49 protein-coding genes (2 of these 49 cut by a window edge) are annotated in these 57671 nt (G+C 52.6%); 3 read left to right on the plus strand and 46 right to left on the minus strand.

What is annotated here, in order from left to right; all coding sequences use genetic code 11:
* From RID21_RS03195 to RID21_RS03210, 4 genes are all read right to left on the minus strand, one after another.
* On the minus strand, positions 1-195 hold the start of the coding sequence (locus RID21_RS03195; RefSeq protein WP_350187141.1) for a HEAT repeat domain-containing protein. It extends 1344 nt beyond the left edge of the window; only the first 195 of its 1539 coding nucleotides appear in the window; the start codon lies at positions 193-195; the stop codon falls past the left edge of the window.
* A 134-nt stretch (positions 196-329) separates the two neighbouring features.
* Entirely contained in the window at positions 330-2561 is a 2232-nt protein-coding gene (locus tag RID21_RS03200) for an alpha/beta hydrolase family protein (RefSeq protein WP_350187142.1), read from the minus strand.
* A gap of 152 nt (positions 2562-2713) precedes the next feature.
* Positions 2714-3559 carry a DUF1583 domain-containing protein gene (locus tag RID21_RS03205; protein WP_350187143.1) on the minus strand — a complete coding sequence of 282 codons (846 nt, stop codon included), beginning with the start codon at positions 3557-3559 and terminating at the stop codon, positions 2714-2716.
* A complete protein-coding gene (locus tag RID21_RS03210) occupies positions 3556-4584 on the minus strand; it encodes a DUF1559 domain-containing protein (protein WP_350187144.1) in 1029 nt (342 codons plus the stop codon). Before RID21_RS03210 ends, RID21_RS03205 begins: the two co-directional genes overlap by 4 nt.
* 737 nt (positions 4585-5321) lie before the next feature.
* Here RID21_RS03210 and lexA point away from each other — a divergent pair.
* Positions 5322-5924 carry a transcriptional repressor LexA gene (gene lexA / locus RID21_RS03215; RefSeq protein ID WP_145039453.1) on the plus strand — a complete coding sequence of 201 codons (603 nt, stop codon included), beginning with the start codon at positions 5322-5324 and terminating at the stop codon, positions 5922-5924.
* A gap of 123 nt (positions 5925-6047) precedes the next feature.
* Here the strand turns inward: lexA and RID21_RS03220 are convergent, their stop codons facing one another.
* The 34 genes from RID21_RS03220 to RID21_RS03385 form a co-directional block, all read right to left on the minus strand.
* Entirely contained in the window at positions 6048-7442 is a 1395-nt protein-coding gene (locus tag RID21_RS03220; protein ID WP_350187145.1) for a sigma-54-dependent transcriptional regulator, read from the minus strand.
* Positions 7443-7832: 390 nt separating this feature from the next.
* A complete protein-coding gene (locus RID21_RS03225) occupies positions 7833-9395 on the minus strand; it encodes a HAMP domain-containing sensor histidine kinase (protein ID WP_350187146.1) in 1563 nt (520 codons plus the stop codon).
* A gap of 144 nt (positions 9396-9539) precedes the next feature.
* A complete protein-coding gene (locus RID21_RS03230) occupies positions 9540-10877 on the minus strand; it encodes a PP2C family protein-serine/threonine phosphatase (protein ID WP_145440620.1) in 1338 nt (445 codons plus the stop codon).
* Positions 10878-11080: 203 nt separating this feature from the next.
* Positions 11081-12160, minus strand: a complete 1080-nt coding sequence (gene flhB / locus RID21_RS03235; protein ID WP_145440621.1) for a flagellar biosynthesis protein FlhB — start codon at positions 12158-12160, stop codon at positions 11081-11083.
* 22 nt (positions 12161-12182) lie between these two features.
* Complete coding sequence (locus tag RID21_RS03240; protein WP_350187147.1) at positions 12183-13172, minus strand: flagellar biosynthetic protein FliR; 990 nt, start codon at positions 13170-13172, stop codon at positions 12183-12185.
* 37 nt (positions 13173-13209) lie between these two features.
* Positions 13210-13476: a flagellar biosynthesis protein FliQ gene (gene fliQ, locus RID21_RS03245; RefSeq protein ID WP_145039433.1), complete on the minus strand. Its 267-nt coding sequence runs from the start codon at positions 13474-13476 to the stop codon at positions 13210-13212.
* 53 nt (positions 13477-13529) lie between these two features.
* Entirely contained in the window at positions 13530-14471 is a 942-nt protein-coding gene (fliP, locus tag RID21_RS03250) for a flagellar type III secretion system pore protein FliP (protein ID WP_350187148.1), read from the minus strand.
* Positions 14464-15363, minus strand: coding sequence for a FliO/MopB family protein (locus RID21_RS03255; RefSeq protein ID WP_350187149.1), 900 nt, complete (start codon positions 15361-15363; stop codon positions 14464-14466). Before RID21_RS03255 ends, fliP begins: the two co-directional genes overlap by 8 nt.
* A 73-nt stretch (positions 15364-15436) precedes the next feature.
* Positions 15437-16129 (minus strand): flagellar motor switch protein FliN, encoded by a 693-nt coding sequence (gene fliN, locus RID21_RS03260; RefSeq protein ID WP_350187150.1) that lies wholly within the window; start codon positions 16127-16129, stop codon positions 15437-15439.
* Between the two features lie 28 nt (positions 16130-16157).
* Positions 16158-16715: a hypothetical protein gene (locus RID21_RS03265; protein WP_350187151.1), complete on the minus strand. Its 558-nt coding sequence runs from the start codon at positions 16713-16715 to the stop codon at positions 16158-16160.
* 156 nt (positions 16716-16871) lie between these two features.
* Complete coding sequence (locus tag RID21_RS03270) at positions 16872-17600, minus strand: OmpA/MotB family protein (RefSeq protein ID WP_350187152.1); 729 nt, start codon at positions 17598-17600, stop codon at positions 16872-16874.
* Between the two features lie 36 nt (positions 17601-17636).
* Complete coding sequence (locus RID21_RS03275) at positions 17637-18416, minus strand: motility protein A (protein ID WP_145183145.1); 780 nt, start codon at positions 18414-18416, stop codon at positions 17637-17639.
* A gap of 113 nt (positions 18417-18529) precedes the next feature.
* The gene (locus tag RID21_RS03280; RefSeq protein WP_145039414.1) at positions 18530-18724 is read right to left on the minus strand and encodes a flagellar FlbD family protein; all 195 of its coding nucleotides are present in this window, start codon (positions 18722-18724) and stop codon (positions 18530-18532) included.
* A gap of 66 nt (positions 18725-18790) precedes the next feature.
* Positions 18791-20482, minus strand: a complete 1692-nt coding sequence (locus RID21_RS03285; RefSeq protein WP_350187153.1) for a flagellar hook-basal body complex protein — start codon at positions 20480-20482, stop codon at positions 18791-18793.
* A gap of 194 nt (positions 20483-20676) precedes the next feature.
* Entirely contained in the window at positions 20677-21114 is a 438-nt protein-coding gene (locus tag RID21_RS03290; protein WP_350187154.1) for a flagellar hook capping FlgD N-terminal domain-containing protein, read from the minus strand.
* A 41-nt stretch (positions 21115-21155) separates the two neighbouring features.
* Positions 21156-23078 (minus strand): flagellar hook-length control protein FliK, encoded by a 1923-nt coding sequence (locus RID21_RS03295; protein WP_350187155.1) that lies wholly within the window; start codon positions 23076-23078, stop codon positions 21156-21158.
* Between the two features lie 239 nt (positions 23079-23317).
* Positions 23318-23965, minus strand: a complete 648-nt coding sequence (locus tag RID21_RS03300; protein WP_350187156.1) for a hypothetical protein — start codon at positions 23963-23965, stop codon at positions 23318-23320.
* Positions 23962-24414, minus strand: a complete 453-nt coding sequence (locus RID21_RS03305) for a flagellar export protein FliJ (RefSeq protein WP_350187157.1) — start codon at positions 24412-24414, stop codon at positions 23962-23964. Before RID21_RS03305 ends, RID21_RS03300 begins: the two co-directional genes overlap by 4 nt.
* A gap of 39 nt (positions 24415-24453) precedes the next feature.
* On the minus strand, positions 24454-25839 hold the full coding sequence (locus RID21_RS03310) for a FliI/YscN family ATPase (protein WP_350187158.1): 1386 nt from the start codon (positions 25837-25839) through the stop codon (positions 24454-24456).
* Between the two features lie 9 nt (positions 25840-25848).
* Complete coding sequence (locus RID21_RS03315; RefSeq protein ID WP_350187159.1) at positions 25849-26568, minus strand: FliH/SctL family protein; 720 nt, start codon at positions 26566-26568, stop codon at positions 25849-25851.
* An 80-nt stretch (positions 26569-26648) separates the two neighbouring features.
* Positions 26649-27644 carry a flagellar motor switch protein FliG gene (gene fliG / locus RID21_RS03320; RefSeq protein WP_350187160.1) on the minus strand — a complete coding sequence of 332 codons (996 nt, stop codon included), beginning with the start codon at positions 27642-27644 and terminating at the stop codon, positions 26649-26651.
* Between the two features lie 54 nt (positions 27645-27698).
* Complete coding sequence (locus tag RID21_RS03325) at positions 27699-29315, minus strand: hypothetical protein (RefSeq protein ID WP_350187161.1); 1617 nt, start codon at positions 29313-29315, stop codon at positions 27699-27701.
* A 65-nt stretch (positions 29316-29380) separates the two neighbouring features.
* Positions 29381-29695 carry a flagellar hook-basal body complex protein FliE gene (fliE, locus tag RID21_RS03330; RefSeq protein ID WP_350187162.1) on the minus strand — a complete coding sequence of 105 codons (315 nt, stop codon included), beginning with the start codon at positions 29693-29695 and terminating at the stop codon, positions 29381-29383.
* Between the two features lie 59 nt (positions 29696-29754).
* Positions 29755-30168 (minus strand): flagellar basal body rod protein FlgC, encoded by a 414-nt coding sequence (flgC, locus tag RID21_RS03335; RefSeq protein ID WP_145039389.1) that lies wholly within the window; start codon positions 30166-30168, stop codon positions 29755-29757.
* 48 nt (positions 30169-30216) lie between these two features.
* Positions 30217-30681 carry a flagellar basal body rod protein FlgB gene (locus RID21_RS03340; RefSeq protein ID WP_350187163.1) on the minus strand — a complete coding sequence of 155 codons (465 nt, stop codon included), beginning with the start codon at positions 30679-30681 and terminating at the stop codon, positions 30217-30219.
* Positions 30682-30718: 37 nt separating this feature from the next.
* Positions 30719-32155, minus strand: a complete 1437-nt coding sequence (locus RID21_RS03345; protein ID WP_350187164.1) for a sigma-54-dependent transcriptional regulator — start codon at positions 32153-32155, stop codon at positions 30719-30721.
* 65 nt (positions 32156-32220) lie between these two features.
* A complete protein-coding gene (locus RID21_RS03350) occupies positions 32221-32673 on the minus strand; it encodes a hypothetical protein (RefSeq protein WP_350187165.1) in 453 nt (150 codons plus the stop codon).
* 91 nt (positions 32674-32764) lie between these two features.
* Positions 32765-35365, minus strand: a complete 2601-nt coding sequence (locus RID21_RS03355; protein ID WP_350187166.1) for a tetratricopeptide repeat protein — start codon at positions 35363-35365, stop codon at positions 32765-32767.
* Positions 35366-35704: 339 nt separating this feature from the next.
* Positions 35705-37489, minus strand: a complete 1785-nt coding sequence (locus RID21_RS03360; protein ID WP_350187167.1) for a peptidoglycan D,D-transpeptidase FtsI family protein — start codon at positions 37487-37489, stop codon at positions 35705-35707.
* A gap of 38 nt (positions 37490-37527) precedes the next feature.
* On the minus strand, positions 37528-37848 hold the full coding sequence (locus tag RID21_RS03365; RefSeq protein WP_350187168.1) for a hypothetical protein: 321 nt from the start codon (positions 37846-37848) through the stop codon (positions 37528-37530).
* A gap of 97 nt (positions 37849-37945) precedes the next feature.
* Positions 37946-39859, minus strand: a complete 1914-nt coding sequence (locus RID21_RS03370; RefSeq protein WP_350187169.1) for a LysM peptidoglycan-binding domain-containing protein — start codon at positions 39857-39859, stop codon at positions 37946-37948.
* 88 nt (positions 39860-39947) lie between these two features.
* A complete protein-coding gene (gene rsmH, locus RID21_RS03375; RefSeq protein WP_350187170.1) occupies positions 39948-40868 on the minus strand; it encodes a 16S rRNA (cytosine(1402)-N(4))-methyltransferase RsmH in 921 nt (306 codons plus the stop codon).
* A 611-nt stretch (positions 40869-41479) separates the two neighbouring features.
* Positions 41480-41935, minus strand: a complete 456-nt coding sequence (locus tag RID21_RS03380) for a division/cell wall cluster transcriptional repressor MraZ (protein WP_145039363.1) — start codon at positions 41933-41935, stop codon at positions 41480-41482.
* 202 nt (positions 41936-42137) lie between these two features.
* Complete coding sequence (locus tag RID21_RS03385) at positions 42138-43259, minus strand: glycosyltransferase (RefSeq protein WP_350187171.1); 1122 nt, start codon at positions 43257-43259, stop codon at positions 42138-42140.
* Positions 43260-43489: 230 nt separating this feature from the next.
* Here RID21_RS03385 and queA point away from each other — a divergent pair, with 230 nt between their 5' ends.
* Positions 43490-44545, plus strand: a complete 1056-nt coding sequence (queA, locus tag RID21_RS03390; RefSeq protein ID WP_350187172.1) for a tRNA preQ1(34) S-adenosylmethionine ribosyltransferase-isomerase QueA — start codon at positions 43490-43492, stop codon at positions 44543-44545.
* A gap of 11 nt (positions 44546-44556) precedes the next feature.
* On the opposite strand, the gene RID21_RS03395 is transcribed toward queA, so the two are convergent.
* Complete coding sequence (locus tag RID21_RS03395) at positions 44557-47616, minus strand: PVC-type heme-binding CxxCH protein (RefSeq protein WP_350187173.1); 3060 nt, start codon at positions 47614-47616, stop codon at positions 44557-44559.
* 358 nt (positions 47617-47974) lie between these two features.
* Between RID21_RS03395 and RID21_RS03400 the strand changes: the two genes are divergently transcribed.
* Entirely contained in the window at positions 47975-48475 is a 501-nt protein-coding gene (locus RID21_RS03400) for a hypothetical protein (protein ID WP_350187174.1), read from the plus strand.
* On the opposite strand, the gene hemA is transcribed toward RID21_RS03400, so the two are convergent.
* From hemA to RID21_RS03435, 7 genes are all read right to left on the minus strand, one after another.
* The gene (gene hemA, locus RID21_RS03405; protein WP_350187175.1) at positions 48455-49735 is read right to left on the minus strand and encodes a glutamyl-tRNA reductase; all 1281 of its coding nucleotides are present in this window, start codon (positions 49733-49735) and stop codon (positions 48455-48457) included. The genes RID21_RS03400 and hemA overlap by 21 nt on opposite strands.
* Positions 49732-50640, minus strand: a complete 909-nt coding sequence (gene ccsA / locus RID21_RS03410; RefSeq protein ID WP_350187176.1) for a cytochrome c biogenesis protein CcsA — start codon at positions 50638-50640, stop codon at positions 49732-49734. Before ccsA ends, hemA begins: the two co-directional genes overlap by 4 nt.
* Before the next feature lie 113 nt (positions 50641-50753).
* On the minus strand, positions 50754-51794 hold the full coding sequence (locus RID21_RS03415) for a sigma-54 interaction domain-containing protein (protein WP_350187177.1): 1041 nt from the start codon (positions 51792-51794) through the stop codon (positions 50754-50756).
* A gap of 315 nt (positions 51795-52109) precedes the next feature.
* Positions 52110-52493: an aspartate 1-decarboxylase gene (panD, locus tag RID21_RS03420; protein ID WP_145039340.1), complete on the minus strand. Its 384-nt coding sequence runs from the start codon at positions 52491-52493 to the stop codon at positions 52110-52112.
* A gap of 133 nt (positions 52494-52626) precedes the next feature.
* Positions 52627-55860, minus strand: coding sequence for an efflux RND transporter permease subunit (locus RID21_RS03425; protein ID WP_350187178.1), 3234 nt, complete (start codon positions 55858-55860; stop codon positions 52627-52629).
* On the minus strand, positions 55857-57305 hold the full coding sequence (locus tag RID21_RS03430) for an efflux RND transporter periplasmic adaptor subunit (protein WP_350187179.1): 1449 nt from the start codon (positions 57303-57305) through the stop codon (positions 55857-55859). The genes RID21_RS03425 and RID21_RS03430 overlap by 4 nt, the downstream gene beginning before the upstream one ends.
* Before the next feature lie 123 nt (positions 57306-57428).
* On the minus strand, positions 57429-57671 hold the end of the coding sequence (locus RID21_RS03435; protein WP_350187180.1) for a TetR/AcrR family transcriptional regulator. Its footprint extends 426 nt past the window's final position; only the last 243 of its 669 coding nucleotides appear in the window; the start codon falls outside the window, past its right edge; the stop codon is at positions 57429-57431.

Consider the following 57671-nt stretch of genomic DNA (forward strand, 5'->3'; position numbering starts at 1 on the left):
AATTCCACTGAGCACTTCTGTGGAATCTTCCAGATCCACTTCAATTTCAATCCGATAAGCCAGTTCCTGCCCCTGCTTCCATTGGTACTTTAAAGCGACCGGATCGGCAGCAGACAACAGCGCAGGCAGGCCTGCAGTCAAGAACAGAACCAGACCGCAGAAACGTCGTAATTCCCGGAATGTATTTGAGTGCATCGAACTCTCCCCTGCTTATTTCCTGCCGAAACCCCGGCGACAAAAGCGTACAGACACTGTATCCATCAGTATACAGCCCCTGACGGGAAATGCACCTGCTTTCTTGCAGGAAGGCGAAATCACTCAGCAGGCACTCAGCCCTTCAGCAGCCAGTCGACCGCAGCGTTCTGGGAGTTCGCTTTCCCCTGGAAGAGCTCTACCTTGTTCAACAAACCTGCTGAATTATAAGTCGACTGTACCAGTTTCGGGACAGCGGCCGAGCTGCTGGCCAGCCAGAGTGCCGCGGGTTCACAAAGCGAGAGCAGGCCCGGCACATCACCATATTTCACGGCACCCGGCCAGAGACGCAGATCGCGAATGTTCGTAATCTCCGCAAAACGGAAGCCGCCGGGATCCACGGCCAGTTGTTTAACCAGTTCCGGTGAATGCGCACAGGCAGCAGCCGCTCTCACCCCGGAAAAACCAAAGCCTGCGACTGCGATCGATTGCGGCTGACTCTCGTGATGCTTGCAATACGCCAGGGCATTCAGAATATCGTGCACCTGTCTGGCAAAGACTGGATGATTATAGCCCAGTGTGTAGCCGGCAAATTCCCGTGGATTCTTGACGACAGGCATCTCGTTAGGGGCAGGTTGAATCTGATTGAATTCGCCCTGGTACAAAACGTCAATCCCTGCGACCGCGGTCCCTCCATCGACCAGCTTCTGCACGGGATCGACCAGTTTTCCATCTGCTTTGAGTAAACCGGACTTTCCGGCATCGGTCAGCCAGAGTACTACTTTCCGATTCCATTGGTCGGGCAGACAGAACAGCGCCGGCGTCACTTCACCGAATCGCTGATTCTTAATCAGTGTGTGGTACTGCTTATAACCTGTCAGCTGATCTTCTGAAATGGTTTCGGTTTCCAGATCTTCAGCCGCAGGCAGCGTACGCCCAATCAGCACCTCAATCGCTCCACCCACCACGCGACGATATTCCGCCAGCGATGTCTGATCGTGGGGTGTCAGTGCTTCGATCTGGCGGGCGTTGTTGCGTGCCAGCGTATGTAGAATTTTAACTTCAGACTGCTCATCCCCCGGCGGCGCTGGATACTCTTTGCTCCAGACGGTCATTTCCTCTTTCGTCAGCGGTTTAAAGTCAGCCTCGACAATCGGTGACTCCAGCCCCAGCTTGAAGTGCTTGTTGAAAAACTCATACATCATTGCCCGGCTGACATAGTTGTAATTGTGAGGGAAGGAATAATATTTCCCCTCAACATCGTCCGGTGCTCCCATCATTTTGAAATGCTGTTTGAGTTCGGGCAGCCCCTTGGTTTCTATTTCTTTCGTCCAGTCATTCGCTGCCGTCATTCCCAGCGGCCGTGGCGCCACCAGTGCCGCGAACTCCACGTTCCCCGTTTCGATCCGCAGATAGGTCGCATTTTCACAGGTACAGCCCCCCTGCATCGCAGTCGAAACCATCACCGCCGGAAAAGCTGCCTTGATGCGGTCATCGATCGCGGCCAGAATGAATGTCTGCGTCCCCCCTCCACTGGCACCGGTAATTCCAATCCGGGATTGATCCACTTCGGGCAATGAACAGACCCAGTCCAGGGCCTTGATGGAGTTCAGCGTCTGCAGTCCCAGTGCGCTGATCAGCCGCAGTTCCGATTGCGCGCTGAACAGTCCCCAGTTTTGGGCGCTCGACATCTCCGGACGCTGCTTCGCAAAACGATGAATCAGATCGTAGCTCAGGCAGACCCCATCCGCGTAGCCCAGCATGTCATAATGAAAGACCATGCACCCCATGCGTGCCAGTTCCACACAACGGGCCTGCAGTGGATATCGACCGCCAACTTCGTATTTCTCCGCTCCCGCTTCGATATCCGCTTTGACGCGTGTTTCACCACTGTCATAAAACCGGCCGTTCTGAAAATGACCATGCGGCGAGAGCACCATCGGCAGCGGTCCCTGCTTGCCTTTGGGACAATACAGATTCCCCGTCACATACAGACCGGGGGAGCTTTCGAAAAAGACTTTTTCAACCGTGTATTCATCCCGGTCCACTTTGCCGTGTACGGTGGCGTTTATCTTTGTGTTTTCAGGCTCGGGCCAGACGCCGGCTGCGACTTTGATCTGCCGCCGCACATATTCAGCACGCTCTTCCCAGGCTTCAGGAGATTCACTGGGGGTGAAGGGGAAATAACCATTCAGATCTTTCAGTTCTCCCAGCCGACTGTCTTTGAAACCGGGGCCCTGCTCTGCCGCAAACACACTTCCCGCCGGGGCCCCTGCCTGCAGCAATCCCGCTGACAATAAAGCCCAGCCGATATTCTGTAATGCTTCTCTGCGCTCGATTGAGAACTGATCGTCTTTCTGCAACATCATCGCCCCGCTTTCCTGGATGGATTAACGTATCAGAGTCGTTTTGCTGAACCCTCAGCAGGTAAGGAATACATCCAGTCTAACCGGAAAACAGCAGGCCATGCCAGCCTGAGCAGACTTTTTAACGACAGTGATCACTCTCGTCCCGGAGAGGCTCAACCGCGCTTTCGCACCCAGAGCACGCCACCGATCACCACGACCAGACCAATCCCTGCTGCCAGGCTCCAATATAAGGAAAAGGATTCAGGCTGAGGTGCCGGATGATAGCTGGGCACATGCAGCTGTTTCCCCTTCGCGAGGGAATCGGGATGGTTCGGAAACCTGGTGGCAGTGATACTCAAATCTTTCCAGAGCACCTGGACCGGCGTTTCCGGATCGCTCTGCTGAGCTCCCAGACGCAGCAACTCCACGTCAGCGGTTCCCAGTTCAACCTGCCGCAACTCGCGAAACTCATCCGAGGAATCCTCCGTGACCAGGAACTTCAAGAGTCCGCCGGTCCGAACCAGTTTTAATTTCCCGGAATTGACACTGGTGTCATACAGTTTCACATCATAGTTACGTTTCTCATCCACCGTACTTGAGAGCATGGTGCTGAAGACATGCTTCTTTCCCGGGCGCAACAGACGTCCCAGCGCGACTGCTGACCCAGCCTCGTCATTCAGTTTCAGATAAAGGCTTGGTCCCAATCCATAGCCGGCTTTGGGATCTTTCCAGACGGGCACTTCGTAGGCAGCAGTGATTTCAAAATCCCCCTCAATCTGGAAACGGGGGCTGATCCCCAGCGTGGGGAGCTTATGCCCTGCAGGAATCCGGAACAGCAAACCTTCAGGACGAGGCTGAAACAATCGCACCGTTCCCCTGCCAAGGGGAACCAGAAGTTTATTATCGAACTCTTCTCCGCGAAAGCTGAAATAGGCTTCGCGCGTCTCGGATTGCGCCAGCACCGGCGCAGATATCCCTCCCAGAATCAGGATCAGCATAGCGTAGACAGAACACTTCATATGCCTGCCCCTGAGGTCGCTTCGCCTCCGGCTCGGGTCCCCAGGGCACGCCAGAGTTCATCATTGATATTTTCATTGACGAAACGCACGCTCCCATCTCCCATCAAAACATTGACCCCTCCCGTGTGCCAGCTGGTGGCATTCAGGATCACCCCGTCCCAGGTAAAACCATTTTTGCAGTTCGTACGGTTGGGGGTCCGCACATGGTTATAGCGGGTCCAGTTCATGTTCCCCGCCAGCCAGGTCTGTCCCGACTCCACATCGTACTGATACGCCCCCGCAGTCTGCGGGGTCAGACGGCCGCAGGCATCACTGAACTGGCTCTCGGTCCAGACTCCCTGCAGATTATACAGGTCGGAAAGTGGATCGATCAGCGTATCATCCCAGCTTCCTTTAACATGCTCACTGAACATCGCCGTATTGGTGAGACCGTCTTTGACATCGTCCAGTTTCACACTGCTGATCTGTCCGAACATACCATTCCCGTCCCGACCGGACCAGGAACTTCCGTTGCACGTGCGATAATTATTGGGCCCCCAGCGACTCTGCAGACGATCCAGATCACTGGGACAGAGAAAGACTTCCAGTCGGGCCGCAGCAGCGGGGCCGTTAATGACCTCATCAAATCGACGGGCCAGTTCCTGCTGATCATCGTTGGCCGCATTCACAAATGGATAGAACGGGGCCACGTTGAAATTGAGCTGGTTATAAACCACTGACTGATCCAGATAAGGCAGCAGCATGGCATGCGCGGAATAGCGACGGTCTTCGAGTGTGCCCAGTGAAGAAACAGGACCGTCATAGTCGAGGCCAACCCCAAACGGGAGCACCGAGTGCGCTTCATGGTAGGACTGAACGGCAATCCCCAGCTGATGCAGGTTATTGGAACACTGCATTTTCCGTGCAGCTTCACGTACGGCCTGAACCGCGGGGATCAACAGTGCAATCAGCAGACCGATAATGGTGATTGTCACCAGAATTTCAATCAGGGTGAATCCGCACCGTTTCGGGTGGTCAGTAGACAACGGGACGATCCCCTTTCTCTTAAACGCCAGAACTCAGCGGAGCCTGTCTGGCGACAGATCACGAAATAGAATGCCTGCACTCAGTAAGACCTTCACTGCACTTACTTTTCTTCACCGAATCTAATATTTACCTAAATTTACCAGAAATTTTTGATTTTCACGGGTAGGAAAACAGGCTCACTATACAACTAATTAGTGGCAAACTGATATTGGTCAGACTTTCAGAGATAGACAACTATCAAACAACTACTGGTTGTTATCCGTGTATCTACCTATCTCTCTCTGGTTCCGATTCGCTGGTTAACAGAGTTTCTTAAGTTTTCAGAACCTGTTTTTGAATCTACCGGCCTGATCTATGAACATTTTATCAAATATTCAGAAAAACATCAGTCAGCCTGTTTTAATCAGACAAATTATAAAGTGTTGTTATTTAGCCACTTATAAACAGTTTTTTTGATTTTCTCCACAAAACCCGTTGAGGGGCCATTGAAACGCGATTGTTTTTAGGGCCCGATACTTGTCCTGTACACGCTAGTATACTAGAATAAGGGCACATACAAAATTCAGGACTTTTTAGTTTTTCACAATAACACCCTCTACTGTTATTTTCCTGAATCCGTATGCGGCTTTTTTCTTAACTCAGGTCCGGTGTGGCCTGAGGCAACAATGAGATTTCCTGGCCGTTTCAGGAATCAATGATTAGTTCACCCTAGAATTCAGAAACGAGGTACTTTGTTATGGCAGGCACCAAAGCAAACCTTACCCAACGACAGCAGGAGATCTACGATTTCCTGAAAGACAAAATTATCAATCGTGGCTACGGCCCCACCGTGCGTGAAATCGGAGCCAACTTTGGCATCCGCTCTCCCAATGGTGTGATGTGTCACCTCAAAGCCCTTGAGAAAAAAGGGTTGATCACCCGCGAGTCTCACATGTCTCGTGCAATTCAGCTCTGTGACCACTCCCAGAAACGGACTCGTCTCCCTCTGGCTGGTCAAATCGCTGCCGGCAGTCCTGTACTCGCCGTACAGGATGATGAGCACATCGACTTCGGACCATTGTTCGACCCAGATGATCAGTTCTGCCTGAAAGTCAAAGGGGTCTCCATGATCGAAGATCAGATCGCTGACGGAGATTACGTCATCGTCCACAAACAGAACACCTGCAAAGAAGGTGACATTGTGGTTGCTCTGGTCGATGGTCAGGAAGCGACTCTGAAACGCTACTACTCAGAAGGCGACCGGATCCGTCTCGAACCGGCTAACTCCAGCATGCAGCCCATTTACTCCAAAAATGTGGACATCCTGGGAGTCGTCACCGGCGTCATCCGTAAATACTAAGCTGCGAATTCAGCCCCTGGCTCATTGAGTCACCGGGCTGACCAAGCTCAAATAAAAATGCTCTGGTAATTCACCAGAGCATTTTTTTTTACTGTATCACAAACAGCCAGCGATCCCTGCACTTCAGCCGGCAGCGCGGGTCTGATACTGATTCAGCTTGTTATACAGTGTCTTTAAGGCAATTCCCAACTCGGCAGCACACTTGGGTTTGTCTCCATCATGCTTATCCAGAACGTGATAAATCACTTCCATCTCGATATCACGTAACGTCTTACCTTCCATCCCTTCGGTCCAGTTCACACTGGTAGAACCCGACATGGGAACGGAAGAATTTCGTGTCAGATTGGAAGGCAGATCTGCAGGCTGGATCTGAACGCCATCCCACAGAATCACGGCATGCTCCAAGGCATTGGCCAATTCCCGCACGTTCCCTTTCCAGTCGTATTCCTGAAGAATCTCGACAGTCTCAGGAGCCAGAATATCCTGGGGAATGGAATCTTTTTTCAGATGCCGCTTGAGCAGTACCCGGGAAATTTCCGGAATATCACCTTTCCGCTCCCGTAACGAGGGCAGATTGATTTCGAACGTATTCACCCGGAAATAAAGGTCTTCACGGAATGTTCCCTCACCGACCATTTCCTGCAGATCCCGGTTGGTTGCACAGACGATTCGCACATCAACGTGGAAGGTCTCGCTGTCACCCACACGGCGGACTTCGCCGGATTCCAGAAACCGCAGTAATTTGACCTGCATGGTTTTATCAAGCTCACCCAGTTCGTCCAGGAACAGGGTTCCGCCGTTTGCAATTTCAATCAACCCTTTACGGGGAGTATCTGCGCCGGTGAACGCGCCTTTGCGATGACCGAACAGTTCGCTCTCCACCAGGTTTTCGGGCAGGGCACCACAGTTCACAGGCACAAACGGCATTGAGGCCCGGGCACTCAAATCGTGAACACGGCGCGCCACCAGTTCCTTACCGGTCCCGGTTTCACCCAGAATCAACGCGGTCGAGTCGGTAGGTGCGATCTTCTCGATCAGCTTTTTTACTCGCAGCATCGGTGGAGTTTCGCCCACGATCTGACACGGGCCTTCCACACTTTTCAGCCGTGACTCGAGTGCGAAATTCTTGTTCTGCAGCGAGCGTTTGTCAGCCACTTTCTGCAGAACAGTCGCAATATCAATCAGCTTACAGGGCTTAGGCAGGAAGTCATACGCGCCGCGGCGGATCGCCTGAATCGCTTCGTCAATACTCCCGTGACCGGTGCTGATAATCACTTCGGTTTCAGGAGAGACTTTATTGATATGATCGATCACATCCCAGCCACTTAAGCCAGGCATCCGCAAGTCGACAATCGCTGCGTCAAATGTGATTTTATCCAGTGCCGTCAATGCCGACTGACCGTCCTCGCAGATGGTGACATCATGTCCCATCCGAGGCAGTTCGATGCGCATCACCTCGCGAATGGCTGCTTCATCATCGACAAACAAGACCCGTAATTTATTAACCGAATTACTCAACTTGTGCTCCTTCTTCCTGCTTTGACATCCTGTCAAAGAGAAAGCCATTTAACAAATTTCTTAACCGAATGGTATTCTGGAAGGAATCGGGGAAAGGCTCTGAAAAGCAGTTGTTCCTGAAAGGAGGCCCCGACTGCTTTTCGAGGATCAACGTTCACACTGACCTCTCCGGAACCGGAAGATCAGCCACGACCTTTCTCTGCACGAGTTGCATCAGATCGGGATAGGAATTATCGAGAGCAATCTGCTGTACAGAGAACATCCATTTTCTCCTGTATCGTTAACTTTGTGTGAATCATTAGTGGGGAGAGACGTGTAATATCAGATTTTGAAAATCGTGGCAATCGGAGAATCAGAGAAAAACTGTTCTCCAGCAGGCTTTCTAAATCTTTATGCAGCCTTGTTTTGCAGCTTGGCTTTTTTCGGGAGCTCCACAAAAAATGTGCTCCCTTTTCCCGGCCCCGCACTTTCGACTTCGATCTCGCCACCGTGGTCCTTCACGATTCGATGCGTGATCGACATGCCCAGTCCAGTGCCAGTTCCATCGGCCCGCTGAGTAAAGAAGGGATCGAACAGACTATCCATGACTTCCGGCGACATACCACAGCCGTCGTCTTTGAAAATGAGCGTCACAGAATCGACATGCTCACGGACCTGGATCTCCAGACTGCCCCCCACATCCATGGATTCCAGGGCATTGGTCATGATATTAAGTGCCACCTGCTTGATCTCGGCCGGATTAAACTCGGCCCAACAGGCTCCCCGTGGGGAAAACTGGATATTCCGTCCTTTGAGACGTTTGATCAGGCTCACCATCGAGCAAACCTCTTCGATGACGGCGACCAGATCATTTTCGCTGCGAACCGAATTCTGACCGCGGGAGAAGTCGAGCAGTTTGGAGGTAATGTCCCGGCAGCGCATCGCTTCGCGTTGAATCAGTCCCAGATACTGCTCTACGACATCCAGATCATCCTCCGGGCAGTGTGGCTTCAAGTCTCCCATCCGGCCCTGCAGGGATTCGGAAGCCATGGAAATCGCAGAGAGTGGATTATTGATCTCGTGGGCCACCCCGGCAGCCAGCACACCGATTCCCGCCAGTCGCTCAGACCGCACCAGTTGCCTGCTGCGTTCATCCACTTTGTGATTCAATTCGTCCCGTTTTTCCTTGAATCGCTGTGTCATTTTATTAAAGGCTTCGGCCAGTTCGGCCATTTCATCTCGTGATTTGATTTCGAAATGATGGTCAAAATGCCCCTGGGCCACAATGCGAGCTCCGGAGTGCAGTTCCTGGATGGGAGCCAGGACGGTTTTGTAGCCATACCAGATCAGACAGCCAAAGGTAATAAACACGATCAGACATGTGACCCAGACCAGGTTATAGCGGGAACGATAGACCCGCGATGCCCGCTCAATCACCGATTTCATGCTGGAAGGGACTTCTTTGACTTCCAGAATCAGACTTTCCAGATGGGCCACTTCCAGGATCATCTGCTCAGCGACCTTCAGCCTCTGCTTGGGATCTTCCAGTTGCTCCGCCATCAGGGAGAGGTGGTCCAGGCGTTTCATAACAGCACTGTGTTGACTGAACTGGGAGTTAACAAATCCGCGCCACGTCGACAGGGAAGGATCCGGCAGGCGATCGACCTTCTGCAGAAAGCCTGGAATTTCGTTATCTTTCACATCCTGCAGCTGTTCTTTAAATTTCTGCTGATAATGGGCACTGGCAGCGGGACGGGAATGACGGATCTTCTGCAGCGGTTCATTCAGGGAGACGACGGATACGATCAGTCGATCGCGATCGGGCAGGCTGTCCAGCGAGTATTTAAAGTCCGCCACCGTATTTTGATAGGAAAGCAGACCGGAAACCGCACCATAGGCCAGCAGGATCAGCATGAAGAAGATAATCCCCAGTCCGACCCCCAGTTTCCGCCTGATTGTTTGTGTAAAGAACACACCGACCTCCGTGTCACAAGTCCTTCAGATCCTCTGAAATAAGTGCCAGATCATACCGGATTCACTTCAGAAGTCCAATGTTAAATCGGCAATATCCTGCAGGTGTACAAAAAGGACAAATGAGGCTTCCATACCGGCCGATATTTACTCTCCCTGCTGGGACGTGGGGGGATTTTTCTTCCAGCGCGCCTGATGTACCATTTCCTTGCGATAGGAGTGCAGCCCGGTCATCAGAATATCAATGGCACGCGAAAAATCCCGAAAGGCTTTGAGGTACTTCTTCTGCTCGAGTTCTTCCTTAGCCTCATAATAGATTTTATTATGATTCGACCACTCGATCGTCCACTCCTCCTCCATCGCGGCCCGCTGTAACTCCGATTCCATGGTGGTCAAATACTGCAGAAAATCAGTATTGAACTTCAGTCGCTCGGACCGATAAGGCCGCCACTCAACGGTTTTATTATCCAGGTAGTCCTTATTTTTGCCGAGTTCCCGTTGAGCAAAGACTTTTCTGACGAGCAGCATCACCAACAGAGACATGCCTCCAAAAGCCAGAAACTCCCCTTTGTTAAACTGGGTCAGCAACCACATCACGATGCCGGTCGCCACCATCAGCGAAGCTCCCCAGACGCCCGCCAGCCACAACCACTCCCGGTAGTCTTTCTCCAGTTCAATCTCTGGTTCAGCATCAGGCTCCTGCTGCTGTGGAAGATTCCCATCAGGCAAATCGCCCACCCGCACAATGATCACTGAGATATTATCGGAACCGCCACGGAGGTTCGCCAGATTCACCATCAGCCGACAGGCATCACTCGGATCGAGATACTTGGAGATCATCCCGATCTCATCATCCTTGAGATGACTGGTCAGCCCGTCACTGCAAAGAATATAACGATCCCCTTCCAGCACCGGGTAGGGTCCTTCGATATCGACTTTGACCACCGGCTCTGGTCCCAGAGAGCGCGTAATCACATTCCGTGGCTCATTCAGGTAAACCTCTTCCGGCTTCATCCGTCCCTGGCGAATCAGTTCCCACTGCAGACTGTGATCGAAGGTCAGCTGGTCGATCCGGTTTTCGCGGACGCGATAGACCCGGCTGTCGCCGACATGACCAATCACGGCCCCTTCGGGACAGAGGCAGAGCGTGCTGCAGGTCGTTCCCATCCGCATGAATTCGCGGTTGGCCATCCCCCGTTCATGAATCGCCTGGTTGGCGATTTCGACGGCGGTTTTCAGAGATTTGGCAACAGGGCCCGGCTTGTTTTTGAAGAAGGTATGCGGAACGGTTTCAGAGGCGATCTTACTGGCCAGTTCACCAACAGCATGCCCCCCCATTCCATCGGCGACCAGAAAGAAATGCCCATGGTCCCGCCAGCTTTCCTGATCTTTACAGATCCGGACGGAAATGGAGTCTTCATTATTCCGTCGTCGAAAGCCAACATCACTCTGCGATGCGAACTGAACTGGATGTTCCCAACGCATTGAATCCCCTCAAAACAAGCCACTACAGTGCATAGATACTTTACTATTTCATATCTTGGTGAGAATGCAAATCAAACACCAGTGCACACTTTATGAATTCTGTGTTTTTACTGAAAACCCGCAGAATTCTCCTGATTTCCCGATAGAATCCAGATCGCCACTCTCTGCATATCTTTGTCTGGAAATCAGGTTGCTGCCGCTGATCAGCGGGCGTCCGGCATCGTTTTTCCGGTCAGATTATAGACGTAGGCCATGATCTCGACAAAGACCTCGTACAGTTCGAAAGGAATTTCCTCGCCGGCTTTCACATCGCGATACATCTGTCGCGCCAGCGGCTTCCGTTCGATAATCGGAATCCCATGTTCATTGGCGATCTTCCGGATCTGCAACGCGATCTCCCCTGCCCCTTTGGCCACAACAACCGGTGCCGGCATTTTCTCCGGGTCGTACTTGATGGCAATCGAAATATGGGTCGGGTTGGTGATCACGACATCTGACGTCGCGACCTGGGAGAGTTCCTGCGAGAGAGCCAGTTTGCGATGCGCTTCGCGGCGTCTCTGGCGGATCAGCGGATCCCCGTCCATCGACTTCATCTCTTCGCGGACTTCCTGCTTACTCATCATCAGGTCTTTTTCATGCTTCCATTTCTGAAAGGCAAAATCCAGTCCGCCCAGGATAATCAGCGCCAGGGCCAACAGGATGCCCAGCTCGATCGACGAGTTGAAAATGTCGCGCATAATTGTTTCGGGAGGCGCCCCCATCAACGCCAAAAAATTGGGAAACACGAGATAACTGAACCAGACCGCGATCAGCACCAGCAGCGTAATTTTCCCCAGGCTGACTCCCAGCTTGACCAGTCCGCGAATCGAAACAATCCGCTTGGCACCTTCAATCGGATTCAGGCGTTCCCATTTGATCTGCAGCACATCCGGGGTCATCATGAATCCGACCTGCACGATATTCAGGATGATGGCAGCAATAAACAGAATCAGCATCGTCAGAGCAGATCCCTGCAGAAACTGTTTAATGATCGCCTGCACGCGCTCCATGATGACCGCCGTATCGACGCGCAGCCAGACCGGGCTGGTCAGCGTCGCTTCCATCAGATTCTTCATGTCGTGGCTCAGACTGACCGCAAAGAAATAGAGCACACCCGCGGTCGCCAGCATCATCCCCGCCGCATTGAGGTCGGTACTTTTCGCAATGTTCCCCTTCTCGCGGGCCTCATTGCGCCGGCGATCCGTCGGGTCTTCTGTTTTTTCTCCGGTATCATTCTCTGCCATGCTGAATGAATCTCAATTCGAACTACATCACGGTACTGCGGCTGATCTGATCGATGGCATTGGGAATTGATTCGACCACAATGTCAGCGGCGCCAGACAGGGTGAAGATCAGGACAACCAGACTGACAATCGCACGAATCGGAAAGCCGATCACCAGCACATTGATCTGGGGAACCGTATGTCCCAGGTACCCCATCGCCAGCGAAATCAGGGCACTGATCGCCAGCAGGGGCGCGGCAACTTTGATCGAAAGTACCAGCGACTGATGCATCAGGGACTGCAACAGATCCAGCGTATTGGTTGAGACAATCCCCTCGCCGACGGGAAAGATCTGGAACGTATCGATCAACGCCGAAAGCATCAGCAGATGACCATTGATCGGCTCCATCAACAGAAAGACCGCGATCCCCACATAATACAGGTACTGGCCACTCAACGACGCGTTCATGTCAAAGCCGGGATTAAAGACTTCCCCCAGTGCCATCCCCGCCTGCTGATCAATCATCTGACCGGCCATCTGCAGACTTAATAGAATCAGGAACACCCCGAGCCCCAGGGCAAACCCCAGCGTCAACTCACCCAGAATCGACCAGGCATAGTCCAACAGGGACGCCGGCATATGCGTGACGAAGCGGTAATCGTTGACTGTCAGTTCCCGTTCTCCCTGGCGACCACTGCTGACGAGCAGCTCCTCAAAGCGTTTCTGCAGATGCGCGGGGACTTCATCCTGGCTGAGTCGCTGATCCTGATTGGCATCCAGCTGATAGAAACCAACGGTCACCTGTTCGTGCAGCGTTGGTGTGATCAGAATCGACAGGCACACAATTAACAGCACCCGGATATTCGTCGGAAAGATCGGCTGCCCGAAGACCGGGCCGATAATCATCAGGCCGCTGATCCGAACCAGTACCAGCGTGAAGGCATAGAACTGCAGCATCGCCCATTGCAGAATCTGACCAGGTGCCAGCTGCAGAATGGGATTCACCAGATATTGATCGAGCAGTGCGCTCACGGCCTTCTCTTTACTACTTCAGGTTTCGAGGTCGGCTTCAGAGCCGCGACGGAATGTTGGTGATCAGACTGGTGCTATACTCCATCATCAGGGCTGTGATCCAGGGCAATGTATACAGAATCGCCAGCACCATCATGATGATTTTAGGCACGAAACTGATGGTCTGATCCTGAATCTGGGTCACCGCCTGGCCGATACTGATCACCAGACCGACCACGACTGCAGTCAGCATGACCGGGCCGCTGACTTCCAGCATGATCAGCAGTCCTTCTCGCCCCAGATCTACAACGGTTGACGTATCCATAAACTCACACCTGTGTTTTCACGCAATTCCGGGCGCAACGGGAGCGCCGGGATTTATCCTACGGCCCTGATACTCTCCAGCAGCATGCCTACTGTCAGCAACCAGCCATCAATCAAGACAAATAACAGAATTTTAAAAGGTAATGAGATCAACACCGGGGGCAACATCATCATCCCCATGCTGATCAGAATCGAACTGATCACCATGTCGATCACAATAAAAGGCAGATACAGCTGGAAGCCAATCAGAAACGCGGTTTTAACTTCGCTCAACATGTAGGCCGGCAGCAGCACACTCAATGGGACTTCATCGTAGTCGCTGGGTGCTTTATATTCCGCGGCGCCGGGAGAACCGGGCAACGGTCGCTGATAGTCAAGAAACATCCAGACCGTATCACTGTTGCCCGTAAGCTCAATCTGATCGCTCATGAACTTTCGCAGGGGAGCAACCGTCTTTTCAAATGCGTCTTCCAGTGATACAGGAGCCTGTTGCGTCTGGTTCGTATAGGGGACGATTCCCTCCTCGTAGGCTTTCTCCCAGATGGGAGCCATCACCATGAAGGTCAGAAACAGACTCAGGGAAGTCAGCACCTGGTTCGGCGGTAATTGCTGCGTTCCCAATGCCTGACGTAACAATCCGAATACGATCACGAACCGGATAAAACAGGTCGTCATGATCAGAATCGACGGAGCCAGACTTAATACAGTCAGTAACAGAAACAGCTTGAGAGTCGAATTCAGACCTTCCGGCGACGTCATCTGTTCCACATTCAGCAGCTCTGGAACACCTGATTTCTCAGCAGATGCAGGTTGCACGTTCGGATCGGCCTGCGCCGGGAAATTCTGCAGACTCTGACTGCCGACTCCCTGGTTAGAGAGTGCCTGATTCTGCGCTGCGGTCTGTGCCTGCAGAGTGCCTGTCGCTGTCAGTAACCAGCACAGACACAACCAGGCGCCCAGATTTCGGAGTTGTCCCCCCCCGCTCCATTTAAACATGATCGCGGTCCCCGGTTTCATTCAGGGAATGACGGGAGGGCTGTAACAGTTTCTGCTGCAACCGGGACATGGCAGAATCAAATTCGGGATACTCGTCCTGAGTTGTTTCAGGCTCCGCTTCAGAACGTACCGGAGGTTGCACACGTTCCGGCTTTCGCTCAGTTCGCGCTGGCGGCGTTTTTTGCTGAGTAGATTGAAACAGGTTCAGAAACGACTGACTCGCACGAGACGAATCGGCCTGCTCGCGACACATGCCGGTAATCAGATCGACTTCGACCGGATCCAGCACTTCGCTTAAGGTCTCCAGACCCGCGGGCGATGATCCCAGAATCAGGATTCGATTACCACATCTCACAAAGTGAATGGTCTGACGGGCATCCAGTGGCCGTTTTCCCAGAACCTCGAGCACTTCGCGAGGCAGTGTTTTCGCGGATAAAGGATTATGTTTTTTCATCACTTTGGCAGCGATCAGGATAATACCGATCACCAGTGCCAGTGCACCGAATGTCCCCCAGATGGAAGGCACCCGCCGCGGAGACGACTGATCTTCCGCTGTTGAGTCTGCCTGTTTCTGTCGATCCAGGGGAGTAATCGGATTCGCAACCTGCTTTGCTTCTGAACGGATTCTCTGTTGAGGCAGGCTGCGCGTCTGCGAGGGAGCGATTCCGGAATGAACCGGCTGCGGCCGATTCAGGCTCTCCCGCCCTGTGGTGGCTGGAGCAACTCCCCGTTGTGCCGTCCGGGAATATGTATTGGGATTACCGGACATTACACGGGGCTGGCGAAATTCAGATGTCCGCGACTGAAACCCAGGTTCGGCAGCCTGGCTTCGCACCGCTGAGATCAGCAGGCAGAGCAACGTCAGTACGGCAAGAATGCAAAGACGAATCATGGAATCCTTTACGTCGCCTCTTTACGGGATGGGGGCTCACACAGCGGGGAAACTCCCTTCCCCGGTGTCACTCTTAAAGTTCGGGAGAAATAATCTCGGCAACACGGACACAAAAATTATCGTTCAGCACCAGGACTTCGCCCCGGGCAATAATGCGTCCATTCACCAGAATATCGACAGGGTCCCCCGCCAGTTTGTCCAGAGGAACAACCACTCCCTCTTTCATTTTCAGGACCTCTTCGATCAGCAGTTCCGTGCGTCCCAGTTCGATGCACAGATCCAGTTCGACATTCTGCAGAGATGACAAAGCCATCGCCTCTTCGGGATTGCCTGTCATCGATTCAAAATTCGGAAACTCAAACGCCTTGGTTCCTCCCAGATCTCCGGGGATTCCATGACCGGGCCCCAGGTTGGGAGAAATTGCCGCCGCCAGATTGGCTTCCGCCTGATTCAATAGCGCCTCAGTATCTGCATGCGATGCGGAAAACGGGCTACCGGACTGATCTGATGCCCCACCATGCTGGCTGAACAGTCCATCGATATCATCATTATTGACGACATTTCCGGATCCGGATGGCTTCGTTCCCTCGCTCGAACTGGCATTCTGCAGCAGTTTCTCGATATCGGAGGGATCCAGCAGGTCGTCCCCTGCACTTTGAGAGGCGCTTTCACCAGAGGGCGGTTCTGCAGGCGCATTCTGTCCCTGCGAGTTTAACAGCTTCTCAATTTCGGAAGGATCAAGAAGATCGTCATTATCTTCAGCCACAATCGTATCCTGTTCTGCCGGGGAGGCACTATTGCGTCATTGTCCGGTATTCACTGATGACCGTCTCAATGACATAGCTCTTCTTGAGAACTTTATTTATCGACTCTTTCATCATCCGTTTCATCGTACTCAACTGGGGATCATTCAGATCTGTCAGGCTCGACTTACGGACAACTTCAATCACAGCCTGCTTCACGCGGGCTTTATTCGTCTCTTTGACCATGGTTTCAAAATCGCCGGCTGCGCCCTGCTCGACCAGCGCCACCAGGTTGAAGGTCACGTGGATAGTCGCCCCGGGTTCGGCAATATTATTCGTCACGCTGAAGTTTTCAATGTTCACTTCAGCCGTGGTAACCTGCAGATTTTCGCTTTCCCTGGAGAGAGATTCTTCAGCGACTTCCGCCGGTTTATCAGGTGTCAACAGCCAGTAGGAGATCCCGACCTGCAGCATGATGACCAGCAGCAACAGGCCACCAATCTTGAGTAACCTGGCCTTGGACTGGCCGGAAGCGGCCGCACTCTCTTCGGGGGATGCCACTGCCCCTGTTGCGACACCTGCCTCTTCTGTTTCGGTGTCTGTTGCCACGAGTCTCCTCCTTGAACTCTCGCACTCTGTTGGCGCAGGGACACATCATGTGTCCCTCTGCATCCACTTCGGCGGTTTTGATTAGACCAATCAGGCTCTGTATCTGATTACAAAGCGATTTCCGGAACGCCGATCAGGCAGAATTGATTGTAGAACTCAACGCTTACCTGTCTGCGGAGTGTCTATATACGCATCAATCAAAAATACGTCAACCCGACGATTCAAGGATTGCTCCTGCGGGTCGCGTGTGATGGTCCGTGGCTCAGCATCTCCCACTGAACTGACTATCAGTCGTTCGGGGGCAATTCCCTTGCCTTCAAGGTACTCCGCCACATTTTTGGCCCGATAGAAAGAGAGTTCCTGGGAATCCAGGAATTTTGAGTCCTTTGGCAAAGGCTCAGGCGAGGCATGCCCCCGTACGATCAGCCGATTGGGAGTCGGCAGCAACACTTCTGCAATCACATCCAGTTTTTTCTTCAGCGCAGGAGTCAACTCCGCAGAAAACCGATCAAAACAGGCAGCTCCCCCCAGAGTCACCTCGGTTCCCGTATTAATTCTTTCCACTGTCCTGAAGGGACCACCCCCTCCCGAAGAATCCGCTTTGCCCATTTTAGTTCCCCCGTCGGAGCTGGTCCCCTTGGAGGCAGGCTTACTGCGGTTACTGGTAGGATCCAGCGACTTTCCCGGCACGGCGGCTGTACCGTGATGCGTTCCGAATCGCTCCCGCAGCGAATCCAGCATGGCACGCACGGATCCTTCGTCGTTACGGATCTCACTCATGGACACCAGCATGATGAAGAAGGTCAGCAACAACGACATCATGTCACCATAGGTGACCACCCATTCCGGAACGCCAGGAGGTCCGTCTTCTTCAGGCATCGCCATCTGAATCGCCTCCTTTCCTTCGAAAGATTGAGAACATCAGGCAGCCTGACCGTCTTTGCTGACACGCTGGTCTGCCGGCAGGAAGGTATTCAGCTTCTGCTCAATCACGCGGGGATTATCCCCTTCCTGGATTGCAATCAGCCCTTTAATAATGACTTCCCGTACCTGGAATTCCTGTTTACTGTAATATGCCAGCTTGTCGGCGAAAGGGAGAAAAAACAGGTTCGACACCAGCGCCCCATACAGCGTCGTGATCAACGCCACCGCCATACCGGGGCCGATGGCCTCCGGGTCATCCATGTTCCCCAACATGATGATCAGCCCCATCAGGGTTCCGATCATCCCGAATGCCGGTGCATATCGACCAACCGTATCCATCAGAGATTTGCCGTTTTTATGACGGCCGGCCACAGCCTCCATTTCCGTGCGGAGAATCTGTTCCATGAGATCCACGTCGGTCCCGTCCACTGCCATCTGGACGCCGAGCAGAATGAAAGGATCCTCGATTTCCTCCGTTTTGGCTTCCAGAGCCAGAATACCGTCGCGACGGGCGATTTCAGCAAACTCAACGATCTGAGAAATCACGGGAGCCAGTTCCGGCTGGTTGGGGAAGAATACCTTCTTCAGCACCTTCGGAAACAGCAGCATCGCTGCCCCCGGAAAGGCAATGAAACAGGCTGCGATCGCCCCACCGACCACCACTGCAGCTGAGGGAATATCGATAAAGGCACTGAAGCTTGACCCTGGCGCAATAAAGATCGCCAGCAGCAGCAATATGATGCCTGAAACGAGTCCGCCGGCTGTTGCCTTATCCATTTCTAACAAAGTCCCTGATGTCAGTGGGCTCACTCAAATCCGGATCGTAGCAAACCGGAGAGCAGGCCCCTCACCATCACAAGTTATAATTGCTCAATCACTCAGAATCTGTCTCACAGCCCGGGTGCCAGTCGAATCGCACGCGAATAAGCGATTGCACGTTTTACTACTTCTTCTACGCTTTCCCGCACAATCAGGCGATCATCCGAAGTCAAAGTAATAAACGTGTCGGGTCTGCTCTCAATACTTTGAATCAGTTCCGCGTTGACAACAAACTCTTCACCATTCAGTCGGGTCAATTTGATCATGCCACCAGTCTCCCGGGGGCGGTGGTCAAACCAGCCCCTCTGCCGGAACCCTGCTTAACCATCCGATTAACGTCCCAGCACCAGCAGTTCGTCAACCAGCTGCTGTACGGAGCTGATCACACGGGCGTTTCCCCGATAGTTCGTGGAAGCCACGATCAGGTCAACCAGGTTTCGACCTACGTCGGTGTTGGAAAGTTCAATTGAACCGGCACGAATCGTACCGGCACCAAAGTTACCCGGCGTCACCAGGAATGGAGGACCGGAACTGACCCCTTCCTGGAACGTGGAGTTACCACTTTCCAGTAACCCCTGTGGGTTGGAGAACCGGGCCAGTGTCACCTGTCCCAGCGTCCGGATAATCCCGTTGTCAAACACGCCGTTAATAATCCCCGTTTCATCGATCACGAAACTGGACAGCGTTCCCGGATCCGAACCATCCTGCAGGTCCAGTTTCAAAGTACTCCCTGCCGACGCAGACGAAATACCGGAGATGTTCGAAAGGTCGATGGACACATCCATTTCATCAGCAGCGGTATTGACCCGGCTGATCCCGAATGTAGAAGGGGTGAAGTTAGTCACATTCCCCTTACTGTCGAATGTAATTGTTCCGTTGGACACCGCAACATCGCCGTCATTGTCATCAGCACTTTCAAGGAAATAACGGAAGACAGTATTGTTGGAAGATCGTGACTCCAGCGCGCTGGTCATTTTCATCGTCACCGGTTCACCCAGCGAGTCAAAAATCACGAAGTCAGTAATAGCACTTTCACCATTCGCAGACTCACTTTTCGTGAACGCCATCGGTACAGTTGAGCCATCAGAAGTAATATTACCAATGGTCACCGAGATATCATTCACGGTCCCGGTATTCCCTACGATCTGAAAAGCACCACCGGCAGTCACTGTCGCTCCTGGTTGAGCGCCTGTGGTCGCATCGTTGGGAATGCCGCCTCCATTCTGAATCCCCAGAGTCCGATCCAGGAAGCTGGCAAAATCAGCTGCAGTCGTGGTTGCCGTTACCTGCATCGTCAGAGCGTCCAGTGTCCGCCCCCCTTTGCTGGGTGTAAATGACAGTGTTTCTCCCAGAGTAAACAGCGGCGTACCAATCGTTTCTTCGATGTCGGTCAGCAATGTCGTACCAGTAATGGCAGCGTTCGCGTTCCCGGCATCGGTTAAGTTCCCTGTCGTCAAGATCGAGCCTTGGGTTCCAATTTCCCCGGTCGGCAGTAATGCACCACCAATCTCAACATTCTTGGTCGCCTGGGCCACGTTCAAGTCCCCGAGGGGAACTTTAATATCCGTCAGAGTGGTCTTCACCAGGTTAAAGTCTTCATCGACGCCATACCCCTGAACCAGATAACCGCTCTGGTTGGTCAACAGACTCGAACTGTTCAATTCAAAGTTACCATTCCGGGAGTAAACCTGACCGTCGGGGCTGTCCAGAATAAAGAAACCATCTCCCTGAATCGCGAGGTCGGAGGGGCTGGTACTGTTGGTCACACTACCCTGAGTGAAGTCTTTACGAATCGAAGCACTCAAGGCCCCCAGACCGATCTGTCGGGGGTTCGTACCGCCGTTTGAGGAGGATGGACGTGAACCCACACTTAAGGTTCGTGCAAGCTGCGTCGTAAACAGCACATTAGAGGCTTTAAAACCATTGGTGCCAGCGTTGGCAATATTGTTACCCAACACATCAATGCTGGTTTCATTCAGGCTCAGACCACCCAATGATGTATTTAATGCAGACGTCAATCCCATGACAACTCCTCGGTTGAATCAACCAGGTTAATACCCAATCCTTAGGTTCGTTTTTGCGCAGCATCAGTCAGAACCGTACTACAGCAGTATTCTGTGTATCGTCTAAACTGATCCTGATCATCTTCCCATTTTTCTTAAATTTCGGTCGGCTCAGGCAAGCTTCAAATGAAGCTGCTTCTGTAACCTCCGAAATATCATTCACTTGCAGGTTCCTGTACCGAGGTGATCGACGACACCGGCACTTCGGAATTACCAATGGCAACGTAGGCTTTGCTATCGCGTACGAAAGCACGTTCCACCACACCGGACACCGAGTTATCGGAACTGTCCTTCCCTTCCACCTGCTTACCGATCAGACCAGCGGCCTGAGTCAGCGACTGGCCGGTAGTAATCTCTTTCAGTGTATCTGACAGCTCGATATTCGATTGAAGTTCCCGCATGCTGGAAATCTGTCCCAGAAGTTCTTCATTCCCCATCGGGTTTGTCGGATCCTGGTTCTGCAATTCTGTAATCAGCAACTTCATAAAATTATCAGCGGTCAACCCATTGAAACCGACCTCACCAGCATCGACCACCTTCACGTTTGTGGAACTGCTGGCTCCACTGCTTCCGCTCACTGCATCGACTGCCATCCTGGCAACTCCTTAAATTCCGTTAACAAGGGGGGGGACTATTAGATCTGAACGTCGATTTCTTCGACGTTCTCGGTAGCGACTCCCTGCGATCGAGTCACATGGGGTCGGTTCTGTTCTTCCTGTTCGACATCCTCACGCTGTATGGTTTCGTCAGCATAGGCACGCTCATCGTGGCCCTGCTCTGCATCCCCCGACTGATCTGAGAAGTCGTTGGAATTAAAGTTGGCCCCTGACTGTTGCTGCGAATCAGACTGGGACGAGCGTTGATCCTCGCTGGAGTGGGTATTGATTTGCACATCGATCCGATCCAGCGAGACTCCAGTCTTCACCAGGGCTTCTTTCAGCTGGGCCAGGTTATCGTTAATGACTTTCTGGGCATGCCTGTTCTGAACTTCCAGTTTGGCCGAATACTCACCATTCTTCAGGGAGACCTCGATCTGCAGAGCCCCCAGTTCGGGTGGACTCAACCGGATTTTGAGCTGTTGCCCCGTCGATTGAGAATGCCGCACGGCACTCGCGATTCGCTCCATCAACTGTTCAACCTGTTTTGCGTCAACTACCGGACCGGTCGGAGCGGCTGCCTGACTCTCTGTGGCAACGTTCGTCGTCTGTCCCAGCCCTGTAGCAGGAGTCTGCGACTGATCGTGACTATTCTGATTACCGGCATGCTGTTCCTGGGCGAGCGGACCAGGTTTCGTTGCCTCGGTCAAGGCCTTCTGTAAGGCATCAGTCGCCGCTGACGCTGCTGCAGGATGCGGATTCGTGTGGTTCAGCGCACTCTGTTCCGGCAGAACCTTGTCACCATCGACCTGCTGTTCTGATTTTTTGTCTGTCGTCTCTGTTTTATCAGGTCCGGCATTCTCGGTCTGCTTCTGAACCTGATCAATCACTGCCTGCGCGACCTGTTGACCCGAATTCGCGTCAACCGCCTCCTGTCCCTGCTGCGGAAGATTTTCATTCGGATTCTGCTGCTGAGCTTTCAGATACCGTTGCTGCTGGGCAGCCTGTTGTGCTGCCTGGGCGACATCACTTTTCACGTTGCCTGAGTTTGAGTGCTCAGCCTGGGACTTTTGGATCGCAGCCTGCTGCTCATCAGCCTTCTTCCCCCCTTTGAGCTGCTCCGCTGACTCTACTGACTGCCCTTCCTCAGCAGCCTGCTGATCATCGGCAACAGCATCCATGATCTCCTTTGACTGCCCCGCGCCCTGGAGCTGCTGATCCCCCTCGACATCACCGGGAGTCTCATTCAGGGACGTTGTCTCAGTCTGATTCGTAGCGACTTCCTGAGTCTTGAGCAGCTCAGCCAACCCTTCTGGAATCGGCAGGGATTCAACTGGTCTGGTTTCCGTTACTTCGGTCTGCAGTTTGACCAGATTCTGATTCTCTGAGAACTGAAAATTGGCCGGCGGACGAATTTCCGTATCTCCGGTTGTCACTTCCTGTTCGAGTGTGGTTGCAGACGCGGCACTCTCCTGAAACAACGAATAGCGGGACGTCTTTTCCTTGACCGGCGTTCCCGAATCTACCGGGACGGCACTCTCATTGACTTCATCAGCAGCTGTCTTATCTTCTGTAGCAGGTTTCGTATCCTGAACTGTCGCTGACTGTTCAACAGCGCTCTGACCGGGTTCTACCGCATCATTACGATTTTCCTGAGAACGCGGCGTCTGCTGCTCTCGCTCTGCTGGTGTGGGTGTCTCACTGGCAGAACGTGCCTGCGGTGCTTGAGGCTCCGGACGACTCCGGTCTGATTGCACTTCGTTTGCAGTACGGGAATCTGGCTGTGGTTTTTCAGATGTAGACCGCTGCTGCTTTTGTGACAGTGAGTCCGCAAGCTGCTTGCGATAAGTAGAGTCGGTGGAACGAGTTGCTTCTCGCTGCAAACCGAGGTTCTGCCTGCCGTACTGACTCACATCTGGCGTCTGCAAATCCAGCAGGGAAAACTTGGGAGCGTCTGGCATTCCTCATCACCTCAGAGTTAAACAGGTATCCGAATACAATCGCCTTCAGTCCTCCAGAGAGAACTGCGCAGTGGTGAACGCGACAGGAATCGACGAATTCACCACTATCATATTCGACAGGATTAACCCTGGGACATGACGTCAGAATACGTAATATAGAACAATTTTAGCGAAAAACCGCATTAGTCCGATTCAGGAGCAGTAGCTGTCAACCAGCTGAGAAAATACCAGACCGCGCTTCAGTTCTGAGAGAGTTGATCCAGGGTGTCGTCAGCGAAACTCCGGAAGGGCTCGTCCTGTGACATCTGTTTAAAGATTTCCTTCCCGCGTTTGATCACCATCGGATCCGGGGCCACCAGGAATTCCTTGAGCAGCTTAGCAATAAATTTGCCATCCATGCCCTTCAGCAGTTGCAGATTCTCTTCCAGTGAGACCTGCATCAGATACTGCACCGCATCACCAGACGGCAACGCCGTCAACACGGACTGTGTCTTTTTCGTCGCGACACTCTGGCTCTGTTCTTTCAACAGAGCCAGCTCTTCCTCAAATTTCAGCTTGGCTGCTTCAAAGGCCAGCCGATCCTGTTTCAAAGCATCGGAAGACTGCGTGATCGAGCTTTTCAGCATATCGATTTCATCTTCACGGGCCACCAGTTCCAGAATCCGCATGGCCCGTTTTTCCGTCACTTCGTCCCGGGAGGGCAGCACCGTTTCATCTTCGACCAGTTCCACATCATCCAGAGTCTGACCGGTTACGATCAGTCGAATATCTTTCACAGCGTCTGCATTCAGATGACCCCGGAACCAGAGAAAGCCTACCCCCAGCAGCTGCGAAATGATCGTAGCCACACAGAACACGCTGACAATCACAGCCAGAGAACGCATCATCGAAGACCTCCCGACTGCTGTGTCGCGGCCCAGGTTTCTTCCAGTTCCAGAGATTCTTTACGGATCTGGGCAAACTGAAATGCCTCGCGGTGCTTGTCTGACAGTTTTTCCATCGCCTTGACTTCCTGCTCCGCTTTCGCCAGAGCCTGTCTGCAGGCAGTCAGCTGCTTTTCTAAAAGCCGTCGATTTGCCTGAACCGTCCGTAACTGTGCCTGTAACTGTCCTACATAAGAACGCAGGTTCGCACCGGCATCAATGTCTACACGTCCCGGTTCCTGTCGCTGACGGATCTCCTGAATCTGTTCCTGCCGGAGTGCATCCAGGCGCTGGGACTCCTCGACCAGACGCTGATCAGCCTGCAGAATCTCCCCGAGCAGCTGACGGCAGAGACTGCGTTTATGCCGTCGCATTTTCAGAACAGATTCAAATTGAAAGCGAAATTTTTTCATAATCGCAAACTCAGGTCAGAGTCAGATTTCCGTTGATCTTCAGTTCAGATTGCCCGCTGCCTCAGCCGGAGACATTACGTCTGCAGCTGCTTCAGGACCTTCTGTATGCATCGGTTTGAGCTGTTCCATCCGTGCAGTCAGGTTGGCCAGTCCCTGGTTTGCCAGGTCAAAGTTCGAGTTTTCCGTATTCCCCTGCTGCAGGAATTCATTCCAGATTGGTCGCAGTTTAATCGCCAGGTCAACTTCCGCATTCGAGCCCGTCTGATACGCGCCAATCGAAATCAAATCTTCAGACTGCTGATAAGCGGCCATCAGTTTTTTCAGCTGTGACGCGGCCGCCTGATGAGACGGTGTAGTTATGTCATTCATCGAACGACTGATACTCTGCAATACATCAATCGCAGGCCAGTGAGATTCGTGAGCCAGTTTACGCGACAGCATGATATGGCCATCCAGGATCCCGCGCACGGTATCTGAAATCGGCTCATTCGCATCGTCGGCTTCAACGAGCACGGTGTAGAAACCGGTAATACTACCTGAATCGGTCCGACCACTCCGTTCCAGCAGTTTGGGCAGGAGAGAAAACACGCTGGGGGGATAGCCACGGGTCGCTGGAGGCTCACCGGCTGCCAGGCCGATTTCCCGTTGTGCCAGTGCATAGCGGGTCACACTGTCCATCATCAGCAGCACGTCTTTGCCACTATCGCGGAAGTATTCCGAGACGGCGGTTGCCAGATGCGCGGCGCGCAGACGAATCAACGCCGGTTCATCACTCGTTGCCACAATGACCACACTGCGGGACAGTCCTTCCGGGCCCAGGTCGCGATCCAGGAACTCTCGGACTTCACGACCTCGCTCACCCACCAGGCAGACCACATTCACATCCGCAGAACTCTGGCGGGCCATCTGTCCCATCAAGGTACTTTTTCCTACACCGCTGCCCGCAAAGATCCCCAGACGCTGACCTTTGCCACAGGTGAGTAACCCATCGATAGTCCGAATACCTGTGCTCAAGGGTGTATCGATTCGCGGACGATCCAGGGGCGAAATCGGTTTCGCCTTCAGATTGGCCCGTTCCGCAAGCATGGCCTGGTTTTTGCCATCGATACAACGTCCGCGTCCATCGAGAACACGTCCCAGAATTTCATCCCCCACCGCTACGGCAGGGACAGACTGAATCAGTGACACACGGTCGCCACGACGAATTCCGGTCAGTTCTTCGTAAGGCAGTAAAAGCGTTTCTTCATCCTGGAAGCCGACGACTTCCGCTTCGATGGCGTGACCATTTTCCCGATCGATGGCGCAAACGGCCCCCAGCGGTGCCGGAAATCCGGAGACCGAAGCCGTCAGTCCCACGACACGGGTCACCCTGCCTGTCAGGCGAAAGGGCAAAATCTGTTTTATCTGCTGGGATACATCAAACATCCGAAAAAACTATTCCTGATTCTGAATGATCAGTTCCTCTGAAATTCGCTCGAGTTGCGTTTTCAGGGTCGCGTCAATCGTGCCATGCTGCGTCTCGACAATACAACCACCGGGAGAAATTGTTTCGTCCTCTATGATCTCACAACTCTGACAGCCGGTTAAATTACTGATGAAAGTTCTGGTGTTCTGCCCCAGGTGTTCGACATCGACAGGATTCAGATGAAATCGAATCTGCTGCGTGCCGGAAGCAAGCTTCAGCGCTTCACTCATCATGGGACGCACCGACTCAGGCTTCGCATTCAGTTCCGCGCGGATGACTTTCTCGGCAATCCCCAGGCAGATTTCGACGGCACTCTTATCCCAGATCTGTCTCCAGTTCACACGTTCGTGCTGCAAGGCTTCCACGGCCTGCTGCATCGCGGGATAAACGGTTCCCAGTTGCTCCTGAACCATCTGGCTGGCCCGTTCCTCGGCCCGGGTCTGTACCACTTGCTCCTGTTCCTTCTGTGCTTCGATCACCCCTTGCTGATGACCTTCCTGGTAGGCAGTCTGTCTGATCTGTTCCGCTTCCTGCTGCGCATCCAGAATCATCTGTCGCGTCTGATCGCGCACCTGCTGAATGTAGTCTTCGCATCGTTTTTCGATGTCGTTAAAGCTGTAAGCCACCTTCGAACCCAATGCTCGAAAGGCCTCTGCTTTTAACAGTTTTGCTGTTTCCAGTTCCGCCATAATTCCATCTTTATCTGTATTCTGTCAGGCGACCTCTGCGTCCAGAACCGTTTGACATCAAACTCGTTCCCTGATCGGAATCAGGTAATGTACTGTTCGCTTTCGCTTCCGGAGGCAACTTCAATCTCACCTGCATCTTCCAACCGCCGCACGCTGTCGACAATCTGTTGCTGAACGGCTTCGACATCGCTGACCTTGATCGGCCCCAGGTATTCCATTTCTTCCCGCAGCATGTCAGCCGCCCGTTGTGACAGATTACTGAGCACCTTCTGCTTGATCTCATCGGAGGCTCCCTTGAGAGCCACCGCCCACTGGTTGGTATCCACCTCTTTGAGCAGAGCCTGAATGGCCTTGTTGTCAAGTTTGACCAGGTCGTCAAAGACGAACATCAGTCTTCTGATCTCGTCCGCCAGATCAGGTGTCTCCTGGTCCATATTCTCCAGAATCCCCTTGTTGGTCATCCGGTCGGTCACGTTCAGGATTTCAGCCACCAGTTCTACGCCACCTGCCTTTTCGGTTCCCTGGCTGAATGTATTTTTCATTCGATGCTCCAGGCTCTTCTCAACGTCACGAATGACTTCCGGGCTGGTCTGCTCCATATTGGCAATCCGCTTGATCACATCCATCTGCTTGTTGGAAGGGAGCCCTGCCAGCACTTCTGCCGCCAGGTTACTGGGCAGATGCGACATGATCATGGCAATGGTCTGCGGGTGCTCTTCGATGATAAAGGTCAGCAGGTTTGCCGCTCCGGACTTCTGTAGAAACCCGAAAGGAACCGAGTTCATCGTCTGGTTGATACTGTCCAGGATCGAACCGGCGCCTTCTTTGCCCAGCGACTGTTCCAGCAGTTCATTCACCGCATCCAGACCGCCCCGTTCCATATTGGTTTGCTCACTACTCAGTGAAGTGAACTCGTTCAACACACTGGACTGCTGCTCTTTGGTGACATCCTGCATCCGGGCAATCATCATCGTCACTTTTTCGACATCATCTTTGGACATCAGACTTAAGACCTCTGCAGCCAGCGGTTTGTCCAGACTCAGTAACAGCACAGCTGCTTTTTGGAGATCATCCATGTTTCTATCCACTCTTTAACTGTATTGCTGATCGGCTCCCGAAGGAGCACCTGTCTACGACTTGGACTGAATCCACTTCCGCAGCACCAGGGCTGCGGCTTCCGGATTGTCGCGTACGAGCAACTGCACTTCATCCCGCTGCGTCGGTTCCCTGCGGGGGCGAATCTCTTCCTCTTCGTCATCCGAGGGAGCTGGTTTCTCGCGAGGCATGTTTACTTCCTCCGTATTGACTTCTTCAATCTCCGGCATACTCTTATTGAGCATCCAGAGTGCCCAGAGTGCGAACAGACCCAGGCCGATCGTGCTGCCCCACTGGCTCACAAACTCACCTACGGTTTCCGTGATCGGCAGCGCCACCTCCGGCACCTGCTGATCTACGCGAACGAACGAGGCAACGCTCACAGAATTCTCAGCCGACTGGGAAGGAATCAGTTTCTGAACCTGTTTCTGTATGCTGGTTTCCACCTCGGCTTTGATCGTATCGGTCGCCTGCTTGAAGGTGGCCAGATCCGCATCCGACTCTCCCTTCTGGATGCCCCGTTTGACTGCGACGGCAGCGTAATAGTCTTCGGGAATGGATATTGAAACCTGAACCGTGTTCGGCATCGCAGCCACAAATTCTTTTTCCGTCCAGGTGAAGGAAGGTGCCGACAGCGATTCTGAATTCGTTTCGGTTACTTTCTCGCTCTTCTCATTACCACGTGCCACCGATAGCGAATTGGGTTGATTGGAACGGGCTCCGGGTTCGGCTCGGGCCGGCTTCTGCGTGATGTTCCGCTCAGTCGACTGCTCTTTCGACTGCAGTGCGACTGTGCCATCGGTGTTGATTTCCTGTTTACGTTCAACGTAGCGCTTCAGATTTTCCACATCGACATTCACATTCACGATCACATCGGGAATGTAAGAGAGGGAATCCAGAATCTTGGTCTGGTAGTTCCGGGTATGCTTGTTGACCCAGCTGATGAACTTACCATCGAAGGCGGCATTCTTATCTTCCGCGGTGTAAGAGTTTCCGGTCGACTGGTCGAAGACAGTCACCGATTCCGCAGTCAGGTCAGGTACCATGGTAGAGACCGCTGCCCGCAGGCTGCTCGCCAGGGTGGGAGAGAGTTCCCGCCCGGGACGTGGCTTGACCATCACGGTTGCCGTGACTTCGGGAGTGGTATTATTCCAGCGAAGCCGTTTCTTGGAACGGGCCCACATCACACTCGCATCTTCAATTGAGGGGATGGCCCGGATCATTCTTCGCAGCTGATTCCCTAAAGCGATATCCCGCATGACCTGCAACTGGTCCTTGCTGACGAACATGCTCGATTTTTCAAACTGCTCCTGCCATTCGGATGCCCAGTCAGTCGGTAGCCCGCCCCCTTCGATCAGCGCTGCATTGTAGCGGGTCACTTCGGACTGCGGGACCATGATCCGCTGTCCTTTCCGGTTGAAATCGGTCAGCCCCGCCCGCAGCAGGACTTCTTCAGCGTGAATCACACCTTCCGTGGTGAAATCTTTCCCCAGCGAAAGTGACACATAACTGGATTGACTTTCGCGAAAGAACAGGAAGCCGAACGCGACCATCATCAACAGAGGGACGGCCAGCAGAATCGCCCGCTGACTGCCCGTCATGTTCTGATATAAGCTGGCGAACTGTTGATATATTTTTTTTATCGTATCCATACCGGGGGAACCAATCGACTAGTCCATGTCAAAATGGTAAGAAAATCACTTTTGAGTGCGGTTGATCAGAGCTGCATCCGCTGCACTTCGTTATACGCTTCCAGCAGCTTATTTCGCATCTGCACCATCATCTTCAGGGCCAGATCCGCCTTCTTCACCGAAGTAAAGACTTCCGCCTGGGTGATATCACCTCCCAGCAGTCCTTTTTCAATAGCCTGCTGCGAATCGAGCTGGATCTGATTGGCGTTATGCAGTGAGTCCAGCATCAGTTCCTTGAAGGATGGACCGCCCGTTGGATTGGCAGTGCCTGCTTCCTGAATGCCTGTCGGGGGAATCCCCGGCACAAATGCATTTCCGATATGACTGATGGAATTCGTCATCCTGTTCCCTTCCCTGAGATCAGATGAAGTTGAATTATTACGATAATGAAAGTCTCACCTCAGGCCAGGATCCGCAACGATGTATTAAACATTTCTTTCGACATCTGCATTGCGGAAATATTGGCCTCGTAGGAACGTCCTGCCTCCATGGCATTGACGAACTCGTTGACCATATCAATGTTAGGATAGGTAACATTCCCATCCTGGTCTGCATGAGGATGGCCGGGATCATACGTTTTTCTTAAAGGTGTGTCTGTATCAATTTTTACATGATATTGAACACCGACTCCCGTCTTCTCCTGATCCAGGCTCTCCGTATCCGCCTGAAAGGTCACAATCCGGCGATAATAGGGCTCTTTGTCGCTGGCAGGGTCATAAGACACATTCACTGCAGCGATATTACCTGCAATTGTGTTCATTCTCTGACGCTGTGCCACCAGAGCACTGCTGCTGATATCAATTCCCTTAAACATACCTCGCTCCTTTACCCGATCTTCCTGAGTTCACTCAGATTACAGGCCTTAAGCTCTTTCAGAGATTACCGTTAACAGCTGATTCATCTGAGCCATCATGGTCTCAACCGCAAACTGCTGCATCAGCGAGTTTTTGGTCATATGCATCACCTGTGCTTCAATGCTCCGATTATTATCATCATTAAAGGTCAGATTCTGAGGCGACGTTTCCCGGGCCTCGTACAAACTCCGTGGAAACAGTCTCTGCAGCTCTGTTTCCGGATTTCGTGTCTCTCCCAGCGTCACCGGCATCGACAGCGACGAACGGTTGGCAGGCTGAGCCAGCTTTTCCTGCAACTGAACGGCTTCCTGCAATGCCTGCTGAAATTCGGCCACAGGCAGATCGCGCATCTTGTACCCGGGGGTATCAATATTCGCGATATTTCCCGCCAGAACTTCCTGCCGACGCTCTGAGAATGCGGCCATTTTCTCCAGCAGTGGCAACGAATTCGAATTCAGAATCTGATCTAACATGATTTACACCTTCATAAACAATAAACGCTGCCGCTGGTCAGGCTGCACGCCGGACCGTGAAGTTCCGTTTTGAATCTGGGCCTCCCCGTGGCGGGTAGCCGTATGATCTCAGTTTTCCTGAAAGTGTTCTCAAGCCGATGTCCAGCATCTGGGCCGTATTCTCACGGTTACCCCCACAACGGGCAAAGGTACTTTCAATCAACTTCTGTTCCATTTCACGCAAGGTCATACCGACCATTGCCTCGGGATCGGCCAATGCCTCGGATCCAATCCAGGGCTGCAGGCTGGCAGCATCCAGGCGAGGACCGTTGTCGACTCGACTGATATGCTGAATCAGGTTTCTGAGTTCCTGCACATCGCCGGTCCAGTTGTGCCGCTTCAGGGTTTCCAGGCCATCCAGTGTCAGCAGCTTGGGAACAGTCCCCTCGCTGCGGGCAACTTCGCTCAACAGGTACTCTGTGAGCAATGCCAGATCTTCCCTGCGATCATTCAACCGTGGAACCGAAATCGTCGTTTCACCCAGCACAGAAGCCAGTTTACGCTTGAACTGATTTTGAGCAACCAGTTCGGTCAGCGGAACATGACTTAACGTCAACAGTCGGCAGTTGAGTTTTTTGAGCAGACCGTCTTCGGGAGAGAGATACTCTTTCCGTTCCACGATTTTTAGAACCGCCGCCTGTACCGGCAGAGAGGCGAGCTGCATCTGATCCAGTACCAGGGTCCCCCCTTCGGCCTGCTCGAGGCGACCGGGGTTCCACTTGGGCTCATCGGTGTAGCTGCTCTGCTCATCAGTAAAATACCCCAGCAGTTCCCGCTCAACATTTTCAATCGTGAGGCTGCTGCAGTTCACCTTGATAAAAGGTCGCGTCTCCAGAAACATGGCATCATGAATCATCTCCGCCACCAGTGCTAATTCCGTCCCCGGAGCGCCCTGCACCAAAACGGGAGTCAGCAGATGAATCGTGTCGGCAATCCGGTCACGAAGTGTCTGGATAGCCTGACTGTAGCCGATCAGCTTACGCGTTGATCGCGTATTCAGTTCCTGAATCAGTCCGGTACACTTTCGCGACAGACGAGAATATCTGATCGCGGAATCGAGCAGACGGCCGATACTCTCCAGCGAGTCTTCCGGCTTCAATTCTGCAAAAGGAACCATGCCTGCCAGACTCCCCGTTCCGCCTGCTTGTCGAGCATCAGGAGTCTGTCCGGCGATGAAAGCGGGATAAAACAGTACCGGGATCAAGCTCTGCTCGGGAAGTGTCTCTGCCTTGAAGGCGTACTCAGCAATCCCTTTCGCATCGAGCAAGACACAAACATCTGCCTCGGAGTGCAGTGGTGCCGGAGACAGCACGATCTCTGCCAGCGGCACGACCGTGTAGCCCAGATTTGACAACTGCGTACAGATTTCCAGTCGGCGGATCCGATCTTCGGATACGACCTGGATCACGCCGCGTGATGTTACCTGATGAATCATACTCTGCTTCATTATTAAAAACCAATCTCTGAAAGATTAACGTTACGTATTGTTCTAAGCGACCGTTACTGGTCGATATTTAAATGGCGATGCGTCACCGGGGCCAGGTTATCCCGGTAGGCTTCACCCACTCTGCCCCCCTGGTTGAGTGACTTTAACTGCTCACGAGTCTGATCGCGTCGATGCACCATCGACTGCGTGCTGGTATCTTCGTTCTGCAACAACTCGGACAGAACTGCCTCCGATTGTTGTAATATGGCTTCACAGGTTTCCCGCTGCTCTGTTGGCAGTTGATCCCGGTCGGCCTTCCATTTTTCCCAGAGCTGAGGCAACTGCCGGGTATACTGATCCAGTTGTCCCAGCAACCGCTGTTTCTGTCCCAGAACATCCAGCAGCTGAGTGTAATCATCCTGCTCGATCAGTTCCTGCTGCTGAAGAGAGAGCTTCAACAGGGCCCTGGAGTATTCCAGACGCACTGCAAACAGTTTGGGATAATCAATCATGTGTGTTGAAGTCATAACACTATTAACATTTTTCTAAATCGTTCCCGGTTTGGCTGAACTGCATCACACAGTCCCGCTTGAACCGCAGACAGGTTAATTTTACTCTTCAGGCACCATTTCCAGTTTTGGCTGTGGTCGCCTGCTGATTGGAATAGCGCAATTCCCGCGACCAGTCCAGCCAGCGATTCCATTCCTCACGCCCCAGGTTACTGTCCCGGGAATCAAACACTTTATCGGGCATCTGTTTCAGGATAATCTTGGCCTGCTCCAGCATGCTCTTGGCTTCATTTTTTTTACCCAGGCTTTCGTAGCAGCCTGACATTTTCATATAGGCAATCAACACTTCCGTGCATTGTGGATAGCGATTGACGGCATCGTGATACGATTTAATCGCGTCTTCGTACTCGCCCGTCATGTACAGCAGATGCGCTTTGCCGAAACAGGTTGATTTCAACAGTCGCTTACCGAGGGGATCGAGGCGATCCTGACTCTCCAGCCGGCGCAAATCGCGATTCAGACTCTGTAACTGTTCAATCGCCATATTCAAAAAACGATACTGTTTTCGCTGTAGTTCCTGTCGGGCGTTTTCGGTCCTGGCGTTCTTCATCTCCTGCAAGGGTTCATCTGCCAGATTCTGCAAAGCACGGGCAAGCAAAAACCGTGCTTCATGTACCTTTTCTGATTCCGGGTACCGATTCACGTATTCCCGCAGTCGTCGCGTCGATTCCTCAAAGTAAAAATAGGGCCCCGGCTGTGCGGTCGACTTCTCACCTTGTGCTGTGCCACCTGCCGCCTGGGGCTTTTTACCCGCAATCTTCCCGAGGTGAAAATTCAACTTGCCCAGTGCAAACAGAGAATCCGACCATTGCTTAGCCTGCGGTGTTAAATTGCTGCTCTCCAGAATGTCTTTCCAGACACCCTGAGCCTGTTCGAGCTGATCCTGCTCCAGGTGCGCGACGCCCAGCAGATACTTTGCCTGGAACGCAGCCACATCGGTGGGATAGTTCGTCATCACCCGTTCAAAATGGCTGATGGCATCATCCAGTTGATCCAGTTCCAGCAGAATTTCCCCACGACGAACCAGTGCCTGGGGCATTTTTTTATCCGGGTTGATATTGATAAACCGGGTCAGCACCTTGAGTGCAGTTTCATAATCCTGACCTTTCTGAAAATGCTCTGCAGAAATGGACAGAATCTCTCCGTAACGATCCGTCGTTTTCAGACGACGGGCCAGCTCATAATATGCTTTACCACTTTGAATCCAGTGGTCCTGTAGTTCATGTTTCAGACTCTCCTGCTCAGTGACAGTTGCCTGTGTGTAGCTGCGTTCAAGATATTCCGCCCACCGACGATTGGCATTCGCAGCGAGTTCCCGTGCCTGCACTTCAGGCAACAGGGGGGGCAGATATTCCGACAACTGAATCGCTGCACTGAAACAGGTCACGCCATTTTTGATCTTTGCCTCATCAACCCAGTCATTCCAGGCATCGAGCACATACTTCCGAAATCCTTCCAGGCTGATCCAGCGATTGCGAAAATCTTCCGGACTGCTGACTGACCGCAGTGCCGTCCTATAGGCGATCAATGCTTCTTCAGTTCGTCCGTTTTTACGGAGTAACTCGGCCAGATGCAGATACGCAGCCAACCCTTCATGGGTCCCCGCATACCGGTGTGTGGTCTGCTCATAAAAACCGATTGCCGCCTCTTTATCATTCAATGATTCCGCACACAATCCCATCAGATAGGAAGCCTGTCGGGAAAACTTGCGGTCCAGTCCCAGGTTATCTTTGACTGGCGCCAGGATGGTCAGTGCTTCTTGATACTTCCCCTCAGCCATCAAGGTCTGCGCCTGAAAAACGAGGGTCACCTGGTTGACCGAGTCCTGCTGCTGCACCTTCTTCAGCACTTCCTCAGCCAGATCATTTTTCCCCTGGGCCAGCATGATCTGAGCTCGCTGCAGGTAGAGACGATCCTGCGTCACCGGGTTAAGATTGTCTGACTGCAGTGCTGCGGAGTTCAACTTGAATGCGTTCTGCAGTTCCGCGTCCGCTTTGTGATCCAGGTAGATATCGGTCAGCATCATGGAAGCATTCAGCTTCCCATGCGGCCAGGTCTCGACAGCTTCTTCAAGTAACGGTCGCGATAGTTTCGTCGAACCGAGTTGATACAGACTGGAACCATAAACGAAACACCATTCGGGCCGGTACTTTTGAATGATCGCTCTGCGTTCCGCTTCCTTGAGATATCGGCTGGCAATCAGATACTGATGATCCTGGGACTCTCCCGTCAGCTCTTCCGCATTCCGAAAGGCAACCACCCCAAAAATGTAATACAGTGCGCCGGGAAAATCCGGGTCCTGATATTCCTGTTTCTTGAGCGAGTAAGCCAGATCCTGCGCGATCGTCCACGACTTCGGATCTTCCCGATCTTCCAGAAGTTCCAGCGATTCTGCCAGAATCTCCTGAGGCGTTTTTTCCGGCTCGCTGGATCCACTCATCAGGTAAATGGTCAAAAGCACCAGAATCGAAGCAGCGATCCCAACCAGCTTCCAGCGCGAACTGACAAACTGCAGCAGACGTTGAGGCAGCGCGCGCGAACCATCTTCGCTGACTGAAGCACCAGCCTCGGTAACTTCAGCCTCAGCAGCCACCGCTGAAGGTTGCGGGTCTGCTTCGGATTCTGGTTGTTTGTTTGTTTCTTCTGCCATGATAGAACTGCCCGATCAAAAATCGGGAGATCCTGCATAGAACGATCCGATCTGCTGTGAATGTCAGATCAATTCGAAATGGAAATGTGTGAATTGCGACGGAAACGCCAAAACGAAAAGTAGATTTTCTGACAGCCTGAATCAGAGAGACAGAAAACCGGAGAGGAAGCTGTTAGTGTGTCTGAAATGTTCTTGAGAGAGGTGATATGACGGGATTAATAGTATAAAAATCCGTTTTTTGTCAATATTACTTCAAGTCCAGAGGCTTCCCGGAGAGGCGAATACCGCAAAACCAGTGACTTACCACCAAACGAGGCAAGACGGGCGCACTGGTGAACCTTAACGCAGGATATTTCTCACCCGGCTGGCAGACCGTTCCTCAAAGTGAGAGTCCAATCGGTCGAACGGCTCGTGGAGGTATAAGAGGGTTTTTCTCAGAATATCAGCTGCCGGGGGACCGGCGATCGTCCCGCCGTAATGGTTTTCTCCGACCGATGGTTCATTAACGACCACCAGCACGAGCACTCGCGGATCATGAGCCGGCGCACCACAGATGAAAGAACTGACGTGCAACTGCGAGGAGTATGCCCCCGTTTTGGGATCCGGTTTCTGAGCAGTCCCCGTTTTCCCAAAGACCTTATACTCGTCCAGTTTTGCCCGTCGTCCCGTTCCACGTTCAACCGTTTCCAGCATGGGAACCTGGACCAACCAGTCTGCCACCTCAGGTGAGACCAGTGGAGTTGAAACCAGCGGACGCACCTGAGCGGGCTCATCTTCGGAACGGGGAAAATAGTTGTGGTCGATCTGGTCACGAATCAGCCGGGGATTGAGCAGTTTCCCCTGATTGGCCAGGGCCACATGGGCGGTGATCAGCTGAATCGGAGTAACAGCGATTTCCTGCCCCATCGGCACCGAACCGGTCGAATAGATATTCCAGGATTTCAGGGGCCTGACGATCCCCGTCAACTCACCGGGCAATTGAATGCCTGTCTTCTGCCCAAAGCCAAAAGCCGTGACCGCCTCATACAGTCCCGCGTTCGTTAAACGTTCCCCGATTTTCGCCATCCCGATATTACTGGATTTCACCAGAATATCTGTCACGCTCAACATGCCATAGCTGTGATGATCGTGCAGCAGACGCTTGCCCATCCGGTATTCGCCGTATTCACAATCGAATTCTTCATCCCTACTGATCAACCCTTTCTCCAGAGCGGCAGCAACGATAAACGGCTTGAGCGTTGAGCCCGGCTCATAGATGGAAGCAATCGCGGTATTTTTCCAGGCAGTTTCCCTGATGTCTTCCGGATGATTCAGATCGAAGGTCGGCACCGAAGCCAGCGCCAGCACTTCACAGGTTTTGACATCCATCACGATGGCGCAGGCACTTTTGGGCTTCCAGTCTTTGACAATCCCCTGCAATTCCCGTTCGGTATACAGCTGAATGATCGAATCCAGGGAGACAACCAGCGTTTCGCCATTCCGCGGCGCCACCCGGGAATCATTGCGAACCTCAATCACCCGGCCATGAGCATCGCGAACCAGGAACCGATGGCCATCCTGTCCACAGATCATGTGATCGAAGGCCTCTTCCAGCCCTCCCTGCCCTTTGCCGTCGATGTCACGTAATCCCAGTGCATGGGCTGCCAGTGCCCCCTGTGGATACTGCCTGCGATATTCCTGACGGAAGCCCCACGCATCATCGGCCAGATTCAATGTTCGGATCTTCTTCAGTTCCGTATCCGACAGTCGCCGCTTGACCCACAGGAACAGTTTGTCGTCGTTCTGTTTCAGCCGCTTGAGAAAGTGCCCCTGATCCAGCCCCAAAGCTTCGCAAACCGGAATCACACTCTGATTCCCCTTCAGCCGCTGGGGGACCACGTAGAGACTGTTGGTGACAATTGTCGTTGCCAGCAGGCGTCCGTTGCGATCGAGGATATCCCCGGGCCGGGCCGGTATTTTTTCTTTAAACACCTGCTGTCGGGTAACCACCGATTTGAACTGCCGATGCCCGACGTACTGCAGATAAACCAGCCGTCCGGAAATGACCAGCCAGGCAAGGACCACCAGTACGATCAGGCTCCAGCTCCGCCAGCTGATTCGAGATTGAGAGATACCGGATTTCAAGAAACTGCCCACCTGTCCTCAACACCGGGATAAATCTGTTATTTCTGACGTGTCACCTGCTGTGGCGTTCGCTGCAGATGCCACTGTAGCAACGGCATTTCGCGACGATTGGTCAGCGCAGGCTCTGAACTGGACTCGACCTCCAGCTCTCCCCGCTCCATTGAGTTCAAAACCTTACGCGGCGAACTGGCGCGTTGCGTAGCCAGCTTCATCTTGGCATGCGAATTGATCAACACTTCCAGCTGAAAATGCTGTCGGCTGACCTGCCGCTTCAGCTTCAGGCTCTCTTTTTCCAGCGCAATGCCGATCAGAGAGACGGCCACTGCCAGCAAAATGGCACTGATGAAACGGAATAACATCGATTCCAGCCTCTTCCGCACCAGCGGACACAGGCCGACTGCCTTTCCGCCAGTTCAGAAATGGGAGTGATAAAGACGAACAAAGACGCTTTATCTCTTATCGGCTGGAAGAGTTTCCGGGCACAAGACTGACCCGGCTGGCATCGGTCGGGAGCTGTAATTCCGTACCAATTTGAAGCTTGTTCGGATTTTGCAGCCTCTGCCGGTTCATCTGATAAATCTGAAACCAGCGGGAAGATCGCCCCAGATGACGCTGGGAAATATCCGTCAGAGTATCATTGCTGCCGACGCGATACATCGGACGCCCATCCTGGCTGATGAAAAACCCGGATGCTTTACCCGGCTTTCGCACGGTATTACTACCGCTGAACTCGCTGACAGTAGTCTGATTACTGGTTTTATGAATCGCCTGGTATTGGGCTTCAATTGCAGAGCGATCCGGGGCAATCAATTTTAATCCCGGACGCATCGTCCGGGGATCGCCGACGCGACTCTTGTTAATCCGGGCCAGCAGCTGAAAATACTTTCCACTGCCGTACAGCTTCTTGGAAATCGTCCAGAAGTTTTCACCGTTCTGAACGACATACTCTCCCCCCGTCGCTGCTGCGACCGGCTGGCTGAAGCTCTCTTGCTGCAACGCACCGAACTCTTCCTGAACCGAGACACTCTGAGTCGGCGCAGGTCCATCGAACAGCCCTCGTGCCTGTGCAGCCGGTTCGGGAGTCATCGCTGTTTCTTCGAAGGATCCCGAATCGATACTGGCTGCCGGTCGTTTGACTGTAGTCACGCTTTCCGCCTGCTGGGCTGAAAATTCTTCTGCCCGAAAATCACCGAAACGATCAGTACCCTGAGTCTCCTGTGTTTCACTGAATTCGGAAACCTGAGGCTGTTCAAAGTTCCCTGCATTGGCAGTAGAAACATCTGCCCCAAATTCGTTTGAATTCTCCATCTGACCGGTGGAAGCCTGTGGTTCCGCCTGATCAAAACCGGCATTCCCGAAAGGATCAGGCTCCGACTGGCTGGAGATTTCGGTGATATTGACTTTAGCCGTCTTTTGAGGTAATCCGCCTGAGTTCTGCATCTGTCCCCCGGCACCATCTTCGGCGAGGTCAAAGTTACCAAACTCATTATCACTCGCAGGTTCAGCCTGCTGAGGCATGGCCTGTGCCGGTTCGCTGGAGGCACCAAAGGGATCTTGTTCCACCTGCACTGCAGCAGCGTTACCCGTCTCAGCCTGTGCAAATTCATTCGCAGCCGGCTGTTCCATCAGACCTGAGCCTGAACCCGCTTCCTGAGCATTAAACCCAGAACCGGCTCCGGCGTTGAAATCATTCTGCATGGCTGCCTGAGGCTGCTTCTGTTGTTGCGCAAACTGATCGCCGCCGGCAAAAGGATCTGCCTGAGCGTTATCGAATGTCGTTGGTTCCGCCTGATTCTGCATCCCGGCATTAAAATCATTTTGTGCCGGATTACCAAATTCATTGTTTCCTGCAGCAGGCTGGTCAAACGACTCAAAACCATTGTTTGTCTGGTTGGCAGCCATTTCCGTTGACTGTGCGGGCTCACTCTGATTATCGAATGTTGACTGATTGTCAAAATTATCGAAGTCTTTCTGGGCGAATTGATCACCGGCGGGCTGCTCCTGGGCACCAAAAGCATTGTCCTGGTTCTGATTTTCCTGGGGAGTAGAAAATCCGGAATCCCCCCCCCCCGTATTGAAGTCAGCGGACTGCTCTGTAACCTCTGCAGCACCGTTATTTTCTCCGTTTCCCTCGGCGAAGGGATCCGCTTCACCCGGCGTCTGCTCCCCCGTACCATCTTCGGCAGGGCTGTTGACAGCCAGTGCTTCCTGGGGACGATTGATCTTCTGATAGACAACCAGACCAAAGGCACTCAGCAGAATACAAATCAGGCAAAGCCCTACTTTGGTCTCGATGGCGATTCCGCCCTTAGGCTTCTCGACACCCCAGTCCTCTTCTGCTGTTTCTTCTGTTTTCTTTTCTTCAGTCATGGCACTGAACCAATTCGAAATAAAAACTGTTCTTATTTTTCAGACAGGCAGTCTCCCGCCCGTCACCCTGTGAAATAACTCACGCAAATTATGTTTTGACCGCCACCCGCAGCTTGGCCGTGCGGCAGCGAGGATTGACCCGCTGCTCGGCCTGCGTCGCTGTGATCGGTTTGGCTGTCAGGTTTTTCCATTGATCCCGGTCTTTAAACGCCTGCTTGACCATCCGGTCTTCCAATGAATGAAAGCTGATGATGACCGCTCTTCCTCCGGGCTTCAGCGCCTGAGGCAAGACCGCATCCAGCATGGTTTCCAGTTGCTCCAGTTCCTGATTGGCGGCGATCCGCAGCGCCTGAAAGACGCGTGTTGCCGGATTCTTGCGAGCCGTCGCCAGGGCCTTGGCAGGCAATGCCGCCTGTACCGCTTCAATCAGGTCCGCAGCTGTCCGGACAGGATTCGTTTTCCGTTGCTGAACCAGCTGGCTGGCAATCCGCTGACTGAATCGCTCTTCGCCATAGACTTCCATAATCTGAACCAGTTCCGCTTCAGACAGTGTTTCCAGTAACTGCCAGGCAGGAATGCCCTGTCGTGTATCAAATCGCAAATCCAGATCGCCCGGTGTTTCAAAACCGAAGCCGCGCGTTTCATCACTCAGTTGATCGGAAGAGAGCCCCAGGTCCAGCAGAACGCGATCGACCGAGGGAATCTGCAGCTCTTCCAGTACCGCGGGAAGCTCTGCATAGCTGGCCTGCCTGAGAAAACACTGCCCGTCCAGCAATGTTTCCACTCCTAATTTTTCTCTGGCAAATCCCAGCATCATCTCATCACGATCCAGACCGATTAAAGTTCCAGTTGTTCCAATTTGTTTCAGGATATGTTGACTGTGACCACCTGCGCCAACGGTGCCATCCACGACGACCAGTCCGGGCGACAAATCCAGTTGCTCCATGACTTCACGGAGCAGGACCGGTATATGTACGGGCCTTTTCTGATCACCGGATTTCCCTGACATGTAATTGGCTACGATTCTAAAAATAAAACAGCTCAATCAGTCGTTGATCATTTTCTCAGACAGAAAATCATCACGATTCTGATCACTGAATTCTGATTTGATTTTTTATGGTGGGGGTAGAAACTTGAGAAGTGTCACTCTTAGAGAGATCGATCGCCCGAAAACCAGAGGGAAGAACTCCATCTGACTCTCAAGCGCGGGAAGTTTAGGAAAATTCTGATTTTCTGACAAGATCAGTTAAAGATTTTTAAACCAGGACCGACGGCACAAACGTAAATCGCCTGCCTGAAACAAATTGAGCCTCAGGCAGGCGATTCGGAAACTAACAGGTTTCGTGATAAACTGATCTTGCGGGTCCTGTCCAAGGAGGGAACCCTGAAGCCATCCGCTCCAGGCAGCATCCATTCTACCTGTATGTGGAGACGAACGACCGGTGGCCCAACCCAATATTCTGAGCACACACAGGTGACATCCATTTCACCTTCAATCCGCAAAGCCCGGTAGCCAGCGGAAGAGTTCCAGATTGTCCTCCTTGAACAACATGAGATTTAGATTTGTTGATACACTCAGCCAGCAATGATGAACATCAATGAATTGTCACGTGAAATGGATTACCAGGGCATTTGACCAAATGCTTGCGCAGCCATCTCATCGAAATGAGGACCATGGTCGTTCAGATAGGTGTTCCAACGCTCGGTATTCCAGATCTCAGCGTGGTCCTGAACTCCAATCAGAACCACTTCCTGTTTCACTTCCAGGCTGGCCAGTTCAGCGAGTCGTTCGGGGATACAGATGCGCCCCTGAGAGTCGACTTCCACCTTCTCCGCCCGTGCATAGTACAACCGCAGATACTGGGCTGCCTCCGGGCCATTCCTGGAATATTCTTTCAATCGTTGTGCCTGCTGTTCAAATCCTTTCTCTGAGAAAAGCAACAAAGACGATGCAGTACCAGGTGCGATATAAATCTGGGTGAAGTCCTCGGTGATAAGCTCTTCCTTGAGCCGTTTGGGGATTGCCAGTCGACGCTTTCCATCCAGAATCTTGTTGAAAGTTCCTGTTAACGCCATTGGCCCCCACCCGTCACCACTTCTCACCACAGAGTGCTGAATTTACCACCCAGAAAGAAATCGTCAAGCATGATTAAATGCGTAAATCAGATTCCAGGAACCGGATTCGTCCTAGATACTTATCTGGATTGGAATTGCGACTTTGATGATTTTTAAATTTTGTTGAGAGGGGGTGGTTCTGGTGTGAATCACGGGTGGAAAATCAGTCAGTCAGCGACAGGATCTGGGAATAAATCTGGTCATATTTCCGGGCGATCGACTCCCAGGTAAACTCCTGTTCTACAAGAGTTTGCGCATTATCAGCCATCTTGATAAACTGGGCAGGAGAGGTCCTGAAACCAACCAGTGCCTGATGAAGTTGATCAATGGATCCAATTTCCACCAGCGTTCCCTGCTCTCCCGGTTGAATCAGCTCAAAAATCCCATCAACTTTTGTCGATATCACGGGCAATCCCGCTGCCATCGACTCCAGCACCACATTGGGCATTCCTTCCCAGAGCGAAGAGAGCACCAGGCAATCTGCCGCTTGCATCAGTTCCGGAATCTGGGGCTGCCATCCAGCGAAATGAACCTGACTGGAATATCCAGATTCGGAGACTCTCTGCTCCAGTTCAGACCTCAGGGGACCATCTCCGACAAACAGCAGATGAAACTCAGGTGCCTGGCTGGCAAATTTCAGAAATGCCGAAAGCAGATCATGGGGTGCTTTCTGAGGATCGAGTCGACCAACCGAGAGAATCACCTTGGCATCTGTCGGTATATTCCAGCATGTGAGATCTGCAGGCGCAGCCTCCGCAAACCGCTGATATTCCACTCCGTTGGGAACGACGGTGATTTTCGCAGGCGCTAAATGACCGGTTTGAATCGAAAAGTCAGCCACAGACTGACTGACACAGATATTCAGCTCCACCAGGCGATTTGTGAGCCGATCCAGCAACAGGTGCCCGTTCCGCCGCTTTTCAGAGACGCGAATTCCGGAAACCACATGTGGTACATGTGCCAGGCGGGCAGCCAGCCGCCCCGCGAGATTGGCGTGAAATAGAAATGTTTGCAACAAAACCGGTTTTTGTGCTTTGAACTTTTGCGCCAGGTGCCAGATAATGCGGACGTCTCGTGCTGAACGCACCTGTAAGATTTCTGTTGGGATCCCCGCCTGCTGCAGTGGCTCTACCAGTGGACCAGAACCGGTTAGCGAGTAAACAACAGGATCCCAGCGTTCTCGATTGAGCCGCGTGACGATCTGGACCAGCGCACGTTCCGCCCCTCCGGGCTGCAGACCGGTAATGCAAAATGCAATCGGATAAGGTGCGTGGCTGTCAGACAACTGTCATCTCCTGGCAGAATACCGACTTCGCCTGAGGACAGGCGGGCAGGCTCTGTTTCTATTGTTCCCTCAGGGTCAGTCGCAGCAAGCTCAGATTGAAAAATTGTGTTTGTTCTGACCAGACTAATATCAAACGTTCGTTAAAATCCGCCATTTTCAGTCGTTTTCCTGGTCATACTGCGTCTGCCGAACCTGAATTCCCTCGATCACAATACAACGAAACGATACCGATGCCCCGTTTAGATGCCTTCGATTATCACCTGCCCCCGGAACTGATTGCCACTGAGCCCACCCGCCAGCGGGACCAATCCCGTCTCCTGGTCGTCAACCGCCAGGATCGTTCCATACAGCACAGCATGATTTCCGAGCTGCCTCAGTTTCTGAATCCCCAGGACTGCCTGGTTCTGAACGACACCCGCGTGCTCTCAGCCCGGTTGTTTGGAGTTCGCCAGGCCACGGGAGGAAAGTGGGAAGGCCTCTACCTCGGCTCCAATGCCGAGGGGGAGTGGAAACTGATGAGCAAAACCCGCGGCAAACTGGTTCCCGGCGAGACAATTGAACTGACTCCCGCACATTCCCGAAACGAAGAGAAACAGCTCTCGCTGATCATGCAGTCCAAAGATGACGAGGGGTACTGGACGGCCCTGGTAAATTCTGATGAAGATCATCACGCCCTGCTCTCGCATTTCGGTACCATGCCCCTGCCCCCTTACATGAAACGGGATCTGGCGACCGAAGAAGACTGGGAACGCTACCAGACTGTATACGCCAACCAGCCTGGTGCCGTCGCTGCCCCCACCGCGGGACTGCATTTCACTCCCGATCTGCTGGCTAACTGCACAGGGAAAGGAGTCGGGGTTGCCAAAGTCACGCTGCACGTGGGTATCGGCACTTTCAAACCCATAGCCTGTGAAACTCTCGAAGAACACAAAATGCACTCCGAGTGGTGTGAACTTCCGGGTGAGTCAGCTGCGTTACTGAATCGGACGCGAGACCATGGAGGCCGCATCTTTGCTGTGGGAACGACCAGCGTCCGCACACTGGAATCGGTGGCTCAGCAGGGGCCACTCCAGGCCTGGCAGGGTGAGACCGATATTTTCATCTATCCCCCCTATCAGTTTCAGGCGGTCGACTGCCTGCTGACCAACTTCCATCTGCCGAAATCAACACTGCTCGTACTGGTCAGTGCATTTGCCGATACCGAGTTGATCCGGGAAGCCTACGAAAAAGCTGTAGAAGCGAAATACCGCTTCTACAGCTATGGTGATGCCATGTTGATTATTTAGCAGCCGGCAGCTTACTGCGGCTTGGCAATGTCTTTCGGTACCTGACCATCCAGGTAACGCCAGTTTTTGATGAACGAAATCAGATCCGCCATCTGCTGCGGGTTGATGGTTTTCTCCAACCCGACCGGCATCAGCGAAACACCGTTGGACTTCATTTCATCGATTTCATCCTTCAGCACCGTTATGGTTTTTCCTTCCGGCTGCGTCAGCGTGATCGATCCGCCGCTGTCGGAAGAGATGATACCGGTATGAACCACACCATCGATGGTAATAATCGTGTAACTGAAGAAGTTCGCATCGATGGCCCGGTTTGGATCCAGGATGTTGGTCAGCAGATACTCTGGTGTCTTGGTACGGGAGTCACCGATATCAGGAGCAACATTCACGCCCAGTTCACCAATCCGGTGACAGGTCACGCAGTTCTTCACAAAGATCTGCTTTCCGGCCAACGGATCCGCTTTCAGCTTGAGCGACTTCTGGTAGTCAGCCAGAACCTGCTTCCGGTCGGCAGGAATCGCTGCGGCAAACAAGGCGGCTGCCCGCTTCTTGATTCCAGCATCACGATTCCGTTGCAATCGAGTAGAACGTGCGGGCCCCAGTTCAGAAATCTTGATCTCACCCTTTTCGATTTCATCCAGCAGAACATTCGTGCGATCCTGGCTGGCCAGCATCGCATCTAGAATCGCCCGACGCATGCCGGGAGTCTGCTGGGCAAAACCATCCATCAAAACCGGTCCGATCTGTGCATCCCCGTAAGGGCTGATCGCTTCGATGGCGGCAATCTTCACTGCCTGTGAATTCTTGCCCTGAATCAGATCCAGCAGCGTTTTCCCAGCTGTATCGAAGCCAACAAACTGCAACACACCAATCGCTTCCAGCTTCTGGGCCAGCGGACTCTTCGGATTCGCTGCCGTTTCGACGATCTTCTGGTAGAACTGATTCAGTTTGTTCTGATCCGCTTCTGAAAGCTTCGCCTGATAGGCGGCGATCGATTTCCCTCGGCGACGAAGGCTGTTACCAAGTCCTTCGAAACCGGCAATCTGCAGGGGCAGATATGAATCCGCATCCAGGCCGGCAATCAGGGACAGAGTCTCCTGAATATCGTCTGCCTTGAGCTGCGGACCAATTACAGCCGCCATTTCTCCTACAGCTTCGGTCACACTGGACTTGGCGGTTACTTTCTGGCCAGACTGTTTTAACTGTTTCAGGAACGATTTGAAAATCGGCACACTTTGATTGGCTGCAGAAGAGAGCACTGCGGCACGGGTCCAGCTGTCATCGGCCCCCTGCAACATCAGCTGGGCCAGTTCCTCAACCATCGAACCACTGTCACCCGCTTCTCCCAGGCTGATTGCCAGCTGGAATCGCAGCGCGGGATCTGCCGTGTCGACCAGAGCCAGCACCTGTTTTTTCAAGTCCTGATTTTCAGCCAGACGCGGTTCGCTCAGACGAACGGCCTGTCCCTGCACGCGCGATGATTGATCTTTCAACGCCTGCATCAAAACAGCGTCACTCAATTTCCCCAGTCCTTCCAGGGACCAGAGTGCCTGAATGCGGGCCTGTTCGTTTTTGCCTGCCGTCACCAGTTTTTCAAGAGCAGGCTGCAGAGAGGCATCCTGACCTTCAAAAATCAGTCGCGCTGCGGTCTCCCGCTGCCAGGAATCTTTCGAAGACAGAGCAGCGATGAGGTCTGCCGGAGTGGCATCTTTCAACGCAGTGTAAACATTTTTATTGATTTTGGATTTCTTAGGTACGATGCGATAAATTCGACCGCGATCAATTCCGTCATTCAGGTCGGAACGCTCTTTCAGTTCGACCGGCATGAACTGCGGGTGTTCAATGACCGCACGATACATATCACACAGATACAGTGCACCATCTGGACCGTTATACATATTGACGGGCCGGAACCACTCATCGCGGCTGGCGATGAATTCCACTTTATCGCGTCCGTATTTGGAATCGTAGGTCGCCCCCATCGGCGTCATAACATCACGGTGCACCAGATTGGCAGTCGGCTCACAGGTGAAACTGTTACCGTAATATGCTTTGGGGAACAAGTCTCCCCGGTAAATGGTCACACCACAGGCAGCAGTAAACTGTCCGGCGTGCAACGTCGAGGTTGTCCAGGTACGGCTGATCGCATACACGCGGGAGTCTTCTCCATCGGGAGAGACATCGTGGTAAACCGACTTAACAGCCAGGTAAGGATTCCGTTTCAGATACCGGCTCTCCAGCACGATGTGTTTGTTCGGATTGCGATTGGAACAGACAAACCGATTACAGTAATCGTCGAAGGTCAGTCCGAACTGCCCGATCCCGGAGATCGATTCGTATTTCCCGGTCAAGGGATGAAAACGGAAATCGAGACCGTTAATCGGAACCTGCTTCGCATTTTTCGTCCACTCGGGATGGGTCGCGATCACGGATCCGCCACGCAGACCATTGGAAATATAAATGTGATTATCCAGACCCAGTGTCGGATGGTTGGCACGCAGCTGCGAGTTTTCTTCTTTGAAACCGGTGAACCAGGTTTCGACCAGGTCGGCTTTGTCATCACCGTCCGTGTCCTTCATGTACTGCACCTTGCCGGCCAGGGTGACGATCAGCCCCCCTTTCCAGGGTTGCACCCCGGTCGCAAATAACAGCTTGTCTGCAAAAACAGTCGCCGTTTCGTAAAAGCCGTCCTGATCCTTGTCCCGCAGCAGCTTGATCCGGCTCTTGGGATCTTCACCCTCTTTGGGTCCATGAGGATAGTCCGTCATCTCGACCACCCACAGAATTCCCGATTCATCAAAGGCAACAGCGACCGGGTTGACCACGTTCGGCTCGGACGCCACCACCTGCATTTCAAAATCAGGATGCACGACCGTCTGTTTTAAAGACTCCTCCGGTGAGAGAGGCGACTTGGGTACTGCCGATTCCTTCTCAGCAGCCACCGCGAATTTCAGACAGACACCGGCCAACAGAGCCAGGCATCCCCAGCATCCCCATTTCAGGAACCTCTTGCCTGTGCTCAAAGCACGTCTGTGAGAACCGGGGAAAACCGTGAGATGTTTTGCTTGTTTCATGTTTGATCACCGTAGTATTTCAGACAGAAATCTGGATGGAATGATAACGAGGAATTCAGGTTGGATAAAATCTATCCTAACTTACCGACTGACGATTCTCTATCTCGCTTCCGACACGATTTCGAGATTCTGCGGAATTTATAAACAATATTAACGTTCGGCGGCACCAAAGGCTATCATCAAAGGAAGCGATACCGAATTTTCTGTTTCCAGCTATGTATTTCGGGAAATCTCCTGCTTCCACCAGGAATCTGCTTTCCTGCCTGCGACTCGATTGATTACCCTGAAAAGGAATCCCGCACAAGACTACACGCCCCTGACACACTTCCCTGACTCCTGATTGAACGTGAACTGAACCATGCAGTCTGTCTGTCTGATTTTAACCCGCTTCTGCCTCTCAGCCTGGGTCGGCGCCGCAGTAATTTTTGTGATCAACGGTGTCCAGGATGTCACCTTTCAACCTTTTGATTCACTGGTGCGTGACCAGCTGATTTCACTGCACTTCCCCGTCTACTATACGCTGGAGTGGGTCCTGCTGGTGGGAGCGTTTCTGGGATGCCTGGGAATTCGCTCAAAACAACTGCTGCCCCGCTGGAAAGCAAATCTGATCCTGGCACTGGTCATTCTCACGCTGACAATCAGCCTGGCCGACTACTTCTGGATCTATCAGCCACTGGAATCCATGATTACGCCTCCGGGCAGTCCGCGGCCAGCCCAGTTCACGAACTATCATCAGGCTTCAAAATACATCAACAGTATTAATATACTGTTGACCTTCACCGCCGCGATTCTGATCAATCTCCCCGTAATCAGAGAGACGCCTGCGACAAGTGAAGAATCAGTCGCGAATATGAAATAGATGCTTCAGCGCGTCGAGCAAGCCGTGCGGCGTCCCTTCGCGTGCTTCCTGACGCAGGACTTCCAGTGGTGGATGCAGCAGCTTATTCACAATCTGTTCGATCGAGCGTTTAATGAGTTCCTGATCTTTTTCATCCAGATGGGACAGCTTGCTGAACAGCTTGTCAACTTCCTGCTCGCGCACATCGTGCCACTGTTCGCGGAGCTGTTTGATAATCGGCCCGGTCGCTCGATGATAGACGCCGTGCATGAAACGCTCGGTTTCTTCGTCGATGATCGTCAGTGCTTTTTCAACCTCTTTCTGTCGTGCCCGCCGGTTCTTTTCACAGGTCGCTTCCAGGTTATCGATATCGAAGAGAAAGATATTATCGTTAATCTGGCCAACTGCAGGAGTAAAATCCCGCGGTGCACCGAGGTCGAGAATAAAGAATGTCTTATTTCCGATCTTCTTTAATACCCGCTGAAACCGTTCCACATCCACAATCGGCTGAGAGGCTCCGGTCGTACTGACAATCACATCCGCTTCCGCCAGACAGTCATCCAGGACGTCAAACGGACGCGCCTCGCCTCCCACCTTGACTGCCAGCTTCTGGGCATTTTCCAGGCTGCGATTGACCACGACAATCTTTTTGACTCCTTCATCTTTGAGATAAGTCAGAGTCTCTTCGGCCATCTCACCTGCCCCGATGACCAGAACAGTCTTGTCGTCAAAACGCTCGAAAATGCTTTTCCCGAAGGTCCCCACCGCCACACTGGCGATCGAAACCCGCCCCTCTGCCAGCATGGTTTCCGTACGTACCCGCGCCGAAACCCGGATCGCCTGCTGAAACAAGGCATGAGTCAGCGGTCCGCATAAGGCATTCTCGGTCGCCCGCTGATAGGCTTCTTTGACCTGATTCACAATCTGAGGTTCGCCGAGCACCATACTGTCGAGACTGGAAGCGACCTGAAACAGATGTCGCACGGCATCAGGACCGGTTCGTTCCAGGAAGTCTTCGAAGAAATCGCTGACCGGAACGTGATGAAATTCCGAAAAGAATTTGGCCAGTTCCTGGTGGGAAGGCCCGGTTTCCGGCTCCTGCGTCGCGGTATAGAGCTCCACCCGGTTACAGGTAGAGATCACCACCATCTCCGTTTCCGGATACGACTTTTTGAGGATGGAATATGCCTCTTCCAGCTGTTCTTTTGAGGAGAACGCCAGCTTCTCTCGCACATCCAGTCCCGCTGTCTGGTGGTTACAATATACGACCTGCAGATTCACAAAGCGGCCCTCTCTGCAGTTGTCTCCTGCGATTCTATCCGCGGCTGCTCCGATCCGGAATGCCAGGAATCCACGTTCAACAGACGGATATTGGTCAGAATCTGAATGCCAATCACGGTCAGCAGTAACAGCCCACCGGTCCAGATCGTCAACTGAGCAATATGTTTCTGATTGGGTTGTTTCGTACGCAGGATAAAGACCACACTCAACAGCATCGCCGCCCAGACAATCTCATAGACAATGATGACCGGGTCAACAAACGAAATGGCCTGAGCTCCCTTGCGAACATAGACACCCAGTCCAATACCGATGCCCATGCCAACCGTCAGCATGGGAGCGGCGATCATCAAAGCCCAGCGGTTCAACCGCGAGAGCTTAGCCAGACTGGGCAGGTGAAATCCATCAGAAAAATTCTGCTTCTGCTTTAACCGTCGATGCTGAATCAGATACATCGCGCTGAGCACAAACGAGAGTACAATTCCCACACCTCCCAGGACCAGCAGTGAAGCATGCAGCATCGCCCAGGATCGAGTCGCAGGCTGCACGAGTGGATTCGTCACGTGATCGACAAAATAGGAAGCCACAACCAGCGCGAGAACCAGCGGAAACAGAAACAGTCCAATCGAGAGTTCCTCATCGATCAGGTTAATAAACAGATAGATCGCCACCAGCAGCCAGGAGAAAACCACCAGCCAGTCGTGCGTCGAGCCTAACAGGGGTGGCAGTTGCGTTTCATGGGAGCGATTGAACAGATACGCTGTCTGGGCCACCAGTCCCGCCAGGGAAAACAGAATGATCAGCGGTCGTAGCCATCCGTTCTTCTTGCGCAGAAACCGGGCCAACTCTAAGCAGAAGGCTACCAGGTAACTGGCCATGAAACAGAAAACAGTCACATTTGACAACATGCTGACGACTTTATCACGAACAGAAGGGGCTGAATAGTGGTGGGACTGCGGCGTTTCTGATGAGAATCAGAACGGCACCCTATTATAGGGCTGTTCAGCTGGTGAAGGGCAAGTCATCTTGCTTCAGATTCTAATTCGTACTCCGAGATTTTTTTATGCAGCGTATTGCGATTGATCCCCAGCCGGGTGGCTGTCTTGGTCTGGACACCCTGGCAGGACCTTAAAACCTGCAAAATCACTTCTTTTTCCACGAGCGATACAACCTGAGTATGCACATCGGTGGAATCCTCTCCCACCCGCTGCAACTCCATGGAAACCAGATCGCGACAGATCGTCTCCGGATCCTGTGCGCGGGCAGAGACAGCCCGTGGAGCAGAACGCCCGGTCACATGCCCCGGCAGTAAATCCAGCGAAGGACCATCTTCACCAGAGAGTACAATCAGACGTTCAACATAGTTCTGCAGCTCGCGAACGTTACCTGGCCAGCTGTAGTTCCTGAATGTGTTCAACACCTCGCTCGAGAAATTCGGCAGAGGAATCTTTTCTTCTGCAGAGAACTGCTTCGCAAAAAAGTGCACCAGTTCTGGGATATCCTCAGAACGTTCGCGTAGCGGAGGTAAATCGATGGGAATCACGTTCAATCGATAATACAGGTCTTCTCGGAACCGCCCTGCTTCGATTTCGTCCAGCAGATTTCGGTTGGTAGCTGCGACAATGCGACAGTCTACAGAAATCGAACGCGTGTCACCGACACGTTCAAATTCATGCTCCTGCAGAACACGCAGCAGCTTCACCTGCAGCGTAAAACTGACGGAATTAATCTCGTCCAGGAAGATGGTTCCTCCGTGGGCCGCTTCGAAACGTCCTGTACGATTCTCAACAGCGCTGGTGAATGCCCCTTTAATGTGACCAAACAGCTCACTTTCCAGCAGGCTTTCACTCAGAGCACCACAGTTCACACGGATAAAAGGACCCGTTGCGCGCGGACTGAGTTCATGGATTCCACGGGCAATCAGCTCCTTACCGGTGCCGGTTTCTCCAGTCAGTAAGACCGTCGATGATGTGGCAGCTGCACGACGCGTCAGACGATAGACGTTACGCATCGCAGGGCTGTACCCCACCATATCTTCAAAAATAGGGCGATCGTCTTCCATTCGTTTATCGGAAAATCCTAATCAGTCACAGCAAGGTAGTTCAATGCCGAAACAAGTTCATAAGCAGTTTAGTCATAAGCATTTCGGTGAATTAACTTTTCCGAAAGTGGTGCCAGCACTGAATTCACAGCATGAAAACATTGCACCAGCATGCTCAAAAAGATGGCGAACGCATCAATATGATACGCTATGACTGAAGAGGAAGGAAGTGGTAGACCAATTTTTTTTGAAATTCGGCACGCAATAGAATTAGACTGCGAATAACCGCCACTGGAATGCACAATTATTAAGCACACGGCTTAATAATATGGCTTATCACGATTCTGAGCTGGTGGCTACCGGCTGACTGGCTGGAATCGGAGTGTTATTTTCATCAACCAGTACGACCTTGGGTTGATGACCGCGGGCTTCTTTCTCTTTGTATTCCGCATAACTGGCGATAATCACCAGGTCCTGGGGATTTACCAGGTGTGCGGCAGCGCCGTTGATGCAGATCACCCCCGAACCGGGCTCTCCTACAATCGCATAGGTGGTTAACCGGGTCCCCGAAGTAATGTTGTAGATCTGTACCTGTTCGTACTCCACAATATCGGCTGCTTCCATCAATTCCTGATCGATGGTCACACTGCCGTTGTAGGCTAGATTTGCTTCGGTCACCGTGGCTCGGTGGATTTTTGATTTGAGTAGTACGCGCTTCATTCTTCTCAACCTGAAAGAAGATATCGTCTTCTTTTCGACTCTGTCTGGAGGCCTGTCTTTCAAAATGGACGGCGTATACTAACCAGACGCCATCACAACAAGCAAGAGCCTGTAATCCTGTTCACAAACAGAATCAAGCCTGGACGGGAGCTGCCTCTGAATGCTGCCCTTCACTATCATTATAGGCTGCTTCCTCGTGCTTTCCATCCATTTTGTCCCACCAGGGCTCATTCGGCTGCGCCCCCATCATGCGGGCGTACAGGTAATAATAGGTGGGAACCAGAAACAACACGAGCACCGTGGCAAGCATCAGACCAAAAATCAGACTGGCCGCCATCGGAATAATAATCTGGGCCTGGAAGGACGTCTCCTTCAGAATGGGAGCCAGGCCCACGATAGTCGTCATCGATGTCAGCAAAACCGGGCGAAAACGACGACGTCCCGCGTCGACCAGCGCTTCCTTGAGAGGCAGTCCATCAATGACACGATGATTGATAAAGTCGATCAGAACGATCGAATCATTCACCACCACTCCCGTCAGCGCCACCAGACCAAACAAAGAGAACAGGGTCAGTTCCATTCCCAGGATGGCATGTCCAAATACCGCACCAATAATCCCGAAAGGAATGATCCCGAGAATGATCAGGGGTTGCACATAGGATCGGAATTCAACTGTCAGCAATGCGAACATGGATGCCAGTGCGATCATCAGTCCGACAATCAGACTGTTCACCGATTCGTTGGTCTGTTCCTGCTGTCCCTCCCAGCGAACTCTCACGTTCGGATATTTGGCAGCCAGCTCATCGATAAATCCTCCCGGTTTCTTCAATGACTGCACGATTTCGCGGGCATTTCCCTCTTTTTCATTGAGGTCGGAATAGACCGTGATTGATCGCTGCTGATCGATCCGGTTGATTTCGGAATAGCCCCGTTTGACGGTGACATCCGCCAGTTCCGTTAACGGGCGCTCGCTGCCGTCACCAGTCCGGATTCGGATATCATCAAAGCTCATCAGCGAACGTCGCTCTTCTTCCGGGTAACGGACCATCAGTTTGACTTCATGGCGCCCCCGCTGCAGCCGCATGACCTCTTCGCCGTAGTACGTTGCGCGAACCGTTTCAGCGACATCCGCCAGAGGCACGCCCATGGCGCGGGCTTTATCTTTGATTTTGATCTGGAATTCCCACTTTCCTGGACTCGAATCGTCATTCACGTCCTTAACGCCGGGATAGGTTTCCAGCTCTCGTTTGCATGCTTCGACCGCAGCTTCCAGTTCACTTAAATGCGAACCATCAGAGAGCAGCTTAAACTCAATCGGCTTACCCCCCGGTCCCATTGTGGGCGATTTAAAAGTCATTCGATCGACGCCGGGCACTTCACCAACGCGTTCCCGCCAGAGCTCAAGCAGCGCTTCACTTCCGATTGTCCGCTCGCCCGCCTCCACGATTTCAATGCTGACCTTTCCGATATGACTGCCTTCAACTGTCCCACCCAACTGGGCCCCGGATTCTTCCCGGGTACCAAAGCCGACGTTTCTTCGAGTCAGCTTAATCAGTGACTGCCCATGTTTCTGCTGGTACTCCTGATCCAGATCGAGAAAGTCCTGGCGAATCTTTCGCGTCGCGGCATCGGTAATTGATTTGGGAGTACCATCAGGAAATTCTACCGTGGCTTCAATCATCCGATAATCGGTTTTAGGAAACAGATTGAAGGGGGCAAACCCGCCCATGATCAAACCTGCAGAGAGCAGCATTAATGCCGCTGCAACCGCCAGCGTCGAAGAGGGATAATTCAGCGAAGCCTTTAATACGGGTGTGTAACATTTTTCGATGAACGCATTCAGTTTCCGTCCGACAAAACCTTCCGATTCTCCATTCTGTGCCCCGGATTTCGAGGGCTTTCCATGCGCCAGGTGACAGGGCAGAATAAACGTACTTTCCAAAAGCGAAATGAGCAGCATCGCGATTACAGCAATCGGCATCACCGCGATAAACTTGCCCATGATCCCGGAGACAAACAACAACGGAGCAAATGCGATAACAGTTGTCGTTACAGAAGCGCAGACAGAGGGCAGCACCTCGGAGGCACCATCGACGGCGGCAACGACGAACGATTTCCCCATCTGCCGATGCTCATAGATATTTTCACCGACAACAATCGCGTCATCCACGATGATCCCCAGCGCCATCAGAAAGGCGAACATCGAAAGCATGTTCAGAGTCTGCCCCGTGTAATACAATACGATACAGGCACCGAACATTGAAATTGGAATCCCCAACGCTACCCAGAACGCTAACCTCGATTCCAGAAAGATGGCCAGAGTGATAAACACCAGAATCAGCCCCTGAAGCCCGTTCGAACTCAACAACTCCATACGGTCGCGCACATCGATGGACTGATCTTTCCAGAGCTTGAGCGAATATCCGGGAGGCAGCTGGACATCTTTGACGTACTCCCGCACTTCTTCCACAATCGCCAGCAGGTCTTCCTGGGATGTACGTTCGACGGCGATCGACATGGCTGGCTTACCGTTGATTTCGCTGATCATGGTCGTATCAGCAAATTCATCATGTACTTCCCCCAGGTCATCGACTGTCAGCACGACCCCGCCCGCTTCGGTTACCAGTGGAATTTTTTCAATTTCACTCCCGATCAGATGCTTGTTCTTCCCCCGCAGCAACAACACCTGAGAATTGGTATTCATCTTACCGCCCGGCAGTTCCAGGTTTTCCCGCCTTACAGTTCGGGCCACATCCTGCAGAGTGAGGCCATACTTTCGCAGGGTCGCTTCCGGTATCTCAATGTCGATCTGATAATCTCGGGCTCCGGCAATGTTGGCCTGCGAGACCGACTTCAGCTGCAACAGTTCATCGCGAATCTTCTCGGAAACCGTACGGAGTTCCAGTTCGCTGTTCTCATCTTCGTTCCCGGGCCCAATGACGGCAACTTCAATCGCCACCTGACGAAAGGTAATCTGCTGAATATCCGGATCCTCTGCCAGTTCGGGAAAACTGGGGATGCGGTCAATTTCGGAGCGGACCTCGTTTAAAATCTTCTGCACGTCAGGTACATCGGCGCGGAGTTCAAGTACCAGCGAGCCCATACCTTCACTGGCGATGGAGGTGATCTTTTTAATGCCGTCAATCGCGCGGACGGATTCTTCCATCTTCTGGCAGATTCCCTCCTCGACTTCATCGGGGCTAGCTCCGGGGTAAGGCACCGAAACCAGAATGATCTCCAGTTCAAACTCCGGAAAGACTTCGCGTCGCATGAACATCAGCGACACCAGGCCTACGCCCAGCACGGTGACCATCAACGTGTTCATCGCCGGAGAGTTGTTGATGGCCCATTTAATGACCGACTTCATTTCAACTCTCCTTCACGGACAGGCATTCCCTCATTGGCTACACTTAAGGGCGAGGTCACCACACGATCGCCGGGCTTGAGCCCTGAAGCCCCCAGTTCTACCAGCAACTGACTGTCGCTGGTATCAACCACGCGAATCTTCTCTTCGTGCAGCTTGCCTTTCCGGACAATCCAGACCAGGTTACCTGGTCGAATTGCCGTTTCGGGTATTTCGAGCAAAGAAACATTACCTTCAAGAGGAATTTCCACCGAGACGTACATACCTCGCGCCAGCGGCGGTGCCCCCACAACCTGAGTCGTTGGTTTTCCGTTAACCAGAATTTCAGTCGGTCGCGGATCAGACACGACAATCCGGCAAGGAACCGTACGGGTTTTCTCATCCAGTCCGATCCCATCGTAGCGGGAGAGCTTGCCATTCCAGATAAATTTTCTACCGCCAATTTCGTAGTTCACTTTGACAGGCAACTGGGGAAGTTGATATCCCAGATCATGCCGTCCGCCATTCCCGGCAACGGGCACAGGTTTGCCCTTTTGAGCAGCTTGTGCCGCATGCTGCCAGAGTTGATAGAGTTCTTCCATCCGCAGATTGGTACGCACTTCAACCGAAGATGTGTCTTCGATCATTACCAGGGGATCACCGACCTTCACATACCCATCTTTTTCTACCGTATCCTCCACGATGACACCATTGATGGGCGAATAGATTTTCGTACGCTTCAAATCCAGCTGCGCACGGGAAAGCTGTACTTTGACCAGATCGCGGGCATGCATCATCCGTTGTCGACGTGACCGCAGCAGGTCTGCTTCGTTGGTCAGTTTCTGCAGCGCGTTCCGTGCAGCCAGTTCACCCCGCTTGGCTTCTTCGTATTCCGTATCAGAGACGACATTCCGCGTCCGCAGTTTTTCGACCCGGCTTAACTGACTTTTCTGCAGCAGGACTTCTTCGTGTGCCAGATCGATCATTGCTTTTGCATTATCGATTTCCACTTCCAGTTCATCGATGGCGTTCTGAGCCTGCCCCAGTTCCTGTGTCAGACGCTGCACCTCCAACTGGTAATTTTCCGGATCGATCTGAATCAGCAGACTTCCATCTCCGCCAGCTTCCTTTTCCTGCTGCGTGGCTTTATGCACCAGATTACCGACCTTACATCCATCTTTCGTATAGAGCACCTTGCCAGCGACTTCCGCTGCCAGCTTCACTTCTCGCGAGGGAACCACAATCCCATCGACGGCAATGGTCACTCCCGAATCGGAAACCTTGATCGTTTCGGTTGAGACCAGGGGCGCGGTCTGTTCGGTCAGAGTTTCCTGCTGTTCCGGCTCCTGCTTCATGGCTTTCAGAACAACCATACTGCCACCACCGATCCCCAGAATCAGAATCGGCAGCAAAATATGCTTCAGCTTCTTAGACCAGCTTTGAGATGTTTTTGTTTTCGTTTCTGACATGACTGATTTCTATGCTGAATCGCATTCCTACGAGAGTTGGCTGCGGACGCTTCCGACCAACGGGAGATTACCGGGAAGAACTGAGTGGTCTATCGATCTAGTCGCATTCTGCCTTGCTCCGGTTCAGATCTTGTGAAGTGTTGAAGAAGATTCCATAACGGATTCGTTGAATTCCTGTTTCAGATTTTTAACAGCAGCAAGGGAGAACTGCAGGATGTGCTCAATCAGATGCTCTGGATCATAGTGGGCTGCCTGCTCTTCCGGTCCCAGCATCAGACTGACCATCCCCCCGGAGACTCGATAAAACTGACACTGAGCCGCGATACTGAAAATACATTGCATCCTGCGATAGGGGGGAATTTCATC

Origin of the sequence: Gimesia sp. (genome assembly GCF_040219335.1) — a bacterium.
Taxonomy (GTDB): Bacteria; Planctomycetota; Planctomycetia; order Planctomycetales; family Planctomycetaceae; genus Gimesia.

Excerpts from the sequence above, each read along its gene's own strand:
- RID21_RS03200 (WP_350187142.1), bottom strand. The coding sequence starts at position 2,561 with ATGATGTTGCAGAAAGACGATCAGTTCTCAATCGAGCGCAGAGAAGCA.
- RID21_RS03205 (WP_350187143.1), bottom strand. The coding sequence starts at position 3,559 with ATGAAGTGTTCTGTCTACGCTATGCTGATCCTGATTCTGGGAGGGATA.
- lexA (WP_145039453.1), top strand. The coding sequence starts at position 5,322 with ATGGCAGGCACCAAAGCAAACCTTACCCAACGACAGCAGGAGATCTAC.
- RID21_RS03230 (WP_145440620.1), bottom strand. The coding sequence starts at position 10,877 with ATGCGTTGGGAACATCCAGTTCAGTTCGCATCGCAGAGTGATGTTGGC.
- flhB (WP_145440621.1), bottom strand. The coding sequence starts at position 12,160 with ATGGCAGAGAATGATACCGGAGAAAAAACAGAAGACCCGACGGATCGC.
- fliQ (WP_145039433.1), bottom strand. The coding sequence starts at position 13,476 with ATGGATACGTCAACCGTTGTAGATCTGGGGCGAGAAGGACTGCTGATC.
- fliP (WP_350187148.1), bottom strand. The coding sequence starts at position 14,471 with ATGTTTAAATGGAGCGGGGGGGGACAACTCCGAAATCTGGGCGCCTGG.
- RID21_RS03255 (WP_350187149.1), bottom strand. The coding sequence starts at position 15,363 with ATGATTCGTCTTTGCATTCTTGCCGTACTGACGTTGCTCTGCCTGCTG.
- RID21_RS03270 (WP_350187152.1), bottom strand. The coding sequence starts at position 17,600 with ATGGCGATGCCTGAAGAAGACGGACCTCCTGGCGTTCCGGAATGGGTG.
- RID21_RS03275 (WP_145183145.1), bottom strand. The coding sequence starts at position 18,416 with ATGGATAAGGCAACAGCCGGCGGACTCGTTTCAGGCATCATATTGCTG.
- RID21_RS03280 (WP_145039414.1), bottom strand. The coding sequence starts at position 18,724 with ATGATCAAATTGACCCGACTGAATGGTGAAGAGTTTGTTGTCAACGCG.
- RID21_RS03285 (WP_350187153.1), bottom strand. The coding sequence starts at position 20,482 with ATGGGATTGACGTCTGCATTAAATACATCATTGGGTGGTCTGAGCCTG.
- RID21_RS03290 (WP_350187154.1), bottom strand. The coding sequence starts at position 21,114 with ATGGCAGTCGATGCAGTGAGCGGAAGCAGTGGAGCCAGCAGTTCCACA.
- RID21_RS03295 (WP_350187155.1), bottom strand. The coding sequence starts at position 23,078 with ATGCCAGACGCTCCCAAGTTTTCCCTGCTGGATTTGCAGACGCCAGAT.
- RID21_RS03300 (WP_350187156.1), bottom strand. The coding sequence starts at position 23,965 with ATGATGCGTTCTCTGGCTGTGATTGTCAGCGTGTTCTGTGTGGCTACG.
- RID21_RS03305 (WP_350187157.1), bottom strand. The coding sequence starts at position 24,414 with ATGAAAAAATTTCGCTTTCAATTTGAATCTGTTCTGAAAATGCGACGG.
- RID21_RS03310 (WP_350187158.1), bottom strand. The coding sequence starts at position 25,839 with ATGTTTGATGTATCCCAGCAGATAAAACAGATTTTGCCCTTTCGCCTG.
- RID21_RS03315 (WP_350187159.1), bottom strand. The coding sequence starts at position 26,568 with ATGGCGGAACTGGAAACAGCAAAACTGTTAAAAGCAGAGGCCTTTCGA.
- fliG (WP_350187160.1), bottom strand. The coding sequence starts at position 27,644 with ATGGATGATCTCCAAAAAGCAGCTGTGCTGTTACTGAGTCTGGACAAA.
- RID21_RS03325 (WP_350187161.1), bottom strand. The coding sequence starts at position 29,315 with ATGGATACGATAAAAAAAATATATCAACAGTTCGCCAGCTTATATCAG.
- fliE (WP_350187162.1), bottom strand. The coding sequence starts at position 29,695 with ATGACGAATTCCATCAGTCATATCGGAAATGCATTTGTGCCGGGGATT.
- flgC (WP_145039389.1), bottom strand. The coding sequence starts at position 30,168 with ATGTTTAAGGGAATTGATATCAGCAGCAGTGCTCTGGTGGCACAGCGT.
- RID21_RS03340 (WP_350187163.1), bottom strand. The coding sequence starts at position 30,681 with ATGTTAGATCAGATTCTGAATTCGAATTCGTTGCCACTGCTGGAGAAA.
- RID21_RS03345 (WP_350187164.1), bottom strand. The coding sequence starts at position 32,155 with ATGATTCATCAGGTAACATCACGCGGCGTGATCCAGGTCGTATCCGAA.
- RID21_RS03350 (WP_350187165.1), bottom strand. The coding sequence starts at position 32,673 with ATGACTTCAACACACATGATTGATTATCCCAAACTGTTTGCAGTGCGT.
- RID21_RS03355 (WP_350187166.1), bottom strand. The coding sequence starts at position 35,365 with ATGGCAGAAGAAACAAACAAACAACCAGAATCCGAAGCAGACCCGCAA.
- RID21_RS03365 (WP_350187168.1), bottom strand. The coding sequence starts at position 37,848 with ATGTTATTCCGTTTCATCAGTGCCATTTTGCTGGCAGTGGCCGTCTCT.
- RID21_RS03370 (WP_350187169.1), bottom strand. The coding sequence starts at position 39,859 with ATGACTGAAGAAAAGAAAACAGAAGAAACAGCAGAAGAGGACTGGGGT.
- rsmH (WP_350187170.1), bottom strand. The coding sequence starts at position 40,868 with ATGTCAGGGAAATCCGGTGATCAGAAAAGGCCCGTACATATACCGGTC.
- RID21_RS03380 (WP_145039363.1), bottom strand. The coding sequence starts at position 41,935 with ATGGCGTTAACAGGAACTTTCAACAAGATTCTGGATGGAAAGCGTCGA.
- queA (WP_350187172.1), top strand. The coding sequence starts at position 43,490 with ATGCCCCGTTTAGATGCCTTCGATTATCACCTGCCCCCGGAACTGATT.
- RID21_RS03395 (WP_350187173.1), bottom strand. The coding sequence starts at position 47,616 with ATGAAACAAGCAAAACATCTCACGGTTTTCCCCGGTTCTCACAGACGT.
- RID21_RS03400 (WP_350187174.1), top strand. The coding sequence starts at position 47,975 with ATGCAGTCTGTCTGTCTGATTTTAACCCGCTTCTGCCTCTCAGCCTGG.
- ccsA (WP_350187176.1), bottom strand. The coding sequence starts at position 50,640 with ATGTTGTCAAATGTGACTGTTTTCTGTTTCATGGCCAGTTACCTGGTA.
- RID21_RS03415 (WP_350187177.1), bottom strand. The coding sequence starts at position 51,794 with ATGGAAGACGATCGCCCTATTTTTGAAGATATGGTGGGGTACAGCCCT.
- panD (WP_145039340.1), bottom strand. The coding sequence starts at position 52,493 with ATGAAGCGCGTACTACTCAAATCAAAAATCCACCGAGCCACGGTGACC.
- RID21_RS03425 (WP_350187178.1), bottom strand. The coding sequence starts at position 55,860 with ATGAAGTCGGTCATTAAATGGGCCATCAACAACTCTCCGGCGATGAAC.
- RID21_RS03430 (WP_350187179.1), bottom strand. The coding sequence starts at position 57,305 with ATGTCAGAAACGAAAACAAAAACATCTCAAAGCTGGTCTAAGAAGCTG.